The 55628-nt window shown below is 65.4% G+C and carries 56 protein-coding genes and 1 tRNA gene (1 of these 57 running past the window's edge); 31 read left to right on the top strand and 26 right to left on the bottom strand.

The genetic code is table 11. From position 1 onward, the window contains the following. A protein-coding gene (locus GTP90_RS07810; RefSeq protein ID WP_161082964.1) for an N-acetylmuramoyl-L-alanine amidase crosses the window boundary here: on the top strand, positions 1-306 show its 3' end. The gene continues 1146 nt to the left of window position 1, outside the view; only the last 306 of its 1452 coding nucleotides appear in the window; the start codon falls outside the window, past its left edge; the stop codon is at positions 304-306. An 18-nt stretch (positions 307-324) separates the two neighbouring features. After that, positions 325-1167 (top strand): D-hexose-6-phosphate mutarotase, encoded by an 843-nt coding sequence (locus GTP90_RS07805; RefSeq protein WP_161082963.1) that lies wholly within the window; start codon positions 325-327, stop codon positions 1165-1167. A 7-nt stretch (positions 1168-1174) separates the two neighbouring features. Here the strand turns inward: GTP90_RS07805 and GTP90_RS07800 are convergent, their stop codons facing one another. Then, positions 1175-2200 carry a carbonic anhydrase gene (locus GTP90_RS07800; RefSeq protein ID WP_161082962.1) on the bottom strand — a complete coding sequence of 342 codons (1026 nt, stop codon included), beginning with the start codon at positions 2198-2200 and terminating at the stop codon, positions 1175-1177. Positions 2201-2305: 105 nt separating this feature from the next. Then, on the bottom strand, positions 2306-2950 hold the full coding sequence (locus tag GTP90_RS07795) for a VTT domain-containing protein (RefSeq protein ID WP_161082961.1): 645 nt from the start codon (positions 2948-2950) through the stop codon (positions 2306-2308). Positions 2951-3086: 136 nt separating this feature from the next. Between GTP90_RS07795 and GTP90_RS07790 the strand changes: the two genes are divergently transcribed. The 3 genes from GTP90_RS07790 to miaA are packed head-to-tail and all read left to right on the top strand — an operon-like array spanning position 3087 to position 7004. Next, entirely contained in the window at positions 3087-4010 is a 924-nt protein-coding gene (locus tag GTP90_RS07790) for a peptidylprolyl isomerase (protein WP_161082960.1), read from the top strand. A 53-nt stretch (positions 4011-4063) separates the two neighbouring features. Then, a complete protein-coding gene (mutL, locus tag GTP90_RS07785; protein ID WP_161082959.1) occupies positions 4064-6046 on the top strand; it encodes a DNA mismatch repair endonuclease MutL in 1983 nt (660 codons plus the stop codon). A 1-nt stretch (position 6047) separates the two neighbouring features. After that, positions 6048-7004: a tRNA (adenosine(37)-N6)-dimethylallyltransferase MiaA gene (gene miaA, locus GTP90_RS07780; protein ID WP_161082958.1), complete on the top strand. Its 957-nt coding sequence runs from the start codon at positions 6048-6050 to the stop codon at positions 7002-7004. Here miaA and GTP90_RS07775 read toward each other — a convergent pair. Then, complete coding sequence (locus tag GTP90_RS07775) at positions 7001-7408, bottom strand: VOC family protein (protein ID WP_161082957.1); 408 nt, start codon at positions 7406-7408, stop codon at positions 7001-7003. The genes miaA and GTP90_RS07775 overlap by 4 nt on opposite strands. Before the next feature lie 147 nt (positions 7409-7555). On the opposite strand from GTP90_RS07775, the gene GTP90_RS07770 reads away from it, so the two are divergent. Beyond that, positions 7556-7632: transfer RNA gene (locus tag GTP90_RS07770), tRNA-Met, on the top strand. A 57-nt stretch (positions 7633-7689) separates the two neighbouring features. On the opposite strand, the gene sorB is transcribed toward GTP90_RS07770, so the two are convergent. From sorB to GTP90_RS07755, 3 genes are read right to left on the bottom strand one after another with little or no spacing between them, the layout of a single operon-like run. Beyond that, positions 7690-8031, bottom strand: a complete 342-nt coding sequence (sorB, locus tag GTP90_RS07765) for a SorB family sulfite dehydrogenase c-type cytochrome subunit (RefSeq protein WP_161082956.1) — start codon at positions 8029-8031, stop codon at positions 7690-7692. Positions 8032-8041: 10 nt separating this feature from the next. Further along, the gene (sorA, locus tag GTP90_RS07760; protein ID WP_161082955.1) at positions 8042-9295 is read right to left on the bottom strand and encodes a SorA family sulfite dehydrogenase catalytic subunit; all 1254 of its coding nucleotides are present in this window, start codon (positions 9293-9295) and stop codon (positions 8042-8044) included. 33 nt (positions 9296-9328) lie between these two features. Next, complete coding sequence (locus GTP90_RS07755) at positions 9329-10231, bottom strand: LysR family transcriptional regulator (RefSeq protein WP_161082954.1); 903 nt, start codon at positions 10229-10231, stop codon at positions 9329-9331. Positions 10232-10329: 98 nt separating this feature from the next. Here GTP90_RS07755 and GTP90_RS07750 point away from each other — a divergent pair, with 98 nt between their 5' ends. Then, positions 10330-11334, top strand: coding sequence for a YeiH family protein (locus GTP90_RS07750; protein WP_161082953.1), 1005 nt, complete (start codon positions 10330-10332; stop codon positions 11332-11334). Between the two features lie 13 nt (positions 11335-11347). Here the strand turns inward: GTP90_RS07750 and GTP90_RS07745 are convergent, their stop codons facing one another. Then, positions 11348-12109, bottom strand: coding sequence for an AraC family transcriptional regulator (locus GTP90_RS07745; protein WP_254451769.1), 762 nt, complete (start codon positions 12107-12109; stop codon positions 11348-11350). 123 nt (positions 12110-12232) lie between these two features. Here GTP90_RS07745 and GTP90_RS07740 point away from each other — a divergent pair, with 123 nt between their 5' ends. From GTP90_RS07740 to GTP90_RS07705, 8 genes are all read left to right on the top strand, one after another. Beyond that, on the top strand, positions 12233-13165 hold the full coding sequence (locus GTP90_RS07740) for a 4-hydroxyproline epimerase (RefSeq protein WP_161082951.1): 933 nt from the start codon (positions 12233-12235) through the stop codon (positions 13163-13165). Next, complete coding sequence (locus tag GTP90_RS07735; protein WP_371875031.1) at positions 13162-14268, top strand: NAD(P)/FAD-dependent oxidoreductase; 1107 nt, start codon at positions 13162-13164, stop codon at positions 14266-14268. Before GTP90_RS07740 ends, GTP90_RS07735 begins: the two co-directional genes overlap by 4 nt. Next, entirely contained in the window at positions 14261-14515 is a 255-nt protein-coding gene (locus tag GTP90_RS07730) for a 2Fe-2S iron-sulfur cluster-binding protein (RefSeq protein ID WP_117011998.1), read from the top strand. The genes GTP90_RS07735 and GTP90_RS07730 overlap by 8 nt, the downstream gene beginning before the upstream one ends. Further along, complete coding sequence (locus GTP90_RS07725) at positions 14512-15777, top strand: NAD(P)/FAD-dependent oxidoreductase (RefSeq protein ID WP_161082950.1); 1266 nt, start codon at positions 14512-14514, stop codon at positions 15775-15777. The genes GTP90_RS07730 and GTP90_RS07725 overlap by 4 nt, the downstream gene beginning before the upstream one ends. A gap of 43 nt (positions 15778-15820) precedes the next feature. Then, the gene (locus GTP90_RS07720) at positions 15821-16732 is read left to right on the top strand and encodes a dihydrodipicolinate synthase family protein (RefSeq protein ID WP_161082949.1); all 912 of its coding nucleotides are present in this window, start codon (positions 15821-15823) and stop codon (positions 16730-16732) included. Between the two features lie 90 nt (positions 16733-16822). Further along, positions 16823-19570, top strand: coding sequence for a DUF3857 domain-containing protein (locus GTP90_RS07715; RefSeq protein ID WP_161082948.1), 2748 nt, complete (start codon positions 16823-16825; stop codon positions 19568-19570). 13 nt (positions 19571-19583) lie between these two features. Next, the gene (locus GTP90_RS07710) at positions 19584-20798 is read left to right on the top strand and encodes a DUF2059 domain-containing protein (RefSeq protein ID WP_161082947.1); all 1215 of its coding nucleotides are present in this window, start codon (positions 19584-19586) and stop codon (positions 20796-20798) included. After that, complete coding sequence (locus GTP90_RS07705; protein ID WP_161082946.1) at positions 20795-22006, top strand: hypothetical protein; 1212 nt, start codon at positions 20795-20797, stop codon at positions 22004-22006. The genes GTP90_RS07710 and GTP90_RS07705 overlap by 4 nt, the downstream gene beginning before the upstream one ends. 1 nt (position 22007) lies before the next feature. Here GTP90_RS07705 and GTP90_RS07700 read toward each other — a convergent pair whose 3' ends face one another. From GTP90_RS07700 to GTP90_RS07680, 5 genes are all read right to left on the bottom strand, one after another. Continuing rightward, positions 22008-23000 (bottom strand): LacI family DNA-binding transcriptional regulator, encoded by a 993-nt coding sequence (locus tag GTP90_RS07700; RefSeq protein WP_161082945.1) that lies wholly within the window; start codon positions 22998-23000, stop codon positions 22008-22010. Positions 23001-23089: 89 nt separating this feature from the next. Next, complete coding sequence (locus GTP90_RS07695) at positions 23090-24484, bottom strand: MFS transporter (protein ID WP_161082944.1); 1395 nt, start codon at positions 24482-24484, stop codon at positions 23090-23092. A gap of 191 nt (positions 24485-24675) precedes the next feature. After that, the gene (locus GTP90_RS07690) at positions 24676-25968 is read right to left on the bottom strand and encodes an MFS transporter (protein ID WP_161082943.1); all 1293 of its coding nucleotides are present in this window, start codon (positions 25966-25968) and stop codon (positions 24676-24678) included. 80 nt (positions 25969-26048) lie between these two features. Beyond that, positions 26049-26369 (bottom strand): thioredoxin family protein, encoded by a 321-nt coding sequence (locus GTP90_RS07685; RefSeq protein WP_161082942.1) that lies wholly within the window; start codon positions 26367-26369, stop codon positions 26049-26051. A gap of 4 nt (positions 26370-26373) precedes the next feature. Continuing rightward, on the bottom strand, positions 26374-27240 hold the full coding sequence (locus tag GTP90_RS07680) for a ChaN family lipoprotein (protein WP_161082941.1): 867 nt from the start codon (positions 27238-27240) through the stop codon (positions 26374-26376). A 241-nt stretch (positions 27241-27481) separates the two neighbouring features. Between GTP90_RS07680 and GTP90_RS07675 the strand changes: the two genes are divergently transcribed. After that, positions 27482-27835: a PEP-CTERM sorting domain-containing protein gene (locus GTP90_RS07675; RefSeq protein ID WP_161082940.1), complete on the top strand. Its 354-nt coding sequence runs from the start codon at positions 27482-27484 to the stop codon at positions 27833-27835. A gap of 9 nt (positions 27836-27844) precedes the next feature. Here GTP90_RS07675 and GTP90_RS36375 read toward each other — a convergent pair whose 3' ends face one another. Genes GTP90_RS36375 through GTP90_RS07665 form a run of 3 tightly spaced genes read right to left on the bottom strand, consistent with a single transcriptional unit; the run spans position 27845 to position 30048 of the window. Beyond that, complete coding sequence (locus GTP90_RS36375) at positions 27845-28015, bottom strand: hypothetical protein (RefSeq protein WP_175048008.1); 171 nt, start codon at positions 28013-28015, stop codon at positions 27845-27847. Between the two features lie 28 nt (positions 28016-28043). Continuing rightward, complete coding sequence (locus GTP90_RS07670) at positions 28044-28448, bottom strand: DUF3224 domain-containing protein (protein ID WP_161082939.1); 405 nt, start codon at positions 28446-28448, stop codon at positions 28044-28046. A gap of 10 nt (positions 28449-28458) precedes the next feature. After that, positions 28459-30048, bottom strand: a complete 1590-nt coding sequence (locus tag GTP90_RS07665; RefSeq protein ID WP_161082938.1) for a sensor histidine kinase — start codon at positions 30046-30048, stop codon at positions 28459-28461. A 167-nt stretch (positions 30049-30215) separates the two neighbouring features. Here GTP90_RS07665 and GTP90_RS07660 point away from each other — a divergent pair, with 167 nt between their 5' ends. Both GTP90_RS07660 and GTP90_RS07655 read left to right on the top strand, forming a co-directional pair. Continuing rightward, positions 30216-30563, top strand: a complete 348-nt coding sequence (locus GTP90_RS07660; RefSeq protein ID WP_161082937.1) for a hypothetical protein — start codon at positions 30216-30218, stop codon at positions 30561-30563. Beyond that, positions 30556-31401: an HDOD domain-containing protein gene (locus tag GTP90_RS07655; protein WP_161082936.1), complete on the top strand. Its 846-nt coding sequence runs from the start codon at positions 30556-30558 to the stop codon at positions 31399-31401. Before GTP90_RS07660 ends, GTP90_RS07655 begins: the two co-directional genes overlap by 8 nt. 95 nt (positions 31402-31496) lie before the next feature. Here the strand turns inward: GTP90_RS07655 and GTP90_RS07650 are convergent, their stop codons facing one another. After that, positions 31497-31829 carry a hypothetical protein gene (locus GTP90_RS07650; protein ID WP_008451968.1) on the bottom strand — a complete coding sequence of 111 codons (333 nt, stop codon included), beginning with the start codon at positions 31827-31829 and terminating at the stop codon, positions 31497-31499. 318 nt (positions 31830-32147) lie between these two features. Then, complete coding sequence (locus GTP90_RS07645; RefSeq protein ID WP_161082935.1) at positions 32148-32486, bottom strand: hypothetical protein; 339 nt, start codon at positions 32484-32486, stop codon at positions 32148-32150. 149 nt (positions 32487-32635) lie between these two features. On the opposite strand from GTP90_RS07645, the gene GTP90_RS07640 reads away from it, so the two are divergent. The 13 genes from GTP90_RS07640 to GTP90_RS07580 all read left to right on the top strand — a co-directional run bounded on the left by GTP90_RS07640 (position 32636) and on the right by GTP90_RS07580 (position 46723). Then, positions 32636-33709: a PhoH family protein gene (locus GTP90_RS07640; RefSeq protein ID WP_161082982.1), complete on the top strand. Its 1074-nt coding sequence runs from the start codon at positions 32636-32638 to the stop codon at positions 33707-33709. Continuing rightward, positions 33693-34157 carry an rRNA maturation RNase YbeY gene (gene ybeY, locus GTP90_RS07635; protein ID WP_161082934.1) on the top strand — a complete coding sequence of 155 codons (465 nt, stop codon included), beginning with the start codon at positions 33693-33695 and terminating at the stop codon, positions 34155-34157. The genes GTP90_RS07640 and ybeY overlap by 17 nt, the downstream gene beginning before the upstream one ends. A gap of 89 nt (positions 34158-34246) precedes the next feature. Beyond that, positions 34247-35131: a CorC family transporter gene (locus GTP90_RS07630; RefSeq protein ID WP_161082933.1), complete on the top strand. Its 885-nt coding sequence runs from the start codon at positions 34247-34249 to the stop codon at positions 35129-35131. Beyond that, positions 35131-36702, top strand: a complete 1572-nt coding sequence (gene lnt, locus GTP90_RS07625; RefSeq protein ID WP_161082932.1) for an apolipoprotein N-acyltransferase — start codon at positions 35131-35133, stop codon at positions 36700-36702. Before GTP90_RS07630 ends, lnt begins: the two co-directional genes overlap by 1 nt. A gap of 101 nt (positions 36703-36803) precedes the next feature. Continuing rightward, positions 36804-37718 carry a glycine--tRNA ligase subunit alpha gene (gene glyQ, locus GTP90_RS07620; RefSeq protein ID WP_161082931.1) on the top strand — a complete coding sequence of 305 codons (915 nt, stop codon included), beginning with the start codon at positions 36804-36806 and terminating at the stop codon, positions 37716-37718. A 15-nt stretch (positions 37719-37733) separates the two neighbouring features. Then, positions 37734-39842 carry a glycine--tRNA ligase subunit beta gene (glyS, locus tag GTP90_RS07615; RefSeq protein ID WP_161082930.1) on the top strand — a complete coding sequence of 703 codons (2109 nt, stop codon included), beginning with the start codon at positions 37734-37736 and terminating at the stop codon, positions 39840-39842. A gap of 15 nt (positions 39843-39857) precedes the next feature. Beyond that, positions 39858-40424 (top strand): D-glycero-beta-D-manno-heptose 1,7-bisphosphate 7-phosphatase, encoded by a 567-nt coding sequence (gene gmhB, locus GTP90_RS07610; RefSeq protein ID WP_161082929.1) that lies wholly within the window; start codon positions 39858-39860, stop codon positions 40422-40424. Between the two features lie 66 nt (positions 40425-40490). After that, the gene (locus GTP90_RS07605) at positions 40491-41183 is read left to right on the top strand and encodes a lysophospholipid acyltransferase family protein (protein ID WP_371875034.1); all 693 of its coding nucleotides are present in this window, start codon (positions 40491-40493) and stop codon (positions 41181-41183) included. 17 nt (positions 41184-41200) lie between these two features. Further along, positions 41201-42148, top strand: a complete 948-nt coding sequence (locus GTP90_RS07600; protein ID WP_161082927.1) for a M48 family metallopeptidase — start codon at positions 41201-41203, stop codon at positions 42146-42148. Positions 42149-42273: 125 nt separating this feature from the next. Next, complete coding sequence (locus GTP90_RS07595) at positions 42274-43815, top strand: hypothetical protein (protein ID WP_161082926.1); 1542 nt, start codon at positions 42274-42276, stop codon at positions 43813-43815. A 6-nt stretch (positions 43816-43821) separates the two neighbouring features. Further along, the gene (locus GTP90_RS07590) at positions 43822-44949 is read left to right on the top strand and encodes a hypothetical protein (RefSeq protein WP_161082925.1); all 1128 of its coding nucleotides are present in this window, start codon (positions 43822-43824) and stop codon (positions 44947-44949) included. A gap of 38 nt (positions 44950-44987) precedes the next feature. Next, on the top strand, positions 44988-45542 hold the full coding sequence (locus tag GTP90_RS07585) for a cytochrome b (RefSeq protein ID WP_161082924.1): 555 nt from the start codon (positions 44988-44990) through the stop codon (positions 45540-45542). Positions 45543-45664: 122 nt separating this feature from the next. Then, a complete protein-coding gene (locus GTP90_RS07580; RefSeq protein ID WP_254451768.1) occupies positions 45665-46723 on the top strand; it encodes a patatin-like phospholipase family protein in 1059 nt (352 codons plus the stop codon). Here GTP90_RS07580 and waaA read toward each other — a convergent pair. The 9 genes from waaA to rfbB all read right to left on the bottom strand — a co-directional run bounded on the left by waaA (position 46720) and on the right by rfbB (position 55534). After that, positions 46720-48009 carry a lipid IV(A) 3-deoxy-D-manno-octulosonic acid transferase gene (gene waaA, locus GTP90_RS07575; protein ID WP_161082922.1) on the bottom strand — a complete coding sequence of 430 codons (1290 nt, stop codon included), beginning with the start codon at positions 48007-48009 and terminating at the stop codon, positions 46720-46722. The two genes, GTP90_RS07580 and waaA, sit on opposite strands and share 4 nt — an antisense overlap. Positions 48010-48017: 8 nt before the next feature. Continuing rightward, positions 48018-49031 carry a lipopolysaccharide heptosyltransferase I gene (gene waaC / locus GTP90_RS07570; protein ID WP_161082921.1) on the bottom strand — a complete coding sequence of 338 codons (1014 nt, stop codon included), beginning with the start codon at positions 49029-49031 and terminating at the stop codon, positions 48018-48020. Between the two features lie 4 nt (positions 49032-49035). Beyond that, positions 49036-50418, bottom strand: coding sequence for a phosphomannomutase/phosphoglucomutase (locus GTP90_RS07565; protein ID WP_161082920.1), 1383 nt, complete (start codon positions 50416-50418; stop codon positions 49036-49038). A gap of 80 nt (positions 50419-50498) precedes the next feature. Continuing rightward, on the bottom strand, positions 50499-50816 hold the full coding sequence (locus GTP90_RS07560; protein ID WP_161082919.1) for an H-NS histone family protein: 318 nt from the start codon (positions 50814-50816) through the stop codon (positions 50499-50501). A gap of 66 nt (positions 50817-50882) precedes the next feature. After that, positions 50883-51977, bottom strand: a complete 1095-nt coding sequence (locus GTP90_RS07555) for an MraY family glycosyltransferase (RefSeq protein WP_161082918.1) — start codon at positions 51975-51977, stop codon at positions 50883-50885. A 191-nt stretch (positions 51978-52168) separates the two neighbouring features. Next, complete coding sequence (gene rfbD / locus GTP90_RS07550) at positions 52169-53026, bottom strand: dTDP-4-dehydrorhamnose reductase (protein ID WP_161082917.1); 858 nt, start codon at positions 53024-53026, stop codon at positions 52169-52171. Further along, positions 53023-53571: a dTDP-4-dehydrorhamnose 3,5-epimerase gene (gene rfbC / locus GTP90_RS07545; protein ID WP_161082916.1), complete on the bottom strand. Its 549-nt coding sequence runs from the start codon at positions 53569-53571 to the stop codon at positions 53023-53025. Before rfbC ends, rfbD begins: the two co-directional genes overlap by 4 nt. Next, positions 53568-54464, bottom strand: a complete 897-nt coding sequence (gene rfbA / locus GTP90_RS07540) for a glucose-1-phosphate thymidylyltransferase RfbA (RefSeq protein ID WP_161082915.1) — start codon at positions 54462-54464, stop codon at positions 53568-53570. Before rfbA ends, rfbC begins: the two co-directional genes overlap by 4 nt. Then, positions 54461-55534, bottom strand: coding sequence for a dTDP-glucose 4,6-dehydratase (gene rfbB / locus GTP90_RS07535; RefSeq protein WP_161082914.1), 1074 nt, complete (start codon positions 55532-55534; stop codon positions 54461-54463). Before rfbB ends, rfbA begins: the two co-directional genes overlap by 4 nt. Between the last annotated feature and the right edge of the window lie 94 nt (positions 55535-55628).

The raw sequence follows: 55628 nt of genomic DNA, 5'->3' as shown, positions 1-55628 counted from the left end.
GTGCTGCTGGACCTGTCGACCACCGCGCAGATCAACGATTCGCTCAAGCTGGGCAAGTCGGTACTGGGCGAGATCGGCGGCATCAACCGCCTGCACAAAGGCTCGGTCGAGCAGGCCGGCTTCGCGGTGCTGAAGGCGCCGGACATTCCGTCGATCCTGATCGAAACCGCCTTCATCTCCAACCCGGAGGAGGAAGCCAAGCTGCTCGACGACGGCTACCAGAACCAACTGGCCGATGCCATCGTCAAGGGCATCCGGCATTATTTTGCGAAGAACCCACCGCTGGCAAAGAACCGGCTGACCTGAAACTAAAACGGACGAGACATGGCTGTAGTAACGAATACGGAATACGGCGCACTGCCGGCAGTACAAATCACAGCGGCCGATGGCAGCCAGGCGACGGTGTCGCTGTTCGGCGCCCACCTGCTGTCATGGAAGACCGGCGACGGCAAGGAGCGCCTGTTCGTCAGCGCGCAGACGCCGCTCGACGGCAGCAAGGCCATACGCGGCGGCGTGCCGGTGATCTTCCCGCAGTTTAATGTGCGCGGCCCCGGCCTGCGCCATGGCTTCGCCCGCGTCAGCACGTGGCGCCTGACCGGCAGCGGCGGCGACGGCGGCCAGTCCTTCTTGGAATTCGGCCTCAATCAAAACGACCTGTCGCCCGAACACGCGCAAGCCTGGCCGCACGCCTTCGAACTGACGCTGCGCTTCACGCTGCACGGCGACGCGCTCGACGCGCAGTTCACGGTGCATAACAGCGGCGCGCAGGAATTCCCGTTTGGCCTGGCGCTGCACACCTACTACGACGTCGGCCAGCTGGCGGCGACCAGCATCAGCGGCCTGCAGCACATGCGCTGCACCGATCATAACAACGAGACGCTGACGCAGGAGCATCCGGCGCTGCACTTCACCGAGAAGCTCGACCGCCTGTACCAATCCACGCCGACGCTGACGCTGAACACGGCCAACGCCACGCTGCGCCTGGAGCAGCAAGGTTTCGACAACTGGGTGGTGTGGAATCCGGGCCAGGACGACGCCAGGGCGCTGGTGGACCTGGCGGACGACGAATACCTGCGCTTCGTCTGCATCGAGCCGGCGTGCGCCGACCAGCGGCCGCTGGCGGCCGGCGCCACGTGGACCGGCAAGCACCGCATCGCGGCGGATTAATTCGAGTTTAGTTCGACTCTTTGACGATGCGGCCGGAGCCCGGCTGGATAGGCCGCGCGTTCAACGGATAGAGACGGCTGAACAGCGCCATCTGCGCCGGCGACGCCTGCACCGGCTCCTTCATCACCAGCCACAGCACGCCCTCGCTGCAGGGCGGCGTAGTCAGCGACCCCATAAACGTGAAGTAGTCGCGGCGCGCCGGGATCAGGTCCAGCGGATCGAGCACGGTCGATGGCGCCATCGTTTCCAGCTTCTCCAGCGGCAGGTTGTTCCACACCGTCTGGATCACCGGCTGCGGCTTGCCGCGTTCCAGCAGCAGCGCCAGCACGGCCAATTTGCCCTCGCCATCCTTGTGCACCAGGTGCACCACCATCTCATAACCCTTGCCGTTGATGCGCTCCTCCGACGGCCGGTGGAAGTGGAACTGGATCAGCTCATACATGCGGTTGTTCACCGTGATGAAATTCCCGCCGCCGACCATGACCTGCACCGTATGGCCGTTGTCGGTCACGTTGAACGAAGAGGGATGGTAGTCGAAGGTGATCTGCTCCAGCTCCACCTTCATGCCGTCGCGGATATCGATCGGCGACTGGCGGTTGCCGGTGCTGCACTTGGACCATTCAGGATTGATCTTGCCCCAGTTGGCCGGGCCGTCCTCGCCCTCGTAGGACCAGTGGTTGCTGTACACCTTGGGCACGACCGGCGCGGCGGCGGCGGCTTTCTTGGCCCTGGCAGCGGCGGCGACGCGCGCCTGCTGGTTGGCGCGCATGATGGCCAGGCGCGCGGCGATCTTGGCCGACAGGTCGGATTCCGCCTCGGCTTCGCGCTCACGCTCGGTGAGCTTGCGCGGCGCGGAGGACGCGCCGGAAGCGGAAGCACTGGAAGAACCGGGATTGCTCGGACGGATGGACGCGATCGAGCCCGTGCTGCCACCCACCGAGGATTTCGTCGAGGGCGAAATCAGCGGATCGTTTGCGGCGCTGGCGGTCGCGAGGACGCAGCAGCAGGCAATCAGGGTGAGCAAAGTACGCATGTGTATCCAGAAAGAAAAGAATTACATACTGGTATACGGATGCATTTGGGCAAAACTTGAGCGGCGCCGGCCTTTCTAAAGGAATTTATTTATGAAACATCGGGCTCAGCGGCCCAGCATGCGGCGCGACAGCTTCCACATGCCGCCCAGCGCCATCGGCACCACAGCGACGCCGACGCCGAACAGCACGATCTCGGTCAGGTGCTCGCGGACGATGGCGATATTGCCGAAGAAGTAACCGGCCGTGGTCAGCAGCGCCACCCACAGCACGGCGCCGGTGACGTTGTACATCTGGAAGCGGGCATGGGTCATGTCCGACACGCCGGCCACGAACGGCGCGAAGGTGCGCACCACCGGCACGAAGCGCGCCAGCACGATGGTCTTGCCGCCGTGTTTTTCGAAGAACTCGTGGGTGCGGCGCAGCGCATCCTTGTTGAGCCATCGGTAATCATGGGTGAATACGCGCTGCCCGATGGCCTCGCCTATCCAGTAATTGAGCGTGTTGCCGGAGACCGCCGCGGTAATCAGCAGCAGCATCAGCAGGAACAGATTCATTTCGCCCAGCGCGCACAGGGCGCCGGCGATGAACAGCAGCGTGTCGCCTGGGAAGAAGAACAGGACCACCAGCCCGGTTTCGCAAAAGATGATCGCGAACAGCACGGCGTAGACCAAGGTTCCGTATTGCTGAATCAATACTTCCAGTGTCTTGTCGACATGAAGGATCATGTCAAAAAATTGCATAAAATCCATATTCTTCCCATAAAGTCTGCGCCGGAATCATACACCACCCGTGCCCCTTCGGCGGAAGTTTCCAGACTCGGCCAAGCAGTTTACAATCGTCCGACCGCCCGCAGCAAGCGGACGCGACCAACCTAGGAGATATTGGATGTCCCAGACCCACCCGTTCCGCGCCCTTCCCCTCTCCGTCCTGGCGATCAGCCTGGCCTCCCTTGCGCACGCCGCCGACCTGCCGGCCAAGCCCAGCGTGGCCGACCTCGTCAAGCGGTCCAAGCCGTCCGACTGGCGGCCGCTGGACCCGAACAACACCCTGTACATGGAGCTGCCCACCGGCCGCGTGGTGATCGAGCTGGCGCCGGAGTTCGCGCCGCAGAACATCGCCAATATCAAGACCATGGTCAAGGAACAGTATTTCGACGGGCTGGCGATCCTGCGCTCGCAGGACAACTACGTGGCGCAATGGGGCGATCCGAACGCCGAGACCACGCCGAAATCGCTGGGATCGGCCAAGTCCAAGGTGGCGGGCGAGTTCACGGTGCCGATGGCGAACGACAAGCACTTCGTGCGCCAGCCGGACCTGGACGGCTACGCGCCGCAGATCGGCCATTCAAACGGATTCCCGGTCGGGCGCGATCCCAAGGCCAGGACCACCTGGCTGGCGCACTGCTACGGCACGGTGGGCGTGGGCCGCGACAACGCGACCGACAGCGGCAACGGCGCCGAGCTGTATGCCATCACCGGCCACGCGCCGCGCCACCTGGACCGCAATATCACGGCGGTGGGCCGGGTGGTGTCGGGCATGCCGCTGCTGTCCGTCCTGCCGCGCGGCAGCGAGAACATGGGCTTCTACGGCGCCAAGGATACCCGCCTGCCGATCAAATCGGTGCGGCTGGAGGCGGACGTGCCGGAGGCCGAACGCAGCCACCTGGAGGTGATGCGCAGCGACGCGCCTATCTACAAGGACGTGGTGGACGCGGCACGCAACCGTGGCGGCCCATGGAACAAGTTCACGCCGCACTACGTTGAGCTGTGCAACGCGCCGATGCCGGTGCGCGAGCATCCAAAGGACTAATCCCGGCGGCGAAGGGGAGAGGGCGGGGCGCGGCGAGCAGTTATAATCTCGTGATGAACGCGCCCGACACCTCTCCCCGCACGCCCCGCCCTATCCAGGCCCTGCCTGACCAGCTGATTTCGCAGATCGCCGCCGGCGAGGTGGTCGAACGGCCGTCCGCCGTGGTCAAGGAGCTGCTGGAGAACGCGCTGGACGCGGGCGCCACGCAGATCACCGTGCGGCTGGAGGAAGGCGGCGTCAAACGCATCGCCATCACCGACAACGGCCGTGGCATCCCGCCCGAGCAGATGCCGCTCGCGCTGGCGCGCCACGCCACCTCCAAGATCGCCTCGCTGGACGACCTGGAAAACGTCGGCACGCTGGGCTTCCGCGGCGAGGCACTGGCCTCGATCGCCTCGGTGGCCGCCGTCACCCTGACCTCGCGCACCGCCGATGCCGCCCACGCGTGGGAAATCGTCGGCTCGCACAACGGCACGGTGGCGCCGTCGTCCGGCGCCCAAGGCACGACGGTCGACGTGCAGGACCTGTACTTCAATACGCCGGCGCGCCGCAAGTTCCTCAAATCCGAGCAGACAGAGTTCGGCCACTGCGCCGAAGTCGTGCGCCGCATCGCGCTGGCGCGGCCGGACGTGTCGTTCTCGCTGAGCCACAACGGCCGCACCATCGACCACTGGAACGTCAGCGAGATGGCCAAGCGCAGTGCGCATATTCTCGGCGAGGGCTTCGCCGAGGCGCGCCTGCCGATCGACGAAAGCGCCGGGCCGCTGCGCCTGCACGGCTACACCGGCCTGCCCACCGCCTCCAAGGCGCGCGCCGACGGCCAGTTCTTCTACGTGAACGGCCGCTTCGTGCGCGACAAGGTGCTGGTGCATGCCGTCAAGGCGGCCTACCAGGACGTGCTGCACGGCGACCGCTTCCCTTCCTACGTGCTGGCGCTCGATCTCGATCCGGCGCTGGTGGATGTCAACGTCCACCCGTCCAAGATCGAAGTGCGCTTCCGCGACAGCCGTGCGGTGCACCAGTTCGTGTTCCACGCGGTGCAGCGCGCGCTGGCGCAGACCTCGGCCACGTCGCACGGCAGTGTGCCGTCGCCGCTGCCGGCGGCCGAAAGCCTGGGCAGCTCCACCTGGCGCGGCGAGCAGGCTTCGTTCGGACCACTGCTGGCGCCTGACTATGCACCAACGTTCTCGCCGTCGCCGTTTGGCTCGCGCGATGGTGGCGCGAGCGGCGCAGGCTCCGGCTTCGGCACAGGCAGTGCCGGCGCGGGCTTCGGCGCGCAACGCTTCGGCGGCAGCGAAGGCGGCGTCGCCCAGAGCACGGAAAAATACGGCGCCCTGTTCGGCGGCTCCGGTCCCGTCACCGGCTACCGCGCCGAATCGGACATGGCGCTGCCGCAGGCCAGCCCGTTCACCGTCTCCGCTGCGGCGATGGCGCAGGAAGAATTCCCGCTCGGCTTCGCGCTGGCGCAGCTGCACGGCATCTACATCCTGGCGCAGAACGCCAAGGGCCTGGTGCTGGTCGACATGCACGCCGCGCACGAACGCATCCTGTACGAACAACTGAAGAACGCCCTGGACAGCCGCGTCGCCGGCGAGGAAATGCAGGTGCAGCCGCTGCTGATCCCCATCACCTTCTACGCCGACACGGTGGAAGTGGCCACCGCCTCCGAACACCAGGAGACCTTGCAGGCACTGGGCTTCGACATCTCCACGCTGTCGCCGACCACGCTGGCGGTGCGCTCCGTGCCGGTGCTGCTCAAGAACGCCGACGCCCAGACGCTGGCGCGCGACGTGCTGCGCGATGTGCGCGAATTCGGCGGCTCGCGGGTGCTGATCGAGCGCCAGAACGAGCTGCTGGGCACACTGGCCTGCCACACGGCGGTGCGCGCCAACCGCATCCTGTCGACGCAGGAGATGAACGCCCTGCTGCGCCAGATGGAAACCACCGAACGCGCCGACCAGTGCAACCACGGCCGCCCGACCTGGGTGCAGGTGGAAATCGGCGCGCTCGACAAGCTGTTCCTGCGCGGGCAATAAGATGAGCGCTCTCGTTTCAAAACCGCTGGCGGTCGCCATCATGGGTCCGACGGCGTCGGGCAAGACCGCGTCCGCGCTGGCGATCGCGCAGCGCATCCCGTCGGAGATCATCTCGGTCGATTCCGCGCTGGTGTACCGCGGCATGGACATCGGCACCGCCAAGCCCACACGCGAGGAACGCGCCGCCGCGCCGCATCACCTGATCGACATCATCGATCCGCTGGATTCGTATTCGGTGGCCCAGTTCCGCAACGATACGCTGCGGCTGGTTGACGAGATCGTCGCGCGCGGCAAACTGCCGCTGCTGGTGGGCGGCACCATGTTGTACTTCAAGGGGCTGGCCGATGGCCTGGACGACCTGCCCGGCGCCGATCCGGCCCTGCGCGCCGAACTGGAAGACGAAGCGGCCCGCGTCGGCTGGCCGGCCATGCACGCCAAGCTGGCGTTACTCGATCCCGAAACCGCCGCCCGCCTGGCGCCGGCGGACGCGCAGCGCATCCAGCGCGCGCTGGAAATCTGCACCCTGAGCGGCAAGCCGATGTCCGAACTGCTGGCGTTGAAGGAAAAGACCGAGCTGCCGTTCGAGTTGCTGTCGTTCGCGCTGGAGCCGTCGGACCGCGCCGTGCTGCACGAGCGCATCGCGCGCCGCTTCGACATCATGCTGGAAGAAGGCCCGGACGGTAACCTGATCACCGAAGTGGAAGTGCTGCGCCGCCGTGGCGACCTGCATCCCGGCCTGCCGTCGATGCGCTGCGTGGGCTACCGGCAGGCGTGGGAGTACCTGGACGGCACCATCGACTACAAGACCATGCGCGAAACCGGCATCATCGCCACGCGCCAATTGGCCAAGCGCCAGCTGACGTGGCTGCGCTCCATGCCGGAACGCGTGACGCTCGACTGCCTGGGTCCCGATCCGGCCAGCGCGATGCTGGCGCAGATCGCCGAGAAGCTGGGTTAGGCCTTCGGCGGCGGCGCCGAATCCATATAAATGATTTCCCACAAATGGCCGTCCAGGTCCTGGTAGCCGTGGCCGTACATAAAGCCATGGTCCTGCGGCTCCTTGTAGGCGCTGCCGCCGGCCTCGATGGCCTTGTTGACCATGGACGTGACCTGCTCGCGTGATTCCACTTGCAGGCAAACCAGCACCTCGGTCGACGCGCGCGCATCGCAGATCGGCTTGGGCGTGAAGCTCTTGAAGCGCTCCTCCACCAGCAGCATGACAAAAATATTCTCCGCCACGATCATGCAGGTGGCGCCCTCGTCCGTGTACTGCGGGTTGAAGGTATAGCCCAGATGCGTAAAGAACCTGACCGACGCGGCCAGGTCGCGCACGGGCAGGTTCACAAAGATATTGGTCGCCATATTGTCTCCGTTAAAAAAATGCTCACATCAACCGAAACAGCATACCAATTTGACTATCTTTTGGCGACGCGATTCAGAATTTTTCAAAAATTTTCGGAACCATCGTTGACAGCTTAGGCTCCAACCCCCATAATGCTGGGCGTTGCAGGTGATATAGCTCAGTTGGTTAGAGCACAGCATTCATAATGCTGGGGTCGATGGTTCAAGTCCATCTATCACCACCAAGAATTTCGAAGGGCGATAACTCGATGAGTTATCGCCCTTTTTGCTTGTGCGCCGCCTTATTTCGTCGTGGCGGCTGGCCGCGCAACTGGCGCCTGTTCGGCGCCGTAGGTCTTGACCAGGTAGTCGACCATGTCGGGAATATCGGCCTCCGCGAATGGCGCGCCGAACGGCTTCTTCATCTTCTTCACCGTGGCCTCCCAATACGCGCGCGGCGATGCCGGTGGCTGCGATTGAATGTAGTGCACCGAGTGGCACAGCATGCAGTTGTTCTGCACCAGCGCATAACCCGGCAGCGTGCTGGGTTTGAACAGCGCGGTTTCAGGCGGCAGGTTGATGTCGAGCGCGAAGGCGGGGGCGGCGGCCAGCAGGCCGGCGGCAAGCAGGGAACGGATCATCATGGGGCTCTCCTTAAACGGCGACGATGCGCGTCGATTCGACCACATTGCGCATGTAGCCGGGCGGGTTCCACAAGGCGCTGGCGGGCTGGCCCTGGCCGATGCGGTTGACCGCGCGCACCAGCAGCTCGTGGCTGCCCTTCTGCCTGGGCGTGAACGCCGCGCTCCATTCGCGGAACGAGTATTTGCCGAGGTCCTTGCCCAGTTGCGCGGCCTGCCAGGTCTTGCCGCCGTCCGCCGAGAAAGCCACCTCGTTGACGCCATAGCCACCGTCGAACGCGATGCCGCGCACCACCGTCTGCTGTCCGGTCTTGACGTGCGCACCGCTGGCCAGGCTGGTGATGAAGGAGCGCACGTTCATGCGGGCGATCGGCACGGTCTTGGTTGGCGCCTTGCCTGGCTCGGTGCAGGCGCACTGGTTGTCCGGGATGCGGTAGGCGGTGCTCATCCAGAAACCGTCGAACACCTTGTCGGTCACGGTGATGTCGGACAGGTGCTTGATCCAATAGGTGCCGTAGTAGCCGGGCACGATCAGGCGCAGCGGATAGCCGTTCAACATCGGCAGGTCGGCGCCGTTCATCTGCCAGGCCAGCATCACTTCGCCGTCCAGCGCGTGGTCGAGATTGAGGGCCTTGACGAAATCCGGGCCGTCGCCGAGCGGCGGCGTGTCCAGGCCATTGAAGGCCACCTGCACCGAACCGGCTTTCACGCCGGCCTTCTCCAGTACCTTGCGCAGCGGGACGCCGGTCCAGCGGGCGTTGCCCATGGCGCCGTTCGACAGCTGGCCGCCATTGGCGCGCGGCTCGAAATGGCCACGGCTGTTGCCCGAGCATTGGACCACGGCCACCAACTCGGTCGCATCGGCCATCTGGCGCAGGTCGGACAGGGACAACTCCAGCGGCGTGTTGACGTTGCCGCCCACGCGCAGGCGGTACGCTTGCGGATCGATGGAGGTCGGGATGCCGCTCCAGTGGTAGCGCACGAAGAAGGCATCGTTGGGCGTGATCGCCGATTCATTGAAGACGCTGAACGGCGTTTCCAGTTGCGGCGGACGGGCGGTGAGCAGGATCAGCGGCCGCTTCTGCGGATAGGCGACCAGTTCGCGCTCGCCGTTTTCGAACGGCAGCGTGACGCGGCCCGCCTCCGCCGCGAGGGCATCCAGCGCCGGGCTGCCGAAAGCGGCGGCCGCGCCTAGCGTGCCGGCCTGCCGCAAAAAGGAACGGCGCCGCAGCGCCTCCGTCGTCAATACCAACGCTTTAGTCGCCATGCCGGTCTCCGAATTGTTGTGATGATAACGGCGTCAATATTGCCACAAATCGGCGCGCATCTCCCGAATCAGTTGTTCCAGCGCCATCGACGCCTTGCTCTTGTAACGCTCCCGATGGCGCAGCATCAGGAAGTCGCGCCCCGCCATCTTGAAGTTCGCCTTGGCCAGCAAGCCCGCCTTCAAATGCGAGGCCACCACCAGCTCCGACACGACGGTGGCGAACGGCCCCGCCATCACGGCCGAGCGCACCGCCTCGTTCGACGGCAGCGATAGCGCGACCTGCAGTGCGTCCACCGGGATGCCGCGCGCCGCCAGCGCCGCCTCGAACGCGGAGCGGGTGCCAGAGCCTTCCTCGCGCAGTATCCACTGGGCCGCCAACAGCTGCGCCGGCCGCAGCGCCTTGCCGGCCGCCCAGGGATGATCCGGCGCGACCACCGCCACCATGCGGTCCTGCGCCACCGGCTCGGCCAGCAGCGCCGGCTCGTCGATCGCGCCTTCCACGAATCCGAGGTCGGCGACGCCCTGCACCACGGCCTGCGCCACGTTGTGGGTGTTATCCACCGCGACGTCGAGCGTGATCGACGGCCAGGCCTGGCGGAAGCGAACCAGGAACTGCGGCAGCCAGTAGCTGGCGATGGTCTGGCTGGCCTGTATGGTCAGCGTGCCGCGCTTCATGCCGCCCAATTCGGCCAGCGTCAGTTCGGCGGCGCGGGCGCTGGCCAGCGTGCGGCGTGCCTCGACCAGGAAGATGCGCCCCGCCTCGCTGGTCTCGATGCGCCGCCCGACGCGGTTGAACAGCGGCGTGCCGTAGCGCTCCTCCAGCACCTTGATGGAAGCGCTGACGGCCGACGGCGTGAGCGCCAGCGCGCTGGCCGCCTGCGTCAGGTGCTGGCGCTCTGCGACTTCCACGAAGATGCGTAATTGTTCCAGTGTCATTGTTCGATTTGATTGAATGAATCGTCATAAATTGTAAGATGGACGCAACGATCTGTCGACTTGATAATTCCGCTTATCGAACCATCAAGGATGACGCAATGAACAAAACCATGACAGACGCCCTGCCCGGCCTGGCGCTTTGCTGCGTGGTCACCGCCTCCGCCTACGCGCTGGAAGCCGTGGAGAGCGCGGTGCTGGGCCGCGCATGGCTGGAGAGCCTGGTGCTGGCCATTTTGCTGGGCACCGCCATCCGCACGCTGCTGCCTCTTGAGCAGCGCTTCGAGGCCGGCATCCAGGTCGGCGCCAAGCTGCTGCTGGAGATAGCCGTGGTTCTGCTGGGCGCATCGGTCAGCGCGCGCTCGCTGCTGGAGAACGGCATCGGCTTGATCGGCGGGATCGCCGCCGTGGTGGCGATCGCGATCGCGCTCAGTTTCGCCATCGGCCGCGCCTTCGGGCTGCCGCGCAAGATGGCCATCCTGATCGCCTGCGGGAACTCGATCTGCGGCAATTCGGCCATCGCCGCCGTCGCGCCGGTGATCGATGCCGACGGCCAGGACGTCGCCGCCGCCATCGCCTTCACCGCCGTGCTGGGCGTGGTTGTGGTGCTGGTGCTGCCGTTGATGGCGTCGCTGCTGTCGTTCTCGCCGGTGCAGTTCGGCGTGTTCGCCGGGCTGACCGTGTACGCGGTGCCGCAGGTGCTGGCCGCCACCGGCTCGGTCGCCGTCAGCAGCGTACATGTCGGCACGCTGGTCAAGCTGGTGCGGGTGCTGATGCTTGGTCCGGTGGTGCTGGTGCTGTCGCTGTTCGCGCCGCGTGAAGGCGGATCGCGGCCCGCGCTGTCGCATCTGGTGCCGTGGTTTATCGCCGGCTTCCTGCTGTTGCTGGCCTTGCGCTCCTTCGGCGCGATTCCGGCGGCCGCGCTGGCGCCGGCGCATGCGGCGGCCAACTTCTTCACCATCATGTCGATGGCCGCGCTGGGGCTGGGGGTGGACGCACGCGCCGTTCTGCGCGCCGGTGGCCGGGTCGCGGCGGTGGTGGTGCTGTCGCTACTGTGCCTCGCCGCCGTCAGCTTCATGCTGATCAAACTGCTGGGTATCGCCTGAGGCCCGCCGCCGCTTAACCGCCCTTGCCCGCCACCGCCTGCCGGTACTGCGTCGGGGTGACGCCGGTGGTGGCCTTGAACTGGCGGGTGAAGGCGGAGTGGTCGCCGTAGCCGCAGGCCTGGGCGATTTCGGCCACGCTGGCCGTCCCCTTCAACAATCGCGACGCCGCTTCGACCCGGGTCTGGATGATCATCTGGCGCGGCGTCAGGTGGAAGATGCGCAGGAAGTAGCGCTCGATCTGCGCCACCGACATGTGCGCCGTGCGCGCCAGTTCGGCCAGCTGCAAGGCCTGGCCGTATTCCTGGTGGATCAGGTTCACCGCCGCCGCCACCTTGCGGTATGCGGGATTCTTCTTGTCGGCCATCGCCAGGTCGCGCGAGACGCCGGTCAGGCCGACGATGCGGCCATCGGCGTCGCGCAACGCGGTCTTGCGCGTCAGGCACCAGCCGGGATCGCGGTTGGGATAGAGGTGCAGTTCCAGCTGGTCTTCGATATCGTTACCGCCGGCCAGCACCGCCATGTCCTGCGCCAGGTAGGTCTGCCCGAACGGACGGGCGAACACCTCGGCCGGCGTGCGCCCGATCAGCGCCGATTTATGCCGCTGGCCGCAACGCTGGACCAGCGTCTGGTTGACCACCACGTAGCGGCACTCCACGTCCTTGACGAAGAACACCACGTCCGGCAGCGCGTCGAACAGCGCTTCGGAAAAGAAGGGATCGGCGATGCCCGCGCCCAGGGCGCGGCGGGCGTCGTCGTGAGGGAGTTCTGTATGCATGAAGGCGATTGTGCCAGCGGCGCGCGGCGGCGTCTCCTGTTTTATCGTCATTGTGCAGATTTCGTCATCGATCATGCGCAGGAGATGCAAGACAGCAAGCCCCGGGAAGCCTAAGATTTGAGCATGAAAAACATCTCCATCATCGACTCCCACACCGGCGGCGAACCGACCCGCCTGGTCATAGACGGCGGCCCGGAACTGGGCCAAGGCCCGCTCAGCGAGCGGCTCGCACTGCTGAAACGCGAACATGACCGCTTCCGCTCCGCCGTGGTCTGCGAGCCGCGCGGCTCGGACGTGCTGGTCGGCGCGCTGCTGTGCGAGCCGCACGCCCCCGATTGTGCGGCAGGCGTCATCTTCTTCAACAACGTCGGCTACCTCGGCATGTGCGGCCACGGCACCATCGGCCTGGTCGCGTCGCTGGCCTACATGGGCCGCATCGGCGCCGGCCGCCACCGCATCGATACACCGGTGGGCGTGGTGGAGGCCGAGCTGCACGCGGATGGCAGCGTCACCGTGGACAACGTGGCCTCCTACCGCAGCCAGACGCAGGTCACCGTCGAGGTGCCCGGCCACGGCCCGGTCACCGGCGATGTCGCCTGGGGCGGCAACTGGTTCTTCCTGGTTTCCGGTCACGGTCTGGAACTGGGCGTTGGCAACGTCGAGGCGCTGACCGCCTACAGCGTGGCCGTGGGCGCGGCGCTGGAACGGGCCGGCATCACCGGCGACGGCGGCGCGCTGATCGACCATATCGAATTGTTCGCGCCTTCGCGCACCGGCGCCGACAGCCAGAGCTTCGTGCTCTGCCCCGGCAAGGCCTACGACCGTTCGCCCTGCGGCACCGGCACCAGCGCCAAGCTGGCCTGCCTGGCCGCCGACGGCAAGCTGGCCGAGGGCGCGCTGTGGAAGCAGGAGAGCGTGATCGGCAGCGTGTTCGAAGCCGCGTACCGCTATCGCGGCGAGCAGCTGATCCCCAGCATCCGCGGCCGCGCATGGGTCAATTCGCAGGCGCAGCTGATCCTCGATCCGACCGATCCTTTCGTCTGGGGCATACGGTGATTGAGAACGACGTGATCGTCATCGGCGCCGGCATCGTCGGCGCTGCCTGTGCGGATGCGCTCAGCCAGCGCGGCCTGCGGGTGATGGTGATCGAACAGGACATGCCCGGCGGCGGCGCCACCGCGGCCGGCATGGGCCACCTGGTGGTCATGGACGACAACCCGGCGGAGCTGGCGCTGTCGGCGTATTCGGTCTCGCTGTGGAATGCGCTGGTGGGCGACCTGCCCCAGCGCCATGAGTACAGCCGTTGCGGCACCATCTGGGTGGCCGCCGACGAAGAGGAAATGGACGCGGCGCGCGCCAAGGCCGACACCCTGAGCGCCTACGGCCTGCCCTGCGAAATGCTGTCGCCCGCCGCGCTGTATGCGCGCGAACCGCAACTGCGCACCGGCCTGGCCGGCGGCCTGCTGGTGCCCGGCGATGGCCTGGTCTATCCGCCCAAGAGCGCGCGCATCCTGCTGGACCGCGCGATGCACCGCGGCGCCACCACGCTGCGCGGCAGCGTCGCCGCCATCGAAGACAACGGCGTGCTGCTGGCCGACGGCACGCGCCACCAGGCGTCGCAAGTGGTGCTGGCCGCCGGCTCGCGTTCGGCCGCGCTGCTGCCGGAACTGCCGGTGCAGCCGAAGAAGGGACATATCGCCATCACCGACCGCTATCCCGGTTTTGTCCACCACCAGCTGGTGGAACTGGGATACATCAAAAGCGCCCACGCCGCCAGCGGCGACTCGGTCGCGTTCAATTTGCAGCCCCGTCCTACCGGACAAGTATTGATCGGCTCCTCCCGCCAGTTCGACACGATCGACCTGGCGGTGGAGCCGGCCATGCTGCAACGCATGCTGCGTCATGCCGCCACGTTCACGCCAGCCCTGGCGCAACTGAACGTGCTGCGCTGCTGGACCGGCCTGCGCGCCGCCACGCCGGACGGCATGCCGCTGATCGGCCCCCACGCCGCGCGGCGCGGACTGTGGCTGGCGACCGGCCATGAAGGCCTGGGCATCACCACCTCGCTGGCGACGGCGCAACTGCTGGCGGCGCAAATGACCGGCGACAGCACGCGCATTCCCTACACTCCTTACCTGCCGGGGCGCTTCAATGACTGACGTGGTCCTCAACATCAACGGCCATGACATCCACGTGGCACAAGGCGTCAGCGTGGCCGCGGCGATCGCCATGGCCGGCAGCGCCGTCACCCGGCGCTCGGTGCGCGGCGCGGCGCGCGCGCCCTTGTGCGGCATGGGCGTCTGCCAGGAATGCCGCGTCACCATCGACGGCCGCATGCACCAGCTGTCATGCCAGACTTTGTGCGCCGACGGCATGCGCGTGATCACCGGCGAGTCCCGGCCATGAGCCGCTACGACATCCTGGTGATCGGCGCGGGACCGGCCGGACTGGCGGCCGCGCATGCCGCCGCCGCGCAAGGCGCGCAGGTCGGCCTGGTTGACGACAATCCGCTGGCCGGTGGCCAGATCTGGCGCGGCGGCCCGGAGCAGCAGCAGGACCCGCGCGCGCCAAGATTGTGGAGCGACCTGCGCGCCGCCCCGAACGTCGCCTACCTGCCGCAGACGCGGGTGCTGTACGCGCCGGAGCCGGGACAGCTGCAAGTGCAGACGCCAACGTCGTCGGCCACGCTGCACTACGAGAAACTGATATTGGCCACCGGCGCGCGCGAGCGGCTGCTGCCCTTCCCCGGCTGGACGCTGCCCGGCGTGACCGGCGCCGGCGGCCTGCAAGCCCTGGCCAAGGGCGGCTATCCGCTGCTGGGCAAGCGCGTGGTGGTGGCGGGCAGCGGCCCGCTACTGCTGGCGGTGGCCGCGACGCTGTCCGCCAAAGGCGCGGAAATCGCCGCCATCATCGAGCAGGCGTCCTGGCCGGCATTGGCGCGCTTCGGATTCGGCCTGCTGGCGACGCCGTCCAAGATCACGCAGGCGCTGCAACTGACGGCGCAACTGAGCGGCATCCCCCACCTGCGCGACAGCTACGTGCATTCGGCGCATGGCGACGGCACGCTGCAATCGATCCTGATACAGCGCGGCGGCGCGCGCGAGCTGGAAGCGCTGCAATGCGACTACCTGGCCTGCGGCTACGGCCTGCTGCCCAACGTCGAACTGGCGCTGGCACTGGGCTGCGCCACGACATCGAAGAACGGACAAACGGCCGTGCAGGTGGACGACGCGCAGCTGACCTCCGTGCCCGGCGTCTACTGCGCCGGCGAAGGCACGGGCGTCGGCGGCGTCGACCTGGCGCTGGCGGAGGGCCGCATCGCCGGCCTGGCGGCCAGCGGCAAGCCGGCTGCCGCGCAAGAGCTGTACGCCGAACGCGCACGCTGGAAAAAATTCGCGTCAAGGCTGGAGCACGCCTTCGCGCTGCGGCCGGAGTTATTGACGCTGGCCGGCGACGACACCATCGTCTGCCGCTGCGAAGACGTCTGCCACAACGAGCTGCGCACGCACACCAGCTGGCGCAGCGCCAAGCTGCAAACCCGCTGCGGCATGGGGCCGTGCCAGGGACGCATCTGCGGCGGCGCCACCGAACTGCTGTACGGCTGGCGGCCGGACGCGGTGCGGATGCCGATTTCACCGGCCCGCATCGCCAGCATCATCGACGATTGATCCAAACGATTCACCACAACCGATTCATCACAAGGAGAACAGCATGGCAGCAGCAAAATGGGAAGGGGTCTTCCCCGCAGTAACCACCAAGTTCAAGGAGAACGAGGATCTCGACCACGCCGAAATGGAGAAGCACTTCTCCTTCCAGATCGACAGCGGCGTGCACGCGCTGTTGACCTGCGGCTCGCTGGGTGAAGCCAGCACGCTGTCGTTCGACGAGAAGCTGGCCGTCACCAAGACCGCGCTGAACGTCGCCGCCGGCCGGGTGCCGGTGCTGGTCAACGTCAGCGAGACGCGCACCGCCACCGCCTGCCGCTTCGCCGAGAAGGCGCACGAGATGGGCGTGCAGGGCCTGATGGTGATGCCGTCGGTGCTGTACGCGGCCGACTCGCGCGAGGCGATGGACAACCTGCGCGTGATCGCCAAGGCTGCCCAGCTGCCGATCATGGTCTACAACAATCCAGTGTCGTACAAGGTGGACCTGACGCCTGAGGACTTCAAGGAACTGGCCGATTGCGAATGGATCGTCGCGATCAAGGAATCGACCGACAACGTGCGCCGCATCACCGACCTGCGCAACGCCGTCGGCAACCGCTACCAGCTGTTCATGGGCGTGGACGACCTGTCGTTCGAAGGCCTGGCGGTGGGCGCAGACGGCCTGCTGGCCGGCCTGGTGGTGGCCTTCCCGAAAGAGACCGTGGCGCTGTACAAGCTGATGAAAGCCAAGCGTTGGGATGAAGCGCTCAAGCTGTACCAGTGGTTCATGCCGCTGATGCACCTGGACGTCTCGACCAAGCTGGTACAGAACCTGAAGCTGGTGGAGACGCTGGCCGGCGTCGGCAACGAGTACGTGCGCCGTCCACGCCAGCCGCTGCAAGGCGCCGACCGCGCCCGCGTCACGGCCGTGGTCCAGGCGGCGCTGGCCAACCGTCCGGACGTCAGCACCCTGTTCTAACACCAGCCGGGGGTTCCCCGCCCCCAATCGCGGAGGTTAGTCATTTTATAAGGTAAAATTGCCCTATTGAAACTAACCTCCGCCGCAACAATGCGTTTTCGTCTATTTTTGGCCTGCTGCCTGTCGGCTTTGATACTGGCCGCGCCCGCGTCGGCGCAACAGGCCGCAGCGGCCTCCACCCGCAGCGTGCAAGTGGCGGAAAACGCCTTCACCCGTGGCGACGCGGTGCCGGCATGGGTCGACCGGGTGCGGGATATCCCCGCCGCCGCCAAGGCCGGCCCTTTGTCGATACGCCTGGCGGACGTGCAGTTCCATGTCGCCGACCAGCCCACCGTCTACGCGCACCGGGCGCTGACCGCGAATGAAGCGTCCAGCCTTTCTGCGCTAGGTCAATACGAAATCAGCTTCCAGCCGGACTACCAGCGCGTGCAGCTCCACAGCCTGCGCATCCTGCGCGGCGGCCAGGTGATCGACCAGCTGAAGACCGCCGACATCCGCTTCCTGCAGCGCGAGACCAGTCTCGATCAGGGCCTGTACTCGGGCACCATCACGGCGGCCATCGTCACCGAGGACGTGCGCGTCGGCGATACGCTGGAACTGGCCTACTCCGTGATCGGCCAGAATCCCGTCTTCGGCGGAAAATTCTTCGAGGCCGCCTCCTGGGACAGCGCCGCCCCCGTCGGCCTGCGCCGCATCTCCATCGACATGCCGGAACAGCGCACCATCCACCACCGCACCATCGGCCAGGGCGCCGCCCTCAAGCCGGTCGAGATCCTCCGCGACGGCCGCCGCATCCTGCGTTTTGAAACGCGCGACATGCCGGCCCTGCTGGGCGAACCCTATGTGCCGTCCGACGTGCAGGTTTATCGCTGGATCCAGTTCTCGGAATTCAACCGCTGGAGCGACGTCAATCAATGGGCGCTGCACCTGTTCGACGCGCCGTCCGGCGGCGCCGCCGTCGCCGAGGCGCTGAAGGCCGCGCGCAAGGCCGCCACGCCGCAGGAGAAGGTGGCCAAGGTGCTGGAATTCGTGCAGAACGATATCCGCTACCTGTCGCTGTCGCTGGGCGAGAACTCGCACCGGCCCTATCCGCCGGCGCAGGTGCTGCAGCGCCGCTACGGCGACTGCAAGGACAAGACCCTGCTGATGGTCAGCATGCTGCGCGAGCTGGGCGTCGACGCCCAGCCGGTGCTGGTGTCGACCTACTTCAAAAAGGGCCTGGACCAGATGCTGCCCAGTCCCACGCTGTTCGACCACGCCATCGTCCGCGCCCGCGTGCAGGGCCAGACCTATTACTTCGATCCGACCCGCCTCGGGCAATACGGCCTGCTCGACCGCATGGGCCAAGTCCACAGCGGCGCGCAGGTGCTGGCGGTCGCGCCGGACACCAGCGCGCTGGAGAGCATCCCGGTGCCGGCCGATCCGGCGCTGTACACCGACCTGCGCACCGAACAGGTGGCGGTGACGGCGCTGGACCAGCCGGTCGAACTGAAGGCCCACATCGAATTCGCCGGCGCGCAGGCGGAAGGCATGCGCGTCCAGCTGGCCAGCATGAGCGCCCAGCAGATCGCCAAGGCCTATGAGGCCTACATGGGCCGGCGCTACGCCGATTTCAGCATGCTGGCCGCGCCCCAGGTCAGCGACGACCGGGTGAACAACCGGTTGGCGGTGGACGTGCGCTATCGCATCAACAAGTTCTTCGAGAAGGATGAACAGGGCTGGCTGATGCGCTACAAGGCCAGCAACATGGTCGAGCAATTCTACGTGCCGGATGTGGCCAAGCGCGAACTGCCGCTGTCGGTGCCGACCTATCCGGCGGTCCACAACTACGACTTCACGGTGACGCTGCCCGAACAATTCGACGCCCACTACAACCCGTCGCAGAGCGCCGTCAACAACGGCGCCTTCACGCTGAACGAGGTGCTGTCGTTCAGCGGCCGCGTGGCCCAGGCCAGGCTGCGCCTGAACATCAACGCCGACCGCGTGGCGCCGCAGGACACGGTGGCCTTTGTCGATGCCGCCCGCAAGATGGGCGACAAATTGCAGGGCAGCCTGTATATACGGTCCAACACCATCAAGGCGGCGGCCGCGCCGAACTTCAAGGAGCAGGTGCAAACCCGCATCGACGCCACGCTCAAGGCCACCAACCGCGTGCTGGCCGATGCCGCGCTGACCGGCCAGGATGCCGGCGGCGCCTGGTGCGAACGGGCCCGCGCGCGCGCCTGGCTGGGCCAGTACGCCGACGCGCTCAAGGACGCCGCCAGGGCGGTGCAGCAGAACGACAGCCAGGAAAACCTGCTGTGCCGCGGCGAGGTCAATTTCGCGGCGGGGAACTTCAAGGACAGCAGCGCCGACTTCGCGCGCGCGATCGCGCTTGGCGCGGGCGACACCTCCACCTGGCTGCGCAAGGGCTGGGCCGATCTTTACCTCGGCAACAAGCGCGACGCGCTGAGCGACCTGTCACGCGCCGGCAAGGCCGCCGACAATCCGCTGCTGCAGGTGCGCTCGCAGATCTGGCAAGCGATGCTTGGCGCGCCGTCCGACAAGGCCGCCCAAGCCGGCGGCGAACAGGCGCAGGACGAGGCCTGGCTGTCGGCCGCGCTGGAGATGTTCCAGTCGCGCCAGGCGCCGGACCAGATGCTGCGCCTGGCCAGCCGCGAAGGCGCCAACGGGCTGGAACTGCGCCTGGTGGAAGCCTATTTCTACGCCGGAAAATCGTATCTGCTGGCGCAGGACAAGCTGCGCGCCCGCGTCTACTTCCAGCGCGCCGTCGACAAGGGTGCGCTGCAGAGCGCCTATCACCAACTGGCCCGCCTTGAACTGGCGCGCCTGCAATAGACTCCGCCTCCCTATGAAATCCTTCCCCTCCCTGCTCCTGTGCTGCATGCTGGCCGTCTCCATCAACCTGCCGCAGGCCGCGCACGCGGCTGCCGCCGGCGCGGCGGCCGCAGTGCGCTTCGCTGGCCCGGCCAGCCCCGAGCAACTGGCCGCCGCATCCCGGCTGCTTCAGGCTATGGAAATGCCCAGACTGATACGCGTCTCGCTGGGGCGCGCACCGAAAGTGGACCAGGAAACCTATGAGGTCAACCAGCATATCAGCCAGCACGCCAGCGATGCCGAGATCTGCGCCACGCTGGCTCCCATCTATGCGAAGTACCTGTCCGCGGACGAAGCGGATCGCCTGGCGATACACTACCGCACCAGCGTTGGCCGCCGCCAGGTGACCGCCATGCTGGCCAGGGAGGGCGTCGTCAACGGCGAGCGGAATCCCTACTTCACGGACAGCGAGGCGCGCGAGGTGCGCGCGATCGAAGCGCTGCCGGCCTATAAGGTATTCGCGGCGGCGCAACCGCAGATTTTCGAGGCCAACCGCGCCGCGCTGCATGCGTGGCGCGGCCGCTACTACGCCGGCTACCAGAAGCAGGTCATGGCCAACCTGGCCGAGATCAGGACCGCCAACGCGAATTACAAGCCTGGCGACCCGGGAGGGAAATTCATCCTGCGGCGCACCGGACTGGCGACCCTGGACAAGTACGCGGGCATCATCGCCGACTACAACATCGAAGCGATCAACACCAGCCGCGCCATGGCCAATGACCTGGACCGCTACGGCGTCGACCACCTGCTGATGAAGGAGCGGCTGGTGACGGCGGAAGGCCTCGGCCGCGCGCGCGATATCCTGGCCAAGTGCGAGGAGCGCATGGAGCGCTATCTGCACGACCGCGACCTGCAACAAGCCGCCTTCCGCGAGCGTGTCGCCGCCAGCCTGCCGGACAAGCACGCGATGGCGGCGTTCGAACCCAATCTGGTGCGCGAATACGACCAGCTGGTGCGCCTGGGCGAAAACCAGCGGGCCCTGGTCGACGTCTACAAGCGCGTGCTCGATTTCGCCAGCTCGCGCCTGGGCGCGATACAGATCCAGGACAATCGCCTGATGTTTAACGACGAAGCCGATCTGCAGGTGTTCAACGCGCTGGTCGCGCAGGTCACCAAGTTGGGCGAGGAGGAAAGCGCCCTGCGCGGCGAGGGCGGGCAGCGCAAGGAAGCGGAAGGAGCCGGAAAATGAACAGTGCCCGCACCGTGATCCTCTGCGCCCTGCTGGCGCTCGCCGTCCCAGGCCACGCGGCGACGCCGGTCCCGCCGGCCGCTGCTGTCAAGGGGCTGCCCGATGAAGCCACGCAGGCGGCCACCGAAGATCTTCTGGAAGCGCTGCAGCTGCCGGTCCTGGTGCGCCATGAAATGCGCCAGCTGCCCGGCGTGACGGCGGAACAGCAGGACGTGCTGCAGCACATGAGCAACCACGTCGCCGACGCCAGCATCATCAGCACGCTGGCGCAGGTGTATGGCGCCTACCTGACCAGGGCGGATGCCAGGCGGCTGGCTGTCCACTACCGCAGCGCGACGGGCCGCAAGCGCGTCGCGGCGATGCTGGCGCAGGCAGGTGCCGCCGGCGGTGAGGCGTATCCGGTCTATTCCGACGCCGAACGCCAGGAAATCAAACGGATAGAGTCGCTGCCTGGGGCGCGCGCCTTGCAGGCCAACGGCGCTGAGATCAAGGACCGGCAGCGCTACGCCATCCTGAACTTGAGCACGATCTACAAAACGGCTTTGCTGCGCCAGTCACGCTACGACATGGAGAAACAGTTACGGGTCCTCCTCGACGCCAGGCGCGAAGATCCCTTGCCCAGCATGTCGCTCACGCCGACGGGACTGACTTCGCTGGACAACAAGGCCGCGCTGGCCATCGACAACAATCGTCGAACTGCGCTCATGGACGCGGCATTTAAAGCAGACATGGCTGCGTATGACATCGAGCACGTGCTGGAGAACGAACGCATGGTCAGCAAGGAAGGCATCGCGCGCTCCAAAAATTCGCTGGCCCTGGCGGAGGCGCGCATCGAGCGCCATCTGCACGATCAGCAGGAAAACCTGCGGAGCTACTGGGAACAGCTCAGGACCGCCATTGCCGATCCTTCCGCGGACGAATACATGGAGCCCATGATCGCCCAGGTCCTCACGCTGCTGGTGCGCTCGGCCGAGACCGAGCGGGCGACGTTCGACACGCTCAACCGCATCCTGAATTTTTATGAGTCGCGGCTCGGCAACGTGACGCTGGAGGACGGGCAGCTGGTCTTCAAGAATGAAAGCGACCGCCAGCTGCTGCTTGCGCTGGACAAGCAACTGGACCAGTCGGCGGTTGAAGCAAAGGAGCTGGCCAACGACGCCCGCAAAATGATCGAGGACGCGCTCGAACTCAAACCCAGGGGCCGGTAGGCTAGGCCCGCGCCTGAGTCGAGGCGCGCAGGATCAGCTGCGGCTCGATCATCGTGGCGGCGGGGGCGGACTTGCCGTCGATGGCGGCGATCAGTTTCTCCATCGCGGCCACGCCCATGCGCTCGCTCTGCAGGTCCACCGTGGTCAGCGCCGGCGAGGTGTACTGGCCGTATTCGATGTTGTCGAAGGCCGCCACCGAGATATGCTCCGGCAGCTTGAAGCCCAAGGCCTGCGCCGCTTTCATGAAGCCCAGCGCCATCAGGTCGTTGTAGCAGATCAGCGCATCCGGGTGCTCGCCGCCCAGCAGGATGGACGAGCATACGCGCTCGCCCTCGGCCGCCGTCGGCGCGCCGCCTTCATACACCGTCAGTTCCATGTCGTGCGCGGCCAGGCAGGCGCGCACGCCGGCCAGCCGCTCCTCGTCGCGCCGTGATCGCGGGAAGCGCAGGTAGCCGATCCGCTTGTGCCCCTGCGAGACCAGGTGCCGCGCCAGCATGTAGGCGCCGCGGTGGTCGTCGCTGATCACCCACGGAATCTGCAACCGCGACAACCGGCCGAAATACACCAGCGGTTTGCCCAGCTCCATCACCCAGTCCATCTCCGATTCCAGCATGCGCGAGAACATGATGATGCCGTCCACGCGGCGGCTCAACGCTTCCAGCAGCGGGCGTTCGCGGTCGGGGTTTTCTTCGGTGTCGACCAGCAGCAGCGTGTAGCCGTGCGCCAGCGCCACGCGGTTGGCGCCCTTGACGATGCTGGTGAAGTGGGGATTGGCGACATCCAGCACCGACAGGCCGATGCTCTTGGTGCGGCCGGTGATCATCGATGCCGCCAGCGGGTTGGAACGGTAGCCCAGCTTGGCGATGACTTCCTTGATGGTTGCCTCCACCGCCGGCGAGAAGCGCTGCGCGCCGTTGACGAACTTGGAGACGGTGGCGGTGGAGACGCCCGCCGCAGCCGCCACGTCACGGATGGTTGCTACGTTTTTTTTCATGTTCTGACTATCGGAGATGCCTGGCTGCCCGTACCGCGGCAGCGCCAAAGGACAATCTTAGCATGTCGGCATCTCCCCTCCGGGGCCGATCAGAGGTCGGTAATCTCCTTGTGGCGCGGGACCAACGCCTTCATCACGCTCCACGCGACCAGGTAGGCCAAGGCGCAGATGCCGAACATGATCATGTAGCCGGTGCGGATGTCGTTGACCGATTTGTAGTAGTCGAACACCCAGCCACCCAGCTTGGTCAGCAGCACGCCGCCGATGCCGCCGGCCATGCCGCCGATGCCGATCACCGAGGCCACCGACTTTTGCGGGAACATGTCGGAGACGGTGGTGAAGATGTTGGCCGACCACGCCTGGTGCGCCGAGGCGCCGACGCCGATCAGCAGCACCGGCACCCAGAAGCTGATCGCGCCCAGCGGCTGCGCCAGCAGCACCACCAGCGGGAAGAAGGCGATCACCAGCATGGCTTTCATGCGGCCGTCGTACGGCGCGTGCCCGCGCGCCATGAAGTAGCTGGGGAACCAGCCGCCGCCGATCGAGCCGACCATCGTCATGCTGTACAGGACCGCCAGCGGCACGACGATGGCGTCGCCCTTCATGCCGTACTGCGCGGATAGATAGGTCGGCAGCCAGAACAGGAAGAACCACCACACGCCGTCGGTCATGAATTTGCCGAAGGCGAAGGCCCAGGTCTGGCGGTACTTCAGCAGCTGCAGCCACGAGACCTTGCCGCCGGCCTGCGCCTGCGGCTGCGGCTGTTGCGCCGGCTGGTCGCTGCGGATGTAGGCCAGCTCCTGCGCCGACAGGCGCTTCTGGCGGTCCGGCTTGTCGTACAGCGTGATCCACACGCTCATCCAGATGAAGCCCAGCATGCCGATCATGATGAAGGCGGCCTGCCAGCCCCAGATGCCGGCGATCAGCGGCACGCAGATCGGTGCCAGGATGGCGCCGACGTTGGCGCCGGAGTTGAAGATGCCGGTGGCGAAGGAGCGTTCCTTCTTCGGGAAGTATTCGGCGGTGGCCTTGATCGCGGCCGGGAAGTTGCCGGCCTCGCCGATGGCCAGCACGGCGCGCGAGATCATGAAGCCCAGGATGGACGGCGCGGCGACGATGCCGAAGGCGCCCAGCAGCACGCCGGCGCCCTCGCCCATCGGCACCGAGAAGGCGTGCATCAGCGCACCCAGCGACCACACGGTGATGGCCACCACGTAGGCGGCCTTGGTGCCGATCTTGTCGACCACGCGGCCGGCAAACAGCATCGAGATGGCGTACACGAACTGGAAGGCGGCGGCGATGTTGGCGTAGTCGGTATTGCTCCAGCCGAATTCCCTGGACAGGTCGGGCGCCAGCAGGCTCAGCACCTGCCGGTCCAGGTAGTTGACGGTGGTGGCAAAAAACAACAAGGCGCAGATGGTCCACCGGTATTTACCGACGGTTGCTCCCACCGCTTGCGCGTTCACAGGCTCGCTCAGGTTCATGGCATCACTCTATTCTGGTTTTTGGGTGATGATCTCTCGGTCTCCACGAGATCATTCTAGTCGTAAGTCATCGTACAACTATAAAACGCGATAGGCAAGCGGAAAGATGCGGATATTCAAGGGATTACGCCGCCATGGCCACCCCGTGCAAGGGCTGCCATGGCGTCGTTGTATGATGACATTTATGGCAATTAAGCAGGCTTGGCAGCAGAGCCGGCCCTGGCCAGCAGCAGCGCGACCAGGCTGATCACCGCGGCGGTGGACAGGTAGTAGCCGACGTATTGCAGGCCGTAGTTGGTGGCCAGCCAGGTGGCCGCGTACGGCGCCAGCGAGGCGCCCAGGATGCCGGCCAGGTTGAACGTCAGCGAGGCGCCGGTGTAGCGCACCTCGGCCGGGAACAGCTCGGACAGGATGGTGCCCAGCGGGCCGTAGGTCATGCCCATCAGGCCCAGGCCCAGCGACAGGAAGACGGTCACCTGCAGGCTGCTGCCGGAACCGAACATCGGCGCCATCGCCAGCCCGAACACGGCGATCGCGGCCGAGACCCAGATCAGCGTGGCGCGGCGGCCGTAGCGGTCGGCCCACAGCGCGGCCACGGGAATGGTCAGGCCGAAGAAGATCACGGCGAACAGCTGCTGGATCAGGAAGTCCTTGCGGCTGAACTTGAGCGCGGTGGTGCCCCAGCTCAGCGCGAACACGGTCATCAGGTAGAACAGCACGAAGGTGGCCAGCGCGATCAGCGTGCCCAGCACCAGCACGCGGCGGTGGTCGCGCCACACCGTCACCACCGGCACTTTCACGCGCTCGTTCTTGTCCAGCACCTTCTGGAAGTCCGGCGTCTCATGGATCTTCAGGCGGATGTACAGGCCGACGATCACCAGCAGCGAGCTCGACAGGAATGGGATGCGCCAGCCGTAGCTGAAGAACTCGGCGTCGCTCAGCGTCTGGCTCAGCAGCAGGAAGATGCCGCCCGACAGGAAGAAGCCGATCGGCGCGCCCAGCTGCGGGAACATGCCGTACCAGGCGCGCTTGCCCGGCGGCGCGTTCTCGGTGGCCAGCAGCACCGCGCCGCCCCACTCGCCACCCAGGCCCAGGCCCTGGCCGAAGCGGCACAGCGCCAGCAGCGCCGGCGCCAGCGTGCCGATCGAGGCGTAGGTCGGCAGCGCGCCGATCACCACCGTCGAGATACCCATGGTCAGCAGCGCCGCCACCAGCGTGGCCTTGCGGCCGATGCGGTCGCCGAAGTGGCCGAACACGGCCGAACCCACCGGGCGCGCGAAGAAGGCGATGGCGAACGTGGCCAGCGATTGCAGCGTGGCGGCGGCCGGGTCGCTGGCCGGGAAGAACAGCTTGGGGAACACCAGCACCGCCGCCGTGGCGTAGATGTAGAAATCGAAGAATTCGATGGTGGTGCCGATCAGGCTGGCAAACAGCACGGTGGCCGGGGAATTGGCCTTGGGCGATCCGGGGTGAGACTGACTCATGCTTGACGCTCCTGCGGGTGGATGGTGCGGCCCATCATACACACCGGCCTCGCCCGCTGCCAAGCAGTTAAGCTTGTTACCTAGGTATCGATTTGCGTAAAGGCAACGCTGATCGGTTCGGCCTGCAGCGGCCGCACCAGGCGCGCCACCTCCTGGCCGTCGCGCAGGAAGATCAGGGTCGGCCACAGCTTGACGCGGTAGGAACGGCCCAGCGCGCGGCCGGGGCCGTCCTCGACCTTGTAGTGGCGCACGCCGTCGTGGCCGGCGAAGGCCTGCGCCAGCGGCGCCTGCGCGGCCATGCAGTGGCCGCACCAGTTGGCGCCGAACTCCAGCAGCGTGGCGCCGGCCAAGGCGTCGATGGCGGCGCGGTCCGGCGCGGCCGGGGTGTAGATTTTTTCCATGGTGTCAGGATAGGGGTTTGGCTTTAAGTTGGGCGCACGGGTCGGGACGCGGCTGCGGCGCCACCGTGTAGACCGCGTCGTAGCGGCCGGCGCCGGCGGCGTCTTCCAGGTAGCCTTCGCTGCGCACCGTCAGCGCCGGCGCCAGCGCGTTGAGCCAGCGCGCCACGCCGATGTCCTTGCGCACGTGGCCGTTGCCGGCGATCAGCACCACGTCGCGCGGCTGCTGGTCGCGCACGATCTTGGCCATCCAGATGTCGCGCGACACCTGGGCGTTGATCATGCCGTCGACCATCATCTCGGGCAGCATGTTGCAGTGGCCGGCCAGTATCTCCTTGTGCTGGCCGGCGCGCACGTCGGCCGGCAGCGGCTGGTCCAGGTGGTAGTCGCGCACGCTTTGCGGGTCGAAGGTGGCGGCGATGCCGTCGCGCACCACGCGCGAGGCGTCGGCGCGCGACAGGTTGCCGGCCACCAGCGGCAGCTGGTAGGTCAGCGCCAGCTGGATCACGGGATAGTAGAGCTGCCAGTCCCAGCGGACGCCGCCCACCACGCGGATCACGCATTGCGCGTCCAGGCAGCCTTTCTGGGCCTTGCTCAGCACGTCCTGGTTTTCGCGGTCGAACTGCTCCATGACAATGGCCGGGCGCCAGCCCGCCTCCACCCGCTGGCGCAGCAGCTCGTAGCGCAGCTTGTGGCCGGCGGCGTTGTCATGCACCTCGCCCAGCAGCAATACTTGCGGGTTGGGACCGGCCGGCGCCGGCGCAGCGGCGGGCTGGCCGCCGCTGGCACAGCCGGCCAGCAAGGCAAGCGCGGCCACGGCGAAAGTCAATCCCGGTGAGCCGCCATATGTGGAAATCGTCTGTGTCTGGGCCATATTCAATTGAATTATTTGTTGCGAAGTGGAGATCGTGTACGCCACAGGCTGCACCGCAGGCAGCGTTGTTGCGTTGCACGAATAGATTGCTCAAAGAAAAATAGAGATGGCAATATATTACTAAATATGATCTAATGTGAACCTGTAGAGCACGGTTGGACTAGCGTCCGCTGTTAATTTAATGTTTATGCTTTAATGTAGCCTTAACGTCCTGCGTATGCAGCATAGTCAGGAGAATGTCGTGAAGAAGTTAACTTTAATAACAACATTATTGCTAGCCCTGGGTACCATCGGCACCGCACAGTCCGCCCCGGACAACCTGGAAAAAAGCAAAGTTGCAACCGCAGCAATTGTACTGGCCCATTGCGACACCCACAGCGCCACGCCGTGCGGCATCAACGATACGGCCCCCGCGCAAAAGACCGCCACGGATCGCGATCCGGAGGCGTTGGCGTCGAACGACCCTAACACCAAAGCCATCGATCCGGTGGCCGAAGTGCCGGAACCGCAAACCTTTGTCATGCTGATGCTGGGCCTGGTCGTGCTGGGCTTCGCTTCGCGCCGCAACGAAGCGTCGGAAACCTTCACCGACTGAACGCGGCCGCTACAGGCCGCACACCGAATGGATGTTGGTGATGGCGACGCCATGCACGATGGCGCGCCCGACGCACGATAGTTTCTGGACACCGTCCTCGGTGCCCAGCACGGCAAAGATCCCCACCGCCAGCGCCACGCCTATCAGTATTGCCAAGCCTTTGAGTGTGTCCTTGTCCATGGCGGCATTCTAGCGCGGCGCCGCCGGCCTAAGCAACGGCGGGTCCCAGCGTGTAGTCGAAATCGTAGTAGTGCTTGCCGCCCTCGACGCGGATCTGCAACGTGCCGCCCAGGCCGGACAACTCGTCGCGCCCGGAATCGGGCACCACCGCCACCTTCAGCCCCGCCGCGCCGCGCTCCATGGTGCCGGTGTGGCACAGCAGGAAGCTGCCGCGCCGCCCGTCCAGCGTCCCCTGCACCCGTTCCATCGCCACGTAGGCGCCCGAACCCAGTTCGCGGTCCATGTACGCCAGCATTTCGCCGCTGCCGAAGGCGTCCAGCGCGCCGTGGTACTGCTTGTCGAGCGACATGCGGCCGATGCCGCTGTCGGCCGCCACGGCCGACATGGCTTCGACCGCCATCTTGACGTTGAATTCACCGCTGATGTGGGGCATGACTGTCCTTTCAGGAGGGGAGGCGGGCGTCGGCGCTCAGCGCGGCGGCGGACGGATCGTCCACCGGCGTCACGCAAGGCATGCGCAGCACGAAGCTGGCGCCCTGCCCCAGCACACTGGACACCGTAATGGTGCCGCCAAACTGCTTGGCCATCAAGTTGAACACGATATTGAGTCCGAGCCCGGTGCCGCCCTGGCCGCGGCGCGTGGTGACGAAGGGGTCGAACACCTTGTCCAGCATGTCCGGCGCAATGCCCTTGCCGTCGTCGGTCACCTGCATCTCGATCCAGTCGCCCTGCTGCGCCACGCCGATGGTGATGCGGCCCTCGTCGCCCGGGTCGAAGGCGTGCTCGACGCAGTTGAGCGTCAGGTTGGTGATGACCTGGGCCAGCGCGCCCGGATAGCTGTCGAGGATGATGTCCGGCGGGCAGGAGATGGTGACGGTGATGTGCGTCTTCTTCAGCTTGGGCTGCAGGCTCGACACGACCTCGTTGATGTAGTCGCGCAGCTCGAAGCGGCGGCGCGCCTCGCTGACCTGGTCGACCGCGATCTGCTTGAAACTGTGGATCAGGTGCGCGGCGCGGTAGGCGTTGTTCATGATCAGGCGCGTGCTTTCGGCCGCCGTCTCCAGGTAGCGCGTGATGTCGGATTTCTTGATGTTCCCGGTGGCCACCGCCGAGTTGACCTTCTCGGTCGCCTCCATCAGCACCGAGGCGCTGGTGAGCGCGATGCCGACCGGCGTGTTGATCTCGTGCGCGACGCCGGCCACCAGCCCGCCCAGCGAGGCCAGCCGCTCGGCCTGCAGCAGCGACTCCTGCGTGCGGCGCAGGTCGTCGAGCGCCTTGGCCGTGGCCTGGGCCGACTTGCGGGCCTCGTCCTCGGCCTCGCGGATGCGCTGGATGTTCGATTTGATCTTGCGCTGGATGGCGTTGAAGCCGCGGATCACCTCGCCCAGCTCGTCGTGCCGGCTGTCGGGCAATTCCTCCACCTCGTCGCTGCCGCGCGTGGCCAGGTCGAACAGGCCGTCGCGCAGGCGCTTGAGCGGATCGAACACGATGCGCAGCGACAGCGCCAGCGCCGCCACCAGGATCAGGTCCAGCAGCAGCACCTCGATCACCTTGCGCCGCACCTCGGCCGCCAGCGTGGCGTCGATCTGGGCGCGGCTGAAGTTGACCACCACGCGGCCGACGATGACCGGCTTGAGCGAGGCGCCGGCCGCGCCGGAATCGCGGTAGGCCAGGTCGGCCACCACCGGCGAACCGCCGACGGCGGCGTCGTTCTCGATCGAGCTGACGCTGCCGTTTTCGTGGCGGAGCTTGCCGGAGAACAGGCCGACCGAGGTGTCGTACACGCGGATCGAGACCAGCTCGGGCGGCAGCATCTCGGCGGCGACGATGTTGTCGACCTTGGCCTTGTCCAGGTCCCACAGCGCCGACGGCAGGCTGGTCTGCAAACGGGTCAGCACGCCCTGGCGCAGGCGCTGGCTGCTCACTTCCAGCTCGTGGCCCAGGCTGTACTGGGCGTAAGTGCCGGAAATGCCCAGCACCAACGTCACGATCACCACGAAAAGCAGCGTCAAGCGGCCTTGGATACCAAACATCGACCAACCTCCCTGCATTGATGGAATTGACGGCAACGCCCCAATGTACGGTATGACATGCGACTTGGCAAGTTATGGCCGGCGCCGCCATGCCGGCATGGCAGACTTTGCTTGCACGCAATGGTAAGATCACGCAAAGTGGATCAGGTGGCAAACCGGGAGGCAACATGACGAGCAATTACCATCAACTGACGCTGGCGGAGGTGCGGCCGGGCATGGTCCTGTCGGACGTGCTGCTGGACGTGCAAGGCCATGTGCTGCTGCCGCAGGGCACGGCGCTGACCGAGGCCATGCTGGCGCTGATGCCGCGCCATGGCATCGCCGTGCTGCCCATCCTGAAGGAAGAGGTGTCGCCGGAAACGGTGCGGGCCACGCTGGAGCACCACCAGGCGCGCATCGGCCGGCTGTTCCGCAAGAACGATCCCGACAGCGACAGCGACTGGGCCACCGCGCTGCTGCGCCGTTTCGTGTCGGACTTCCGGCTCGGTCCACAGGAGGCCGCCGAACATGAGTAATACGCTGAGTTACGACGATGTCGTCCGCACGCTGGACGACCTGCCCTCGCTGCCGGCGGTGGTGATGGAGCTGCTCAACAGCATCGACCAGGACGATGTCGACATCTCCGTGCTGGCCAAGAAGGTGTCCTACGACCAGGCGCTGACGGCCAAGACGCTGCGGCTGGCCAACTCCTCGCTGTACGGGCTGCAGGTGAAGGTGACCACCATCCAGCAGGCGATCACCTACCTGGGCTTCCAGACCACGCGCAACCTGATCACGGCGGCCGCCGTCACCGGCTGCTTCGCCGAGGGCCACTGCCCCGGCTTCGACCACAAGGCCTTCTGGCGCCATTCGATCGCCACCGCCGCCTGCGCCAAGGTGCTGGCGCGGCAGATGCGTTTCAACCAGGACTACGCCTTCACGGCCGGGCTGCTGCACGATATCGGCCGGCTGGTGCTGGTGTCGTGCTTCCCGAACCAGTATTCGGAAACCATCGCCTACCGCGACGAGCACGACTGCTACCTGCTGGAGGCGGAACGCACGGTGCTGGGCGTCGATCACGTCGACGCCGGCATGGCGCTGGCCGAGCACTGGAATTTTTCCGACACGATGCGGCTGGCCATCGGCGGCCACCACGACCCGGAGGCGCCGGGCGCGGGCTTCCTGGCGGCCATCATCCATGTGGCCGACGCCATCGTGCATGCGCTCGATCTGGCGCAGGCGCAGGACGATCTGGTCCCGCCGGTGTCCACCGTGGCCTGGACTGCGCTGGGCCTCGATGAGGAAATCTATCTGCAATTGTTCCGCGAGACGGAACTGCAATACGAAGAAATCTCGATGGTGCTGCTGAGCTGATTATCTTTCTGAAGCAAAACTCCTGAAGCGGCGGGCTGGCTGCCGGCCGGGCTGGAATCAGCCACGGCAACGGCAGCAGCGGGCATGCGCGCGCATTAGTGACGCGCGTAGTTTCCGGCCTCGGCCTTTTCGGTGCGCTCTTCCGGCTTTGGTCGGCCCTGGGCGTCGGACAGGCGGTACTTGGTGCGGCGGTCGCCCATCAAGTCACGCAGGTCGCGGATGCTCATGCCGGTCACTTCGTGCATGCGGATCAGCAGCGAGGCGCCGACCGGCAAGCGGTGGTGGCGGATCTTGCTGATGACCGGCGGCGCGACTTCCAGCAGGCGCGACAGCGCTGCGTCGTTCTTCAACTGCATCTTGCCGAGCAAGATATCCAGGAGATGGTTCGGGTTGTAGCTTTCCTGGGAAGCGAGAGCGTGGTGTGCCATGATTTTCCTCGTTGGTTGGGTGAATGAAGTGTGCAGGCCTGAACTTAAGCGCAACTTAGTTCCTTGGACTAAGTTTCAGCTAGCCTCTGCTGATTGCCTTTCGTGCAAGATAATTCTATGCTCAAAAGGGCCTGTTTCCGCCGTTGTGCGCCGAGCGAAGATTGTTCGACATCAATCACCGGCTAGAAACCTTAGCAACAATGCTATTTCATCACATGGGGCTGGAGGGTGTCGCACGCAAGAACTTGTAGGAAACTGTTACACAAAGCAAGTTCAGCTTTACACGGGCGGGAATGGCGGAAAAGCGGGGCCGGCGGGTCAGGCGGTGGTGTCGATGTGGCGGCCGACGGTCTTTTCGGTCTGGCGGCGGTCCTGCTGGGTATGCTTGTCGGCGGCCTGCGCCTGGCGCCGCTCCCGGGCGGCGGCGTCGTCGTTGGCCTGGGCGCGGGCGCGCTGGGTGTCGGCGTTCTGCTCCACCCGGTTCTGCACCGCGCGCTCGGCCGCGGTGCTGCGCTGGGCCCGGTCGGCGCGCTCGGCCGCGCCGGCCTGCTCGCCGCGCTGGCGCTCGCGGTTGACGCGGGTCTCGCGCTGGTTGGCCGCCTGCACGCCATCGAGCGGGGTGCTGATGCGCGACGACGAAATCGTGTTGGCTGCCATGTTCCCCTCGCTGGAAATTGCCCGCAGGCTACGCTTTCAATGTAGAAGGCAGGCCGTCCAAAATCAAGGCTTATCGCGTCTGGCGGCGGAAAATTACGTTAAACTATCGCCTGTGCCGGCACTGCCGGCCTCTCTCATAAAGCATGCCATTGAAAACCAAAACGCCAGTCCAACCGTACTACTTCGTCCCGGAGCCGCTCGATAACGCGCGCCTGGCCCACCTGTGCGGCCCCCTCGACGAAAACCTGCGCCAGATTTCCGCCGCGCTGGACGTCACCATATTCCGCCGCGGCGAGAAGTTCATCGTCAGCGGCCACAACGCCGAGCGCGCGGTGCAGATCCTGGAACAGTTCTACGCGGTCGCCAACAAGATCGTGCCGATCGAGGAAGTGCAGCTGGCCCTGGTCGAACAGCGCGCCGGCCTGGCCGCGGCCGCCAGCGCCGCGCCGTCCGCGCCGGACCAGCCGCGCGTGGTCGAGGCGCCGTTCGTCGAGCCGGACATCAACAGCCCGATCCTGAAAACCCGCCGCGCCGACCTGCGCGGCCGCACGCCGCACCAGATCCGCTACCTGCGCAACATCCTCGAGCACGACATCAGCTTCGGCGTCGGCCCGGCCGGCACCGGCAAGACCTACCTGGCGGTGGCCTGCGCGGTCGACGCGCTGGAGCGCGACGCCGTCAAGCGCATCATCCTGACCCGCCCCGCCGTCGAGGCGGGCGAGCGGCTGGGCTTCCTGCCGGGCGACCTGGCGCAGAAGGTCGATCCCTACCTGCGTCCGCTGTACGACGCGCTGTACGACCTGCTGGGCTTCGACCGCACGCAGAAGATGTTCGAGAAACAGGTGATCGAGATCGCGCCGCTGGCCTATATGCGCGGCCGCACCTTGAACCACGCCTTCGTCATCCTGGACGAGGCGCAGAACACCACGGTCGAGCAGATGAAGATGTTCCTGACCCGCATCGGCTTCGGCAGCAAGGCGGTGGTGACGGGCGACGTCACCCAGGTCGACCTGCACAAGAGCCAGAAGAGCGGCCTGGTGGACGCCATCCAGGTGCTGAAGGAAGTGCGCGGCATCGCCTTCAGCCACTTCAACAGCGAAGACGTGGTGCGCCACCCGCTGGTGGCGCGCATCGTCGACGCCTACGAAACCGCGCACAACCACGAAGCGGAAATCGCTCCCCTCCTCAAAGCCACAGCTCTCAAAAATGTCCGCAAAAAATAAACTGACGCTGTCGGTGCAATATCCCGACGTCCGCCTGCAGGAAAGCCTCACCCGTCCCAAGATCCGCCGCTGGGTGCAGGCCGCGCTGTTCGCGCCGGCCGAGCTGACGATACGCTTCGTCGACGCCGACGAAGGCCGCACGCTGAACCGCGACTACCGCGAAAAAGACTACGCCACCAACGTGCTGACCTTCGCCTACAACGAAGGCGAAGAGTTGCCGGACGACGCGCCGACCCAGGCCGACATCATCCTCTGCACCGACGTGCTGGAGCGGGAAGCGGCCGAGCAAAAGAAAACCGTGGAAGAACACGCCGCCCACCTGATCGTCCACGGCGTGCTGCACGCGCAGGGCTACGACCACATGGACGACGAGGAAGCGGCCGAAATGGAAGGCATCGAAACGGAAATCCTGGCCGGCCTGGGCTACGCCGATCCCTATGCCGACTGAGGGCCAGGCGCTGTCTTTTTGACAAAAAAGGCTCCGCCGCCCCATTTGGTGTATCCTATACCCCTTCGAAACAACGGCTCACGCCTCCTATGCAAGAGCACTCTAGTGGCGTCAAGACTGACGCCAAACCCCACCGGTCGCTGTTTGAACGCCTGACCGCACTGATTTCCCCCGAGCCAGAGAACCGCGCGGAACTGCTCGAAGTTCTGCACGACGCCCACGAACGCAACCTGATCGACGCCGACGCCCTGTCGATGATCGAAGGCGTGTTCCAGGTGTCGGACCTGTCCGCCCGCGACATCATGATCCCCCGCTCGCAGATGGACGTCATCGACATCTCCAAGCCGATCGAGGAATGGATGCCGCAAGTGCTGTCCACCGCCCACTCGCGCTTTCCCGCCATCGAAGGCGAGCGCGACAAGGTGATCGGCATCCTGCTGGCCAAGGACCTGCTGCGCTACTACGCCGAGGAATCGTTCGACGTGCGCGACATGCTGCGCCCGGCCATCTTCATCCCCGAATCGAAACGCCTGAACGTGCTGCTGCGCGACTTCCGCGCCAACCACAACCACATGGCCATCGTGGTGGACGAGTACAGCGGCGTGGCCGGCCTGATCACCATCGAGGACGTGCTGGAGCAGATCGTCGGCGACATCGAGGACGAATACGACTTCGACGAGGAAGAGGACAACATCCTGTCGATCAAGGAAGGCGTGCACGGCCCGCGCTGGCGCATCAAGGCGCTGACCGAGATCGAGCAGTTCAACGAGGAACTCGACACCGCGCTGCCGGACGACGACGTCGACACCATCGGCGGCCTGGTCGCCAAGCACCTGGCGCGCATGCCGCACAAGGGCGACGTGTTCGACATGGAAGGCCTGCGCTTCGAAGTGCTGCGCGCCGACGCCCGCCAGATCCATGTGCTGCTGGTGGAAAAACTGCCGCCCGCCGTTGAAGACGGCGACGACGCCTGATGCGTTTTCGCCGCGCCAACCCGAACGATCCGCCCAAGCCGCAACGCTCCACCCGTGGCCGCATGGCCATCACCGCCGTGGCCGGCGCGCTGTGCGTGTTCGCCTTCGCGCCGTTCGGCTGGTGGCCGCTGGAGATCCTCGGCCTGGCGACCCTGTTCTACCAGGTGCTGCGCAGCAGCAGCGTCAAGGCCGCCGCCCTGATCGGCTGGGCCTTCGGCTTCGGCTGGACCGCGGCCGGCATCCACTGGCTCTACGTTTCCATGCATACCTACGGCGCCATGCCGGCGCCGCTGGCGGCCGCCGCCGTGCTGCTGCTGGCCTGGGCCATGGGCTTCTATGTCGCGCTGGCGATGGGCGGCGCGGCCTGGCTGCGCAAGCGCTGGGCGCTGCCGCTGCCGGCCGCCAACCTGCTGGTGCTGCCCGCCATGTGGTCGCTGTTCGAATGGCTGCGCGGCTGGCTGTTCACCGGTTTCCCCTGGCTGTCGGCCGGCTACGCCCACAACCACAGCCCGCTGGCCGGCTTCGCGCCGCTGATCGGCATGTACGGCCTGGGCTGGCTGGCTGCCGTGATCGCCGGCGCCCTGCTGTTGCTGCTGCACCGCACGCGCCTGCGCGCGGCCGGGCTGATCGTCGCCATCTGCGCGGCCGGCGTCGCGCTGGGCTTGCTGCACTGGACCTACCCGGAAGGCAAGCCGATCTCGGTGCGCCTGCTGCAAGGGAATATCCCGCAGGATGAAAAATTCAACGGCTCGCGCGTGATGTCGGCGCTCAAGCTGTACCAGGACGCCATCACGGCCGCCCCGGCCGACCTGATCGCCACGCCGGAGACGGCCATCGTCATGCTGCCGCAGCAGCTGCCGCCCGACTACCTGCCCGGCATCGCCCAGTTCCTCAACAAGACCAACAGCAACCTGATCCTGGGCATTCCGCTGGCCGACAGCCAGACCGCCTACTTCAACAGCGCGATCGGCATCCCGTCCAAGCTGGGCTCCAGCTACTACCGCTACGACAAGCACCACCTGGTGCCATACGGCGAGTTCATTCCGTTCGGCTTCCGCTGGTTCGTCAACCTGATGTCGATCCCGCTGGGCGACCAGACCAGCGGCCGCGACATCCAGCCGTCGTTCCCGATCAAGGACCAGCGCGTGCTGCCGAACATCTGCTACGAAGACTTGTTCGGCGAAGAGATCGCCAACCAGCTGAACAACCCGGCGCAGGGCCAGAAACCGGCCACCATGCTGCTCAACATCTCGAACCTGGCCTGGTTTGGCGACACCATCGCCATCCCCCAGCATTTGCAGATCTCGCAAATGCGCACGCTGGAGACCGGCCGCCCGATGCTGCGGGCGACCAACACCGGCGCCACCGCCATCATCAATGGCGAAGGCAAAGTGGTGCAGCAGCTGCCCGTGGACACCTACGGCGCGCTGGCGGCCACGGTGCAGGGCACGGCGGGCAGCACCCCGTACATCCTGTGGGGGAACAAGCTGTTCCTGGCGCTGGCCACGCTGTCGCTGGGCGGGGCCTGGTTTGGAGCCCGGCGCGCAAAAAACCGGCCAAAACCGGCCTAAAGCCGCTTAATCTCTACAGGCTCCCCGTAAAACCCGCTAAAATTGCCGCTTTAGCGAAACCGCAACCGCGCGCCTTTGGGCTGCGCCACCGACTACACAAGATGCTGACATTTCAACAAATTATCCTGACCTTGCAAACCTACTGGGACAAGCAAGGCTGCGCCCTGCTCCAGCCCTACGACATGGAAGTCGGCGCCGGCACCTTCCACACCGGCACCTTCCTGCGCGCGATTGGCCCCGAGCCTTGGCGCGCGGCCTACGTGCAGCCATCGCGCCGCCCGAAGGATGGCCGCTACGGCGAGAACCCGAACCGCGGCCAGCACTACTACCAGTACCAGGTGGTGATGAAGCCGGCGCCGGAAAACATCCTGGACCTGTACCTGGGTTCGCTGGAAGCGCTGGGCCTGGACCTGAAGCAGAACGACGTGCGCTTCGTCGAGGACGACTGGGAATCGCCGACGCTGGGCGCCTGGGGCCTGGGTTGGGAAGTCTGGCTGAACGGCATGGAAGTGACGCAGTTCACCTACTTCCAGCAGGTCGGCGGCCTCGATTGCAAGCCGGTGCTGGGCGAGATCACCTACGGCATCGAGCGCCTGGCGATGTACCTGCAGGGCGTCGAGAATATGTACGACCTGGTGTGGACCACCTGGGAAGAGAATGGCGAGACGAAAACGCTGAAGTACGGCGACGTGTTCCACCAGAACGAGGTGGAGCAGTCGGCCTACAACTTCGAGCACTCGAACACGGAGCTGCTGTTCGCCCAGTTCAACAACCACGAATCGGAAGCCAAGCGCCTGATCGAGCTGCAACTGACGCTGCCCGCGTACGAGCAGATCATGAAAGCCTCGCACAGCTTCAACCTGCTGGACGCGCGCGGCGCCATCTCCGTGACCGAACGGGCCGCCTACATCGGCCGCGTGCGCGCCCTGTCGCGCCTGGTCGCACAAGCCTACTACGATTCGCGTGAACGCCTGGGCTTCCCTATGGCTCCCGCCGCTTCTGTCGCCGCCGAATAAAACGATATAAATAATATGACTCAAACTCTGCTCATCGAACTGCTGACCGAAGAACTGCCGCCGAAGGCGCTCGCCAAACTGGGCAAGGCTTTCGCGGACGGCATCGTCAACGGCCTGAAATCGCGCGACTTCCTGGAAGCCGACAGCGTCGCCACCTCGTACGCCTCGCCGCGCCGCCTGGCCGTCTCCATCACCAAGGTGCGTGCCACCTCGCCGGACAAGTCGATCCGCGAAAAAGTGCTGCCAGTGTCGGTGGCGCTGGACGCATCCGGCAACGGCACGCCGCCGCTGGCCAAGAAACTGGCCGCGCTGGGCTTCCCCAACCTGACCGTGGCCGACCTGGAACGCGCACAGGACGGCAAGGCCGAAAGCTTCTTCTACACCTACACCGCGGCCGGCAGCGCGCTGCAAGCCGGCCTGCAGGCCGCGCTGGAAGACTCGGTCGCCAAGCTGCCGATTCCTAAGGTGATGAGCTACCAGCGTCCCGACGGCGCCACCGTGCAGTTCGTGCGTCCGGCCCACAGCCTGATCGCGCTGCACGGCGCCACCGTGCTGCCACTGACCCTGCTGGGCCTGACCGCGTCGAACGTCAGCGAAGGCCACCGCTTCCTGACCGCTCCCGGCCAGCGCATGGTCACCATCGCCAACGCCGACAGCTACGCCGCCACCTTGGCGAGCGAAGGCAAGGTACTGGCCGGCGTCGAAGACCGCAAGGAGAAAATCCGCGCCGAACTGCTGGCCAAGGCCGGCGCCGACACGGTGCTGATGCCTGAAGCCCTGCTGGACGAAGTGGCCGCGCTGGTCGAATGGCCGGTGGTCTACGAGTGCAAGTTCGAGGAAGAATACCTGGCCGTGCCGCAGGAATGCCTGATCCTGACCATGCAGACCAACCAGAAATACTTCGCGCTGACCGACACCAATGGCAAGCTGCGTTCGCGCTTCCTGATCGTCTCCAACATCGCCACCGACACGCCGGCCGCCATCATCGACGGCAACGAGCGCGTGGTGCGTCCGCGCCTGTCCGACGCCAAGTTCTTCTTCGAGCAGGACAAGAAGAAGACGCTGGAATCGCGCCTGCCGCTGCTGGAAAAAATCGTCTACCACAACAAGCTGGGCACGCAGGCCGCACGCGGCGAACGCGTGGCCGCGCTGGCCGGCTACATCGCCACCGCCATCGGCGGCGACGCCACGCTGGCAATCCGCGCAGCCAAGCTGTCGAAGGCCGACCTGGTCACCGAGATGGTCGGCGAGTTCCCTGAGCTGCAAGGCATCATGGGCACCTACTACGCCCGCAACGACGGCGAGCCGGAAGACGTGGCGCTGGCCGCGTCCGAGCACTACCAGCCGCGCTTCGCCGGCGACGCCCTGCCGTCCACCGTCACCGGCACCGCCGTGGCGCTGGCCGACAAGCTGGAAACCCTGGTCGGCATCTGGGCCATCGGCCTGGCGCCGACCGGCGACAAGGATCCGTTCGCGCTGCGCCGCCACGCGCTGGGCGTGCTGCGCATGCTGATCGAGAAGCGCCTGCCGCTGTCGATCTCCGGCCTGCTGTCGCACGCCGCGCAGCTGTTCGCCTCCGTGGCCGGCTTCAAGGATCCGAGCGCCGACGTCTATACCTTCATGATCGACCGCCTGCGCGGCATCCTGCGCGAGCGCGGCTTCTCGCCGAACGAAATCGAAGCGGTGGTCGCCCAGAATCCGGACCGCCTGGACGACATCGTGCAGCGCCTGGAGGCCGTGCAAGCCTTCGCCGCGCTGCCGGAATCGGCCTCGCTGGCCGCCGCCAACAAGCGCATCACCAACATCCTGAAGAAGAACGAGGAAGCGCTGGCCGCCGCCGGCAACAGCGGCGTCAACGTCGCGCTGCTGCAGGACGCCGCCGAGAAGAACCTCAACGCGGCCGTGGTGCGCGTGCTGCCGGAAATCGACGCCGCCTTCAACCAGGGCGACTTCGCCGGCACGCTGAAAACGCTGGCCAAGCTGCGCGAGGAAGTCGACGCCTTCTTCAACGACGTGATGGTGATGGCCGAGGATGTCGCGCTGCGCAACAACCGCCTGGCCCTGCTGTCGTCGCTGCACGGCATGATGAACCGCGTGGCCGACATTTCGAAGCTGGCGGCCTAAATGGGTACGCCGTCCATGAAACTGATCATCCTCGATCGCGACGGCGTCATCAACCATGATTCGCCGGACTTCATCAAGTCGCCGGCCGAGTGGATCCCGGTCCCCGGCTCGCTCGAAGCGATCGCCCGCCTGAACCAGGCGGGGTATCGCGTGGTGGTGGCGTCGAACCAGTCGGGCATCGCCCGCGAGTTCTTCGACATGGCGATCCTGAACGCGATTCACCAGAAGATGCACAACCTGGCGCAGCAAGTGGGCGCCAGCATCGACGCCATCTTCTTCTGCCCGCACGCCGCGGCCGACGCCTGCGATTGCCGCAAGCCGAAGCCGGGCATGTTCACGGAAATCTCGCAGCGTTATAAAATCAGCCTGAAAGGCGTGCCGACCGTCGGCGATTCGCTGCGCGACCTGCAGGCCGGCTACGTCAGCGGCTGCGTGCCTTACCTGGTCCTGACCGGCAAGGGCGAGAAAACCCAGGCCACCGGCGGACTGCCGCCCGGCACCATGGTGTTCCCCGACCTGGCCGCGATGGTCAACCACCTGCTGAAAACCAGCGCCCCGCCGGCGCTGCACGTCGTTAGTTAAACAGTTTTGGAGTCTGCATTGGGTCATCCCGTCTTGTTTCTGCGTTCCCTGATTTTCACCATCATCATGGTGGTATCGACCATCGTCTGGGCCTGCGTGTGCCTGCTGGCCGCGCCGCTGCCGTACAACCAGCGCTTCTACATCACCGGACGCTGGAACGTGTTCATGATCTGGTGCCTCAAGGTCATCTGCGGCATCCGCTACGAAATCAAGGGCGCCGAGAACTTCCCGGACGCGCCGGCCGTGGTGCTGTCGAAGCACCAGTCGGCGTGGGAGACCATCTTCCTGCTGCCTAACATGCCGCGCCCACTGGTGTTCGTGTTCAAGAAGGAGATCCTGTACATTCCCTTCTTCGGCTGGGCGATGGCGCTGCTGCGCATGATCCCGATCGACCGCAAGCAGGGCAAGTACGCCTTCCAGGACGTGGTCCGCCACGGCAAGCGCCGGCTGGCCGACGGCCAGTGGATTATCATGTTCCCGGAAGGGACGCGCATCCCGGTCGGCAAGGCCGGCAAGTACAAAAGCGGCGGCACCCGCCTCGCCATCGAGACGGGCGCGGTGGTTGTGCCGATTGCCCACAACTCCGGCGAATGCTGGCCAAAAAATTCTTTCATCAAGCGCCCAGGGCTTGTTACAGTATCGATAGGCAAACCGATTTCGCCGGAAGGCCTGACTCCGGACGGCATGATGCAACAGGTGGAAAATTGGATAGAATCAGAAATGCGCGTCATTTCGCCCCACGCCTACAACGCTGGCTAGATGATCTGGCCACGCTGGTGAAGCCGGCGTCGCCGCAAGACGACGCCAGCCAGCTGGACCTGTTTGGACGGGAGGCGCAGTCGTCTCTCAAGCCGGTGTACACCGCACCGGTATGGTCGATTCCGACCGCGCCTGCCTCGAATACCCCTCCCCCCGTTTCGCCCTACGTCGCACCGCCGCAGACCGCCGTGCCGGTCAAGCCGCGCGCGCAGACGCCGCCACCGCCGGAGCAGATGCCCAAGCGCCAGCTGATGGTGGGCGACTTCGTGCTTGAATATTCGCTGCGCCGTTCGACCCGCCGTTCGATCGGCTTCATGATCGACGACGAAGGCCTGCGCGTGACGGCGCCCAAGCGCATCAGCATCGCCGAAATCGACAACGCCATCCGCACCAAGCAGCACTGGATACTGAGCAAGCTGAAAGAGCGCCGCGAACGCCGCGCCGCGCGGCTGGAGAAGCCGCCGGTGGAATGGATCGACGGCGCGCAGCTGCCGTACCTGGGCGCTGACATCACGCTGCGGCTGCTGGTGGGTGGCCGCAATCGCAGCAGCTACAACCCGGCCACGCGCGAGCTGTCCATGGTGCTGGTGCCCGGCGCCACCGAGACGCTGCTGAAGGAGCGTGTGAAGGCGTGGTATCAGCAGGAAGCCAAGGTGCTGTTCGAGCAGCGGCTGGACATGTACGCCGAACGGCTGGGGGTGCGCTACCACTCGTTCGGGCTGTCGTCGGCCGGCACGCGCTGGGGTTCGTGCACGGTGGACCGCAAGATCCGCCTGAACTGGAAGCTGATCCACTTCTCGCAACCGCTGATCGACTACGTGATCGCGCACGAACTGGCGCACATCCTGGAGATGAACCACAGCGCGCAGTTCTGGAACACCGTGGGCCTGATCTATCCCGAATACGAGGAAGCCAAGAACCTGCTGCGCAAGCGCGCGCAGGAGCTGCCGGTGCTGTTCCCCTAGCATTCGGCCGGCAGCATCGATTGCCACTTCACCAAGGCTGTCAATCACTTAATTTACCAAAGACAACTAATTGCATATGTTATAATTGATAGTTGGAAAACTATTATTTAACTCTTGCAATGAATTTGACGAAACTCGCCCTTGCCTGCGCACTTGCTTCCACCCTGGCCGCCTGCGGCGGTGGTGGAGGTGGCGGCAGCACCCCTGCCACGGACGCCGGCTCTGTGGTGGTGCAGCCCGCTCCGCCATCAGCCGGCCCGGTGGCCGACACCAAAGCCCTGTTCGGCAGCCTGCGCACCAACCTGCAAGCCTGGTCCGACGCAAACAAGGACGGCGGCGGCCTGAGCAACAGCTCGCACGCGATGAAGGCCGATTTCGACATCGCCACGTCGCCGCTGGACCAGAACCTGGCCAACTGGATCAGCGTTTCGTTCAGCGGCATCAAGCTCTACGACGACTTCATCCAGAAGCGATCCACGGCCATCACCATCAAGGACGGCGAGTCATGGGCGCCAATGGGCGCGTGCACGCTGTACAAGGATATGGCGGCGATCATCCCCATGACCAGCAACGACGTATCGTCGGTCACGCCGAGGAGCGTCTCCTGCACGCTGAACGGCATGGCCGTCGAAGGTTCGGAACGCAAATTGGCATCGAGCAGCCTCTATACCCACACACTCATCGGCAATAGCATCACGCTGACGCCGGCAGCCAGCGGCAGCTTCGCCTACACCACCCAGACGATGCGCTTCTCGCAGACATATTACCGGGACCAGTACGGCCCCTACGGCTACCAGCCAGTGAGCGGCGGGACGCTCGTCGGCAACGCAACGCAGGGCACCATCGGCTACCGGATCAACGGCGATATCCTCACCACGTTGCAGATCGACGGCACCATGCCCGCGCACGCCAACGCCGCCGGCACCTTGATCACCGACTACGAAACCTGGCATGTCAAAGCCTCCACCACGGCGCAGGCGTCGGGCATCAACAGCTACGCGCTGTCCGGCAGCATCAGCGCGGTCAAAAACGGGGCGGCGCTTGGCACCGTCAAGCTGGCCGACACATCCTTCATCCGTGCCTCCGTCAACGGCAACAGGTACCGCGCCGTCGAAGCAAAGCTGGACATCGAAGTCGCAACGGCCAACAACAGCGCCAGCGGCACCCTGACCCTCAATAACTTCGAAACCGACAAATACGGCAGCGGCTACCAGCCATCCTACACACAGTTCAGCGGTAACTTCACCAACAGCCGTGCCGAGAGCTTCAAAGGCGTCATCACGGTCGAAGTGTCGAACTACAAGAACTACATCAGCTGGGAGCCGCAGTCGGCGACCAACTTCGCCCCGACCAAAACTTCGTTCAAAGGCAGCCTGAAGATCGTCGGCCGTCCCGTGCTGGACATCGAGTTTGCCAACCATGACACCAGCTACAACACCGCCCAATTCAACGGCACCTACAACGACGGCGCCAACGCCATCACGTTCGACGGCAACACCGCGCCGCCAGGAACGACCCATATCGCCAGCGCCACCGGTGTCACGGTCACGCTGGTGGACGGCGTCAAGCTGATCGACGTCTACAAGAACAACAGCAAGACCGCACAGATCAATACCGGCACCCGGGTGATCAACTACATCGATGGCACTTTCGAGACGCTGAACTGATCCATCATGCGCTTGATTTCCTTACTGGGCGCCCTGCTTGCGGCAAGCGGGGCGGCGGCGCAGACCGCCGTCGCCGACAGCGACATCGCACTGCGCGCCCCCAGCGCCGCCTGGCAGCCCTATGCCAAGGCACAGGCCTGGGCGGCCTACGACGCCGTGCCGATCCGCGAACTGGGCCGCGACTGGAGCGACGGCTACGCCCCGCGCAATGGCCGCAACGTCTTCCTGCAGCGGGACCGCGTGGAATTCGGCGTGGAGAAAGACGGCTGGCGCGTCGGCGCTGAATACCGGCTCGAAGGGTCGCTGCAGGCGAACCGCGACGCGGTGGACCTGTATCACCTCTATCAAAGCCACACGACGCCCGGCAAGGCGCTCGATTTAGCGGTGGACGCCCATTCGAAACAATGGGCGGCGGCGGGCGCGCGCGTGGGCCGCACCTTCGCCCTGCCCGACCTGGGCGCGGGCCATCCCCTGCTGATGGTGTCGGCCGCCGTGTACGGGCGCGCCCGCAATCACGACAGCAGCGCGTCCGGCATGGTCAGCTACAAGCCCGAGACCGCGTACCGCATCGACGGCGCGTACACCAACTCGAAGACGGACTACACCTATCCGTTCATGCCGGAGTCGGTACAAAAATCGTCGGGCGCCAGCGTCTCGGCCGCCTTGCAATGGCCGCTGAGCAGCCAGCTCACCGCCAACCTGGCGGTCAACGACTTGTGGAGCCGCATGCACTGGACCAATCTGCCGTGGACGGTGCAACGCATCGCCTCCGACGTGCAGACCGTCGATGGCGACGGCTACATCAACTACAAGCCGTCCATCGTGGGCCAGAACAGCTTGATCGAGCGCACCGGCACCATCGGCGCCAGCACCGCGCTCAACCTCACTTACCGCCACCAGCAATGGGCGGTGCGGGTTAGCGCGCAGCGCATCGCCGGCACCACCATACCGGAAGCCATCGGCAGCTACACCAGCCAGTGGGGCACGTTCAGCGCCAGCTATGACACGCGGTTCAACATGGTGGGACTGGGCTACGAACAGGGCCCGTTCCGCCTGCGCGTGCGCACCGACCGCCTGCCGTTCAGCGAAGCGCACGCGTTCAGCCTGGAGACGGGTTTGTATTTGGCCTTCTAACAGTTGACGCTTGGTCAATGTGGATGTAGTTTGTCGCCATGGATACCAAAACAAACTTCAGCCGCACCACCATCGTCCTGCATTGGCTGGTGGCGGCCACCATCATTGGCTTGATTGCGCTCGGCATTTACATGGTCGAGACGGAATCCTGGCATCTCTACGACATTCACAAATCGATCGGCCTGCTGGCGTTCGTGGCGATCCTGGCGCGGCTGGCCTGGCGCTGGCGCAATGGATTGCCGCAGCCGGTGCGGCCGGTGTCGCGGCTGGAGCATGTGACCGCCGTGGCGGCGCATGTGGTGCTGCTGATCCTGACCGTCGTGCTGCCGCTGACCGGCATGCTGTTCTCCGGCGCCAGCGGCCACGGTTTCGGCATCTTCGACTGGCAGATTTTCCCCAGCCACGAAGTGGCCGGCCAGGCCGTGCCGCTTAGCGCCCGCTGGTCCGACTTCGGCCAGACCATGCACGGCTTCCTCGGCTACCTGCTGCTGGTGCTGATCGTGCTGCACGCCGCCGCCGCGCTCAAGCACCATCTGATCGACAAGGATGCGACCCTCAAACGCATGCTGGGCCGCACCCCGGAATCAACATAAAGACAAGACAGTTATCCGCATCGCAAATATCCCTCATGCGATATTAAAAGTTGCCCCATGGAATTTATCGTGATAACTTATGCTGCACTGCCGCATAAAGGATAAATTTAATGCAACAAACCATGAAAAAGAAGACCGGCCTGGTCTTGGGTGGAGGCGCGCCGAACTCGCCTCTGATCGCTGGTGCGCTGGCTGCCTTCCTCGACCAGGAAGTCGAATTCGACGTGATTTCCGCCTCGGGTGCGGGCGTTCTGATGGGCTTGCTGTACGCGGCGCCGCTGGAGGGCTCGCCGCGCCAGGCGCTGAAACGCTGGGCCGATACCGGCGTCTCCGACAGCATCTACAAGATGATGCCGGTGAATTACAAGGTCTTCCACAAACCGGGCCAGGAGGCGGACGCCTTCCGCAACGCTTTCGCGCCGGCCACCAGCCATCCGGTTTTTGGTGCGATGCAAAATGTTTTCGGCCAGGTGCCGTGGACCGACTGGACCCAGTTGCTGATGTCGACCATGTCGCCGTCCAACCTGTCCGCCAAGAGCCTGGGGCTGTGCGCGCACGCGCCGTTCCTGGAAGGCGCGGTCGACTTCTCCGCCATCGCCAGCATGAAGCCGGAGTTCTACATCAACGCCTACAACCTGAACCAGCATCGCATGACGATCTGGAACAAGCATGAAATCAAGGCGGAGCATGTGCGCGCCGCGCTGTCCTTCCCCTTCCTGTACGCGCCGACCGAAATCGACGGCGAGGAATACATCGAAGGCGCCGCGCTGGAGACGCTGAATTTCGATCCCTTCATCGAAGGCAAAGGCGAGCACCATGACACCGACACGTTGATCGTGCTGGACATCCTCGGCGACGAGCGCCTGCTGCGCAAGCCGCGCAACCTGTACGACGCATGGGTGGGTTCGATGATCACGCCGCTGGTGAAGATCTCGCAGAACCAGATCCGCCTGTTCGAGCTGGAACACAACACCGACCGCAAGACCGGCCTGCCGAAGCGCCGCCTGCTCAAGCTGGAGTTGATGGCCGCCGTGCCGGACGATCACATGCCGAACACGATGGACTGGTCGACGTCCAACATGCAGTTCCTGTTCGATATCGGCTACAAGGCGGCGACGCGCTTCTGCCGCCAGCACTCCACGGTGCTGCGCTACGCCGAAGAGGCGGAGTTGGCGGGTTAAAGTTTGAGCAGCGGCGGCAGCAAGGCCAGCGTGCGGCGCGTGGCGCCGCGATGCTGGTTGGCGAAGGCCAGCGCGTTGCGGCCCATCGCCGCGCGCGCCGCTTCGTCGTTCAGCAGGCGCCCGGCGGCGGACATCAGCTCCGCCGCGTCGGCCACGCGTTGCGCACCGCCCGCGGCCAGCGCATCTTCCGTCACCAGCGCGAAGTTGAAGGTGTGTGGACCGATCAGCACCGGCTTGCCCAGCGCCGCCGGCTCGATCAGGTTCTGGCCGCCCAACGGCAGCAGGCTGCCGCCCACGAAGGCCACATCGCAGGCCGCGTAATAGGCGAACATCTCGCCCATCGAATCGCCCAGCAGCACATCGACAAAGCCCGCCAGCACGGCATCGCCGCCATCCAGCGCCAGCTTGCTGCGGCGCTGCACGTTCAGGCCGTGCGCGCCCACCATCTTCTCCACTTCATCGAAACGCTGCGGGTGGCGCGGCACGATCAGCAGCAGCACATTGGCCGGCAGCGCGGCGCGCTCGCGGCGGAAAGCATCGAGTATCAGCTCTTCCTCGCCCTCGCGCGTGCTGGCGCACAGCAGCACGGGACGGCCGCCGGTCACACCGCGCAGCGCAGCGCCGATGGCCAGCGCCGCATCGGGCACCACCACGTCGAACTTGATGCTGCCGGTGATCTCCACGCGCTGCACGCCCAGCGAGCGCACGCGCTCCGCGTCGGCCGCCGTCTGCGCGGCCACCAGCGAGATGCCGCGCGCGGCGTCCACCAGCAAGGAACCGAAGCGGCGCGACCTGCGCAGCGAGCGTTCCGACAGGCGGGCGTTGGCCAGCACCACCGGCACGCCGCGCTGGCCGCATACAGCGATCAGGTTCGGCCACACCTCGGTCTCCATCAGGATGCAGACCACGGGCTTGAAGTGTTTGATGAAGCGGCCCACCATCGTCGCCGTGTCATATGGCAGGTAGGACTGCACCAGCCGCGCGCCATGTTTGGCGAACAGCGTCTTGCCGGTGGCGCGGCCGGTCGGCGTCATGTGGGTGAGGACGATGCGGCTGTCCGGATACTCGGCCAGCAGCGCGTCGATCAAGGGCTCGGCGGCGCGCGTCTCGCCGACGGAGACGGCGTGTACCCACAGCGCCGGCGATGTGGAAGCGGCGCCGCTGTAGAAGCCGAGGCGCTCGCCCCAGTGCTGGCGATAGCCCGGCTCCTTGCGGCCGCGCAGCCACAAGCGGGTCAGCACCAGCGGCAAGGCCAGCAACCACATCACGGAATAGAAAATACGCATAAAGTTGTTTATACCCGCGCAAGCAGGCTGCGGGCTGCGGACAGCACTTCGGCCACCGACGGCGGCGTGCCGCGGTCGCCCAGGTTGATGATGCGCGGCGACCAGTTGCCCTCGGTCTTCCAGCGCGGCGAATCGGCGTAGATTTCCACCGTCGGCCGCACGAAGGCAGCGGCGATATGGGTCAGTCCCGTGTCGACGCCGATCACCAGGCCGGCGTGGCGCGCCAGCAGCATGGCGTCGGCCATCGACAGTTTAGGCAGCACCCGCGCGTTCGGCAGGCCGGCGGCCAGCACCTCGGCTTCGGCCTTTTCCTTTGGCGAGCCCCAGGGCAGCAGGATGGGCATGGGCGCCAGTTCGCGGCCCAGCGCGATCCAGTTCTCCGGCGCCCACTTCTTCGGATCGCGCGCGGTGCCGTGGAAGTAGACCACGTAAGGCTCGGCCGGCATCCACTCCGGACGCGGCTCGCTGGCCGAGACTTCCGGCAGGCCGAAATCGGCCGGCGTGTCGACCTCGTAGCCCAGCGCCGCGGCGGCCACCAGGCGGCCGCGCGCCACCGCGTGGGTGCGCGGGTCGGTCGGTATGCTCAGGTTGTGGAAGATGCGCGAGATGCCCTCGTAGCCGGAGCCTTCGCTGCCGTTGGCCAGGCCAACCTTGCGGCCGCCCTTGACCACGCGGGCCGCGCCCATGATGATGCCGGTCTTGAGCAATCCCTGCGTATCGAACACGTAGTCGTACTGCTGCTCGCGCAGCGTGCGGAAGAAGTGCTTGATCTCGGCGCGCGTCTCGGGCTTGCCGAGACTCTTGCGCCAGCGCCGCAGCGCAAACGGGATGATGGTGCGCACGCGCGCGTTGAGCCGCACCAGGCTGACGTAGCCCTCCTCCACCACCCAGTCGATGTTCGCGTCCGGGAAATGGCGGGCGATATCGGCCACCATCGGCAGGTTGTGCAGCACGTCGCCCAGCGAGGAGACGCGCACCAGCAGGATGTTCAGCGGCTTGCGGCCGCCCGCTTGCGCCGTCATGCGCTTAGAACGGCAGTTCCGCGTCCGGCTTGGCGGCCAGGATCACGCTCTTGAACTGGCCCTGGATGCGCGCCAGCGCGGCCGGCGTTTCGGCTTCGAAGCGCATCACGATCACCGGCGTGGTGTTGGACGAACGCGCCAGGCCGAAGCCGTCCTCGTACTCCACACGCAGGCCGTCGATGGTGATGATCTGCACATTGCCGGGGAACTTGGCGTCGCTGCGCAGCTTGTCCATGACGATGACGTTCTCGCCTTCGTTCAGGTGCAGGTGCAGCTCGGGCGTGCTGTCCGATTGCGGCAGCGAGTTCAGCAGCTTGGACGGATCGGCTTCGCGGGTCAGGATCTCCAGCAGGCGGGCGCCGGAATACAGGCCGTCGTCAAAGCCGTACCAGCGGTCCTTGAAGAAGATGTGGCCGCTCATCTCGCCGCCCAGCGGGGCGCCGGTCTCGCGCAGCTTGGCCTTGACCAGCGAGTGGCCGGTCTTGTACATCAGCGGCACGCCGCCGTGCTTGCTGATCCACGGCGCCAGGTGGCGGGTGCACTTGACGTCGTACAGAATCTGCTCGCCCGGATGGCGGCTCAGCACGTCGGCCGCGAACAGCATCATCTGGCGGTCCGGATAGATGATCTGGCCATCCTTGGTGACCACGCCCAGGCGGTCGCCGTCGCCGTCGAAGGCGATGCCCAGCTCGGCGTCGGTCTGCTGCAGGCAGCGGATCAGGTCCTGCAGGTTTTCCGGATGTGCCGGGTCTGGGTGGTGGTTGGGGAAGTTGCCGTCCACTTCGCAGAACAGTTCGATCACTTCGCAGCCCATGCCACGGAACAGGTCGCCCGCGAACGCGCCGGCCACGCCGTTGCCGCAGTCCACCGCGATCTTGATCGGACGCGCCAGCTTGACGTCGCCGATGATGCGTTCCAGGTACTGGGCGCGGATGTCGTGGGTGCTGTAGGCGCCCTTGCTTGCCGCCGGCGAGCCGTCATGGTCGACGATGCGCTGGTACAGCGCGGTGATGGCTTCACCGTGGATGGCCTCGCCGGCCAGCACCATCTTGAAGCCGTTGTAGTCCGGCGGATTGTGGCTGCCCGTGACCATGATGCCGGACGCGGCGCCCAGCACGTTGGTGCCGAAGTAGACCATCGGCGTGGCCACCACGCCCAGGTCGATCACATCCACACCGGCCGCTTGCAGGCCTTCGGCCAGCGCCGCCGCCAGCACCGGGCCGGACAGGCGGCCATCGCGGCCGATCACGACCTTCTTTTCACCCTTGGCCAATGCGGCCTGGCCGAAGGCCTGGCCGATCTGGCGGGCAACGCCCGCATCCAGGGTTTTATCGATGATGCCGCGGATGTCGTAGGCCTTGAAGATCGTTTTAGATAAAGAAACCATAGTGTGGAAATGTAGTAGCGAGGAAGGTTGAAGCCGGCGGCCGGCCTATCCGGCCGCCGGGTGATTGAAGTGCCAGCAGTTTAAACCTTTAAGCCGGCGATGTCTTTACCGGCATCGACCCACTCCTTGACCCATTTGGGCTGGCGGCCGCGGCCAGTCCACAATTGGCTGGGGTCGGCCGGGTTGCGGTAGCGCGGCGCCACGCTGCCGGTCTTGGCGCGGGTGCCGCCGCTGCCACTGCCCACCAGCTCTTTCAAGGGCACGCCCACGCTTTGGGCGATGGCCAGTATCTGCTCGCGCGCCTTGGCCAGGTCCTGGCTTTCGCGCTGTTTTAATTCGCGTTTAACTTGTTCCTGCAGATTGCGTAAATCCGCGGACGACATATTCGACAGATCCATTGGAAATTCCTTTTAAGTGAGGTGATATAAAGCCCGGCGGGAATATATTACATCAACATAAAAATATCAGGTTTTCTTGTGGCGTATCATCCAGCGTGGCGATTTAAATCGGACGATGCGCACATAAATCCAGATGTAACTGCCGATAAACAAAATACAGCACACCATTAATGCCCAGGTATAGCGCCAGAATACCGTGGCCGGTATCACCGCCATCAGAGAAAACAGCCATAAATAAGGCGAAGTCATCGAATTGCGGCGTATCAGCGCGCGCGCCTCTTTGCGGCCGACCGCCCATTGGACGATGCGGCGGAAGATTAAACTATGTAAATGGATACCATCCGGCATGGCCGGAGACTTTCCACGGACAAACATTCGTCGATAAACGGAAAACAAGGTTTCAAAGGTCGGGTAGATTAACAGCAAGGCCGCGTACCACGTAGAAACCTGCGGATTGCGCATTACCAGCAACAGGGTCAGTTCGCCCAGCATGAAGCCGATAAAATACGCGCCGCCGTCGCCCAGGAAAATCATGCCGACCGGATAATTCCAGATCAGGAAGCCGGCGGTGGCGCCGGCCACCATCAGGGCCGCGATCAGCACGAACATGTCGTTGACCTGCAGCGCCACGTAGCCCAGCGACAGCAGCATGCAGATGCACACCACGCTGGCCAGGCCGTTGAAGCCGTCGATGATGTTGACCGCGTTGGCGATGCCGGCCACGGCCAGCACCGTCAGCGGCAGGGTCAGCCACATGTATTGCAGCGGCCAGGCGCTAAACATCCAGTCGATGCGGTCGACGCGGGCGTCGAGCAGGAAATAGCCCAGCGCGGCGGCGGCCATGGTCAGCAGCAGGCGGCGGCCGGCGCTGACGCGGCCGGTGTAGTCCTCGACGATGCCGCCGACAAAGGCCACGGCCGCGCAGGCCAATAGCGACATCAGCAACTGCGTCATGGCGGGCACCCGCCAAATGGAAATGAAAGAACTCAGCGCCACCGACAGGAATATCGATAAGCCGCCGATGCGGGCGACGTGGTGGGCGTGCACTTTTTGCACCCCCATGAAATCGGAATCGAGCGCAGGGCCGTGCAATCTCGCTTCTTTAATCACCAGCAGGGTTAGCAGCGCGGAAGCGACAAAGCTCAGTAAAAAGGAAAACATATTTTTCTATACAAAATTACCGGGGCGCTAACCGATAAGGATGGATTGCACGCTAACTGGGGATTGTACCGGATTAAGCCGGCCTGGCCGGAATTGATGGCTTGCCATCCTGCCGGCGCGCGGTATTGGCGCGTCGGCATGATAGCAGCAGCGTGGGGGCGGGAGGAAACGGGCTTACCAACCGATACAACTCAGCCCATGCACAGGCGCAGGGCTTCTTTCCAGTCCGGCAAGTGGCAGAAGCGCGCCGTCAGCCGCTCGGACGACATCACCGAGTACTGCGGGCGTCTGGCCGGCACCGGATACTCGGCGCTGGTGATCGGCAATACGCGGCAGTCCAGCCCGGCCGCCTCGACGATGGCCCGGGTGAAGTCGAACCAGGTGGTCTGGCCCTGCGCGCTCAGGTGATACACGCCGCTGTTCTGCACCCACCACTCGCGCCCGCCCGCGTGGGCTTGCGACAGCACCAGCGCGGTGGTGTCGGCGATGGTGCGGCTCCAGGTCGGCGCGCCATGCTGGTCGGCCACCACGCGCAGTTCGTCGCGCTCCCTGGCCAGGCGCAGCATGGTCAGCAGGAAGTTCTTGCCGCGCATGCCGTACACCCAGCTGGTGCGGAAGATCAGGTGCGGAATGCCGGCCGCCGCGATGGCCTGCTCGCCGGCCAGCTTGCTGGCGCCGTAGACATTGAGCGGGCCGGTCGGGTCGTCCTCCACCCGCGCCGACGGCGCGCTGCCGTCAAACACGTAGTCGGTCGAGTAGTGCACCATGGCCGCGCCCAGCAGCCTGGCTTCCTGCGCCATCAGGCCCGGCGCCTCGGCGTTGATGCGGTGCGCCAGTTCGGGCTCGCTCTCGGCCTTGTCGACCGCCGTGTAGGCGGCCGGGTTGACGATCAGCTTGGGTTTTTCGCGGCGGATGACGTCGCGCACCTGGTCCAGGTCGGACAAGTCCATCACGTTGCGGTCCACCGCCACCACCTCGCCGATGCCCTGCAGGCTGCGCACCAGTTCGTATCCCACCTGGCCGGTGCTGCCGGTCAGCAGCACCTTCATGCGAACACCTCGGCGTCGGCCAGCAGCACGGCGGCCTGGTCCTTGGCCGACAGCAGCGGCGCCGCGTCCAGCGCCGGCCACTCGATGCCGATGGCCGGGTCGTTCCACAGCACCGAGCGCTCGTGCTCGGGCGCCCAGTAGTCGGTGGTCTTGTAGAGGAATTCGGCGGCGTCGCTGGTGACCACGAAGCCGTGCGCAAAGCCGGGCGGTATCCACATCTGCTTCTTGTTCTCGGCCGACAGTTCGATGCCGTACCACTGGCCGAAGGTCGGCGAGCTCTTGCGCAAATCCACGGCGACGTCGAACACGCTGCCGGCGGTGGCGCGCACCAGCTTGCCCTGCGCCTGCTGGATCTGGTAGTGCAGGCCGCGCAGCACGCCCTTGGCCGAGCGCGAATGGTTGTCCTGCACGAACGGCAGCGTCACGCCGGTCAGCTCGGCGAAACGGCGGGCGTTGAAGCTTTCGTAGAAAAAGCCGCGGTCGTCGCCGAACACGCGCGGCTCCAGCACCAGCAAGCCCTCCAGCGGTGTAGCGATCACATTCATCGTGGCACAACCTTGTCTTCGAGGATTTGCAGCAGGTACTGGCCGTAGTTGTTTTTCTTCAGCGGCTCGGCCAGCTTGCGCAGCTGGGCGGCGTCGATATAGCCCTTGCGGTAGGCGATCTCTTCCGGGCAAGCCACTTTCAGGCCCTGGCGCTTTTCAATGGTGGCGATGAACTGCGAGGCGTCCAGCAGCGACTCGTGGGTGCCGGTATCGAGCCAGGCCATGCCGCGCCCCATCACTTCGACGTTGAGCTGCTGCTTTTCCAGGTAGACGCGGTTGACGTCGGTGATCTCCAGCTCGCCGCGCGCGGACGGCTTGATGCTGGCCGCGATGTCGCACACCTGGTTGTCGTAGAAGTACAGGCCGGTGACGGCGTAGTTCGATTTCGGCTGGACCGGCTTTTCCTCGATCGACACGGCGGTGCGGTTGGCGTCGAACTCGACCACGCCGTAGCGTTCCGGGTCCTGCACGTGGTAGGCAAACACGGTGGCGCCGTCGGTCTGCTCGGTGGCGTGGCGCAGCAGCGCGTCCAGGTCGTTGCCGTAGTAGATGTTATCGCCCAGGATCAGCGCGGACGGCGAGTCGCCGACGAAGTCCTTGCCGATGATGAAGGCCTGCGCCAGCCCGTCCGGCGACGGCTGCACCGCGTAGCTGATCTTCAGGCCCCACTGGCTGCCGTCGCCCAGCAGGTCCTGGAAGCGCGGCGTGTCCTGCGGCGTCGAGATCAGCAGGATCTCGGTCATGCCCGCCAACATCAGCACCGTCAGCGGGTGGTAGATCATCGGCTTGTCGTAGATCGGCAGCAGTTGCTTGGAGACGCTCATCGTCACCGGGTACAGACGGGTGCCGGAGCCGCCGGCCAGGATAATGCCTTTGCGGTTAGGGATGCTCATTGCTGGCCTTCGCGATTAAAGTAATTGGTTTCCACCCACTTGGCGTAGCTGCCCGACTGCACGTCGGCCACCCAGGCCTGGTTGTCCAGGTACCACTGCACGGTCTTGGCGATGCCGGTCTGGAAGGTCTCGGCCGGTTTCCAGCCCAGTTCGCGCTCCAGCTTGCGGGCGTCGATGGCGTAGCGGCGGTCGTGGCCGGGACGGTCCTTGACGTAGGTGATCTGCGCGCGGTAGCTGGCGCCGTCCGCTTTGGGTTTGAGCTTGTCCAGCATGTCGCACAGCGTGTGCACCACGTCCAGGTTGGCCATCTCGTTCCAGCCGCCGACGTTGTAGGTCTCGCCCAGGCGGCCGGCCTCCAGCACGCGGCGGATCGCAGCGCAGTGGTCGCTGACGTACAGCCAGTCGCGCACCTGCTGGCCGTCGCCGTAGATCGGCAGCGGCTTGCCGGCCTGCGCGTTGGCGATGATCAGCGGGATCAGTTTTTCCGGGAAGTGGTACGGGCCGTAGTTGTTGGAGCAGTTGGTGGTCAGCACCGGCAGGCCGTAGGTGTGGTGATACGAGCGCACCAGGTGGTCGGACGCGGCCTTCGAGGCCGAATACGGGCTGTTCGGCGCGAACGCGGTGGTCTCGCTGAACGGCGCGTCGTCCGGTCCCAGCGTGCCGTACACCTCGTCGGTAGAGACGTGCAGGAAGCGGAACGCGGCCTTCTCGTCCTCCGGCAGCGCCGACCAGTAGGCGCGCGCCGCTTCGAGCAGGCTGAAGGTGCCGTTGATGTTGGTGTTGATGAACTCGCCCGGCCCGAGGATGGAGCGGTCCACATGGCTCTCGGCGGCGAAGTGCACCACCGCGCGCGGCTTGTGCTGCTGGAACAGCGCCAGCACCTGGGCCTGGTCGCAGATGTCGCCGCGCACGAAGAGGTGACGCGCGTCCTGCTTGAGCGAAGCCAGGTTGTTCAGATTGCCTGCGTAGGTCAGCTTATCGTAATTGACAACTGGCTCGTCCGACTGCGCCAGCCAGTCGAGGACAAAATTCGAGCCGATGAAACCCGCACCACCCGTCACAAAAATCATTTAGTATCCCGCTGCAAGAGTCAAATTAGTCGTATGCATGATTTTATGTGAAACTGCCCTGCTACCGGGCAAAAATCGACACCCCGCACTCTGA

Origin of the sequence: Duganella vulcania, assembly GCF_009857655.1 — a bacterium.
Taxonomy (GTDB): Bacteria; Pseudomonadota; Gammaproteobacteria; order Burkholderiales; family Burkholderiaceae_D; genus Rugamonas; species Rugamonas vulcania.
The sequence above is the reverse complement of the archived record's forward strand: the minus strand, read 5'-3'. Positions and strand labels throughout refer to the sequence as shown.

Excerpts from the sequence above, each read along its gene's own strand:
- miaA (WP_161082958.1), top strand. The coding sequence starts at position 6,048 with ATGAGCGCTCTCGTTTCAAAACCGCTGGCGGTCGCCATCATGGGTCCG.
- ybeY (WP_161082934.1), top strand. The coding sequence starts at position 33,693 with ATGTCCGCAAAAAATAAACTGACGCTGTCGGTGCAATATCCCGACGTC.
- GTP90_RS07655 (WP_161082936.1), top strand. The coding sequence starts at position 30,556 with ATGAGTAATACGCTGAGTTACGACGATGTCGTCCGCACGCTGGACGAC.
- GTP90_RS07685 (WP_161082942.1), bottom strand. The coding sequence starts at position 26,369 with ATGGAAAAAATCTACACCCCGGCCGCGCCGGACCGCGCCGCCATCGAC.
- GTP90_RS07755 (WP_161082954.1), bottom strand. The coding sequence starts at position 10,231 with ATGACACTGGAACAATTACGCATCTTCGTGGAAGTCGCAGAGCGCCAG.
- GTP90_RS07715 (WP_161082948.1), top strand. The coding sequence starts at position 16,823 with ATGCGTTTTCGTCTATTTTTGGCCTGCTGCCTGTCGGCTTTGATACTG.
- GTP90_RS07690 (WP_161082943.1), bottom strand. The coding sequence starts at position 25,968 with ATGAGTCAGTCTCACCCCGGATCGCCCAAGGCCAATTCCCCGGCCACC.
- GTP90_RS07560 (WP_161082919.1), bottom strand. The coding sequence starts at position 50,816 with ATGGATCTGTCGAATATGTCGTCCGCGGATTTACGCAATCTGCAGGAA.
- GTP90_RS07795 (WP_161082961.1), bottom strand. The coding sequence starts at position 2,950 with ATGGATTTTATGCAATTTTTTGACATGATCCTTCATGTCGACAAGACA.
- GTP90_RS07660 (WP_161082937.1), top strand. The coding sequence starts at position 30,216 with ATGACGAGCAATTACCATCAACTGACGCTGGCGGAGGTGCGGCCGGGC.
- GTP90_RS07585 (WP_161082924.1), top strand. The coding sequence starts at position 44,988 with ATGGATACCAAAACAAACTTCAGCCGCACCACCATCGTCCTGCATTGG.
- GTP90_RS07740 (WP_161082951.1), top strand. The coding sequence starts at position 12,233 with ATGAAAAACATCTCCATCATCGACTCCCACACCGGCGGCGAACCGACC.
- rfbA (WP_161082915.1), bottom strand. The coding sequence starts at position 54,464 with ATGAGCATCCCTAACCGCAAAGGCATTATCCTGGCCGGCGGCTCCGGC.
- GTP90_RS07700 (WP_161082945.1), bottom strand. The coding sequence starts at position 23,000 with ATGAAAAAAAACGTAGCAACCATCCGTGACGTGGCGGCTGCGGCGGGC.
- GTP90_RS07775 (WP_161082957.1), bottom strand. The coding sequence starts at position 7,408 with ATGGCGACCAATATCTTTGTGAACCTGCCCGTGCGCGACCTGGCCGCG.
- GTP90_RS07730 (WP_117011998.1), top strand. The coding sequence starts at position 14,261 with ATGACTGACGTGGTCCTCAACATCAACGGCCATGACATCCACGTGGCA.
- GTP90_RS07790 (WP_161082960.1), top strand. The coding sequence starts at position 3,087 with ATGTCCCAGACCCACCCGTTCCGCGCCCTTCCCCTCTCCGTCCTGGCG.
- GTP90_RS07565 (WP_161082920.1), bottom strand. The coding sequence starts at position 50,418 with ATGGTTTCTTTATCTAAAACGATCTTCAAGGCCTACGACATCCGCGGC.
- GTP90_RS07665 (WP_161082938.1), bottom strand. The coding sequence starts at position 30,048 with ATGTTTGGTATCCAAGGCCGCTTGACGCTGCTTTTCGTGGTGATCGTG.
- lnt (WP_161082932.1), top strand. The coding sequence starts at position 35,131 with ATGCGTTTTCGCCGCGCCAACCCGAACGATCCGCCCAAGCCGCAACGC.
- GTP90_RS07710 (WP_161082947.1), top strand. The coding sequence starts at position 19,584 with ATGAAATCCTTCCCCTCCCTGCTCCTGTGCTGCATGCTGGCCGTCTCC.
- rfbB (WP_161082914.1), bottom strand. The coding sequence starts at position 55,534 with ATGATTTTTGTGACGGGTGGTGCGGGTTTCATCGGCTCGAATTTTGTC.
- GTP90_RS07670 (WP_161082939.1), bottom strand. The coding sequence starts at position 28,448 with ATGCCCCACATCAGCGGTGAATTCAACGTCAAGATGGCGGTCGAAGCC.
- GTP90_RS07800 (WP_161082962.1), bottom strand. The coding sequence starts at position 2,200 with ATGCGTACTTTGCTCACCCTGATTGCCTGCTGCTGCGTCCTCGCGACC.
- glyS (WP_161082930.1), top strand. The coding sequence starts at position 37,734 with ATGACTCAAACTCTGCTCATCGAACTGCTGACCGAAGAACTGCCGCCG.
- GTP90_RS07650 (WP_008451968.1), bottom strand. The coding sequence starts at position 31,829 with ATGGCACACCACGCTCTCGCTTCCCAGGAAAGCTACAACCCGAACCAT.
- GTP90_RS07555 (WP_161082918.1), bottom strand. The coding sequence starts at position 51,977 with ATGTTTTCCTTTTTACTGAGCTTTGTCGCTTCCGCGCTGCTAACCCTG.
- GTP90_RS07705 (WP_161082946.1), top strand. The coding sequence starts at position 20,795 with ATGAACAGTGCCCGCACCGTGATCCTCTGCGCCCTGCTGGCGCTCGCC.
- GTP90_RS36375 (WP_175048008.1), bottom strand. The coding sequence starts at position 28,015 with ATGGACAAGGACACACTCAAAGGCTTGGCAATACTGATAGGCGTGGCG.
- GTP90_RS07750 (WP_161082953.1), top strand. The coding sequence starts at position 10,330 with ATGAACAAAACCATGACAGACGCCCTGCCCGGCCTGGCGCTTTGCTGC.
- GTP90_RS07695 (WP_161082944.1), bottom strand. The coding sequence starts at position 24,484 with ATGAACCTGAGCGAGCCTGTGAACGCGCAAGCGGTGGGAGCAACCGTC.
- GTP90_RS07720 (WP_161082949.1), top strand. The coding sequence starts at position 15,821 with ATGGCAGCAGCAAAATGGGAAGGGGTCTTCCCCGCAGTAACCACCAAG.
- GTP90_RS07630 (WP_161082933.1), top strand. The coding sequence starts at position 34,247 with ATGCAAGAGCACTCTAGTGGCGTCAAGACTGACGCCAAACCCCACCGG.
- rfbD (WP_161082917.1), bottom strand. The coding sequence starts at position 53,026 with ATGAAGGTGCTGCTGACCGGCAGCACCGGCCAGGTGGGATACGAACTG.
- GTP90_RS07590 (WP_161082925.1), top strand. The coding sequence starts at position 43,822 with ATGCGCTTGATTTCCTTACTGGGCGCCCTGCTTGCGGCAAGCGGGGCG.
- waaA (WP_161082922.1), bottom strand. The coding sequence starts at position 48,009 with ATGCGTATTTTCTATTCCGTGATGTGGTTGCTGGCCTTGCCGCTGGTG.
- GTP90_RS07645 (WP_161082935.1), bottom strand. The coding sequence starts at position 32,486 with ATGGCAGCCAACACGATTTCGTCGTCGCGCATCAGCACCCCGCTCGAT.
- sorB (WP_161082956.1), bottom strand. The coding sequence starts at position 8,031 with ATGATGATCCGTTCCCTGCTTGCCGCCGGCCTGCTGGCCGCCGCCCCC.
- gmhB (WP_161082929.1), top strand. The coding sequence starts at position 39,858 with ATGAAACTGATCATCCTCGATCGCGACGGCGTCATCAACCATGATTCG.
- GTP90_RS07725 (WP_161082950.1), top strand. The coding sequence starts at position 14,512 with ATGAGCCGCTACGACATCCTGGTGATCGGCGCGGGACCGGCCGGACTG.
- waaC (WP_161082921.1), bottom strand. The coding sequence starts at position 49,031 with ATGACGGCGCAAGCGGGCGGCCGCAAGCCGCTGAACATCCTGCTGGTG.
- glyQ (WP_161082931.1), top strand. The coding sequence starts at position 36,804 with ATGCTGACATTTCAACAAATTATCCTGACCTTGCAAACCTACTGGGAC.
- GTP90_RS07680 (WP_161082941.1), bottom strand. The coding sequence starts at position 27,240 with ATGGCCCAGACACAGACGATTTCCACATATGGCGGCTCACCGGGATTG.
- GTP90_RS07605 (WP_371875034.1), top strand. The coding sequence starts at position 40,491 with ATGGTGGTATCGACCATCGTCTGGGCCTGCGTGTGCCTGCTGGCCGCG.
- GTP90_RS07745 (WP_254451769.1), bottom strand. The coding sequence starts at position 12,109 with ATGCATACAGAACTCCCTCACGACGACGCCCGCCGCGCCCTGGGCGCG.
- sorA (WP_161082955.1), bottom strand. The coding sequence starts at position 9,295 with ATGGCGACTAAAGCGTTGGTATTGACGACGGAGGCGCTGCGGCGCCGT.
- mutL (WP_161082959.1), top strand. The coding sequence starts at position 4,064 with ATGAACGCGCCCGACACCTCTCCCCGCACGCCCCGCCCTATCCAGGCC.
- GTP90_RS07805 (WP_161082963.1), top strand. The coding sequence starts at position 325 with ATGGCTGTAGTAACGAATACGGAATACGGCGCACTGCCGGCAGTACAA.
- GTP90_RS07580 (WP_254451768.1), top strand. The coding sequence starts at position 45,665 with ATGAAAAAGAAGACCGGCCTGGTCTTGGGTGGAGGCGCGCCGAACTCG.
- rfbC (WP_161082916.1), bottom strand. The coding sequence starts at position 53,571 with ATGAATGTGATCGCTACACCGCTGGAGGGCTTGCTGGTGCTGGAGCCG.